Below are 44,954 nucleotides of genomic sequence, written 5' to 3' on the forward strand. Positions count from 1 at the left end.
GGCGGGTGTGCCGGTCCTGGCCGATACGCCGGTCGATCTGGAACTGGTGCTGGCCGTGGACGTGTCCGGCAGCGTGGATGCGGAGGAAGGCCGCCTCCAGCGCGAGGGCTACGTCGCCGCCCTCACCGACCCGAAGATACAAGCGGCAATCCGTGGCGGTCCCTTCGGACGCATCGCCGTCACCTACGTCGAATGGGCCGGAGACAGCTTCCAGCGCATCACCGTGCCCTGGACCTTGCTGAGCGACCACGGCAGCGTCGAGGCCTTCGCCTCCTCCATCGCCGAATCGCCCACGCTGAGTGCGCAGTGGACCTCGATCAGCGCGGCCATCGACTTCAGTGCCCGCCTGTTCAACGACAACGGATTCGAAGGGACACGGCGGGTCATCGACGTGTCGGGCGACGGGGTCAACAACCGCGGCCGTCCCGTGCAATGGGCGCGCGACGAGGCGGTCGCCGCCGGGATCACCATCAATGGCCTGCCGATCCTGAACGACCGGCCCAATCCCTGGGGTGGGGCGGCGCCGACGAACCTCGACAGCTATTACGAGGAGCATGTGATCGGCGGACCCGGCGCTTTCCTGGTGCCCGCGGTCAGCTTCGAAGCCTTCGCCGACGCCATCCTGAGCAAGCTGCTTCTGGAAATCTCCGGCCTCACTCCCGACCACGGCGCGGGCGGGCGCACCGGCCTCGCCAGCCGTTAGCTGGATCGTTGCCAGATTGGCTCAACAAACATTACCTATGGAGGGCCGGTCATCCGGTTCGAAACCTGCGAGCGAAACCATGCCGATCAAGACGATCCTGCTGCACATGTCGAACGACGACCGCCACACACAGCGGCTTGAGGTCGCGGTCGGACTCGCAAAGCGCTTCTCCGCCTTTGTCGAGGTGCTGTTCGTGGCCACGCCGGTGTCGATGCCGCCAGCGGTGACCGGACGCGCCGCCTCCTACGCCTACATCGCCGAGGCCACGGCCATCGCCCACGAGAAGGCCGGACAGATCGAACAGGAGGTCCGGTCGGCGCTGAAGGACTGCTCTTATTCCTGGACGGTCGACGAAGGGGAACATGTGGAGTTGCTGGCCGCCCGCGCCGCCTATGCCGACCTCGCCATCGTGAGCCAGAGCCACGGCGACGACCTCGGTGATCGGGTGATGCTCCAGGTGCCGGACCGCCTTCCGCTGACCAGCTCCTGCCCGACCCTGGTGCTCCCCTTCAACTTCCCGCCCCGGACGGAGATCGGCCGCCATGTGGTGGTGGCCTGGAAGAACACGCGGGAAGCCGGGCGCGCCGTGCGCAACGCCCTGCCCTTCCTCACGGCTGCGGAACGGGTCACGGTGGTTACCATCGACCCGCCGGGCCATGCGTTGGACAGCGGCCGCGACCTTATGATCTGGCTGGAGCGCCACGGTGTTCGCAGCCAGCACCAAGCCAGCATTTTCCAGGGCGGCGATGTCGGGGAGATCATTCTGGACAGTCATCGCAGCCTGGGCGGCGATCTGCTGGTGATGGGGGCCTACGGCCACTCCCGTCTGCGCGAGATGGTGCTGGGCGGAGCGACGCGCACGGTGCTGTCGAACCTAACCACCCCGGTCCTGATGTCCCATTGAGGGCGTACAAGGGCGGCAGGCGGCACTTCGCCGCCGCCCGCCGGCCTTTTGTGGGGGACCTAGACGAAGAACACCCAGGTCACCAGAACGAACAGCGGCACCAGGATGCCGAAGGACCACAGCATGTAGCCGAAGAAGCTCGGCATCGCCACGCCGCGCTCCTCCGCGATGGCCTTGACCATGAAGTTCGGCGCGTTGCCGATGTAGGTATTGGCGCCCATGAAGACGGCACCCGCCGAAATGGCCGCCAGGGTCACGGCTAGGTCGGTCATCAGCACCTGCGCGTCGCCGCCCGCGGTGTTGAAGAAGATCAGGTAGGTCGGTGCGTTGTCGAGGAAGCTCGACAGGATGCCCGCCGCCCAGAAGTAGGCCGCCGGCACCGGCTGGCCGTCCTGATTCACCGCCGCGATGATGGCGCCCAGCGCGCCATCGGTGCCGGCCCGCAGGATGGCGATGGCCGGGATGATGGTCAGGAAGATCGCCGCGAACAGCTTCGCCACCTCCAGGATCGGCCCCCAGGTGAAGGCGTTCAGGCGGCGGCTGCGCGCGCTGGTCAGCACCAGCGACACACCGGTGATGCCGAGAAGCAGCAGGTTGCTGACGATCGTCTCCAGCGGCACCTGGATGTGATAAATCTCCACCCCCACCCCCGGATGCCAGACGCCGCTCAGCAGCACAGCGCCGACAATGGCGACGAGCAGGAGCAGGTTGACCGCCCCCTCGATGCGCACCGGCTCCCGCTCATGCACGCCCTCGATCAGCGGATGCTTACCGGGGTCCTTGGTGTGCAGGTAGAGGTCGACCAGGAAGTAGATCGCCAGCAGGCAACCGGCTACCAGCATCATCGGCCAGAACAGGTGGACGGTCGGCCAGAAGAAGCCGACCCCCTTCAGGAAACCGAGGAACAGCGGGGGATCGCCCAGCGGCGTCAGGGAGCCGCCGACGTTCGACACCAGGAAGATGAAGAAGACGACGGTGTGCACCTTGTGCCGCCGGTGCTCGTTGGCGCGGATCAGCGGCCGGATCAGCAGCATCGAGGCGCCGGTCGTTCCCATGAGGCTCGCCAGCAGCGTGCCCAGCCCCAGCCCCAGCGTGTTCGCCAGCGGCGTTCCCACCAGCGTTCCGCAGATCCGCACGCCGCCCGCCACCGTGAACAAGGCGGTCAGCAGCACGATGAAGGGAATGTATTCGAGGAGCAGGGTGTGCAGCAGCTCGTAGGTAGCGAGGCTGGCCCCGAAGGTCAACGCGAAGGGCAGCAGGAAGGCGATGGCCCAACCGGCGGCGACCTTGCCGAAATGATGGTGCCAGAACGACGGCGCCAGCAGCGGCATCAGGGCGATGGACAGCAGAATCCCGACGAAGGGAATTACCCAGAAGACATTCAGGTCGCGCCCGTCGAGATGTGGTGTGCCCGTTGCCTCCGCCGCCAGGGCCAGCCCCGGCAGTCCGGCGGCGGCGAGGCCCGCCAGGGCGGCCAAAGGGACGGTCAGGGAACCGGTGGGGCGATGTCGGGTCGGTCGGGCGTCGGTCATAACACGCATTCATCTGTAATATCAGTTACTGAAGTATGCGTCTCCGAAAGGGCTAAGCCAAGCCGGAACGCCCCTTCGGAATTTCCTTATCGGCCGTGCGTGAATAACGTGTCTCTAGCCGCAGGGCTTGAGTTCGAGGGGACTCGGGACCGGCCCGCCGATCCAGCCGTGAAGCGGACGGCACGCTCCGCCCGCGCACAGTGTGTGGTCCGGTGTGAAGGAGGAAGCGGCCAGGACCACCCGTTCCAACGGCGGCACCGCCGGCACCCAGACCCACCAGCCAGCGGCCAAGCGGGCGCCCGCGGGCGGCTCCATCCCGGCGCCGCCCCCCTTCACACGGGCTTCGGTCAGGACGAGACGCCCGTCCGCGATGCGCCACTCCTCCCGCCATTCGGTCTTCTCCACCGAATGGGTCCAGGACAGGGTGAAGGCGGAACCCGGCAGGGCGGCCAGAACCGTCCCGCCGAGCGCCGACAGGCATAACGCTGCACTCATGCCGGGGCGCTGCTCCGTCCCACGCGGCGCAGGCGATGGCGCTGCCACAGCAGGAAGGCCGCCGTCATGACGAATCCGGTCTCGTCGGTCACCGGAAGCGCCACGACGAACAGGAAGGCCGCCGCCGCCGCGAACACCCGCTCCACCAGGTTGAGAGGCGTCCAGAAGAAGCCGATGGTCGCCGCTCCCCACAGCCCGATGGCGATCAGCGCCTTGATCAGGACGTAGGCGACGGCCAGCGGATCGGTGGTCTGGAGCATCAGCGCGGGGGAATAGACCGCCATGAAGGGCACGACATAGCCGGCCATGGCGATCCGCGTGGCGATCCAGCCGACCTGCATGTGTCCTGCCCGGCAGATCGACGAGGCCGCCAGCGCCGCAAGCGCCACCGGCGGCGTCAGGTCGGCCATGATGCCGAAGTAGAAGACGAACATGTGCGACACGATCAGCGGCACGCCCATCTGCAGCAGGGCCGGCGCCGCGATGGCCGCCGTGACGATGTAGTTGGCCGTCGTCGGCAGTCCGGTGCCCAGCAGGATACAGGCCAGCATGGTGAGGATCAGCGCGACCAGCAGGTTGCCGCCGGAAAGCTGAACAATCGTCCCGGCGAAGCTCGAGGCCAGACCGGTCAGCGTCAGCATCCCGATCAGCACACCCACCAGCGCGCAGGCCACCCCCACGCCAACGGCGTTCTTGGCGCCGTCCGCGAGGCTGTTCACCAGCATGGCCAGCGTCTCCCGCCCGCCCCTTACGATCAGGCAGGGGATGACCAGAAGCCCGACGATGGCGAAGGCCAGATGCTCCGTCCGCCAGCCCATTCTCCACAGCGCCGCCGCGACGAGACCCAGAACCACCCAGAAGGCGACGCGCAGCGCCATCGGCCCGATGGAGCCGACGATTGTCGTGCCGAGGATCAGCGCGATGGTCGACGCGATGCCGATCACCCCCGCGAACAGCGGCGTGAAGCCGGAGAACAGAAGATAGACCAGCGCCGCCAGCGGCAGGATCAGGTACCAGCCCTCGACCAGCGCGCGGGACACGCTGGGGCACTGGTCCTTCGGCAAACCGACGAGGTTGCGCTTGCCAGCCTCCAGATGGACCATCCAGAAGGCGCTGCCGAAATAGAGAATGGCCGGGATCGCCGCGGCGATGGCGATGTCGCTGAAGGGAACGCCGATGGTCTCGGCCATGATGAAGGCGGCCGCCCCCATGACCGGCGGCATGAGCTGCCCGCCCATGCTGGCCGTGGCCTCGACCGCCCCGGCGAAGGCCGGGCGGTAGCCGAAGCGCATCATCAGGGGGATGGTGAACTGGCCGGTGGTCAGCACGTTCGCCACGCCCGAGCCGTTGATCGTCCCCATGAAGCCGGAGGAGACGACCGCCACCTTCGCCGGCCCGCCCTTGGAGGAGCCGACGAGGCCCAGCGACACGTCGTTGAACAGTTTGATCATGCCGGCGCGCTCCAGGAAGGCGCCGAACAGGATGAACAGGAAGATGAAGGTCGCCGAGACGAAGGTCGGCGTGCCGTAGATGCCCTCGGTCGACAGGTACAGATTGTCGATGACCTGATCGATGTCGTAGCCGCGGTGGGCCAGCCCGAAGGGCAGATGCCGTCCGAACAGAGCGTAGGGGATGAAGACGCCGCAGATGATCGGCAGCGCCCATCCCATGATGCGCCGGGCGGCCTCGAACACCAGGGCGACGGTGACGGCCCCGACGACGAGATCCGTGATGCTCGGATCGCCCGCCCGCTGGATCAGGTCGACCTCGAACACGTAATGGTAGAGACCCAGCGCGAAGGCACCGATGCCGAGCAGCCAGTCGTACCAGGGCACGCTGCGCCGCTCCGCGTCCTGCCGGAAGCCGAACAGCGTGAAGGTCATCAGCAGCAGGAAGCCGACATGGACCGAGCGGACGACCATGCTGGACAGCGGGTTGAACGCCGCCGTCCAGATCTGGAACACCGAGAAGGCCACCGCGATGGCGAAGACGGCCTTGCCCGCCACGCCTTCGAAGGCCACCACCGTGGAGGGGTTCTCACGGTCGATGGCCTGGCGGATCTTGTTGTCCGCGTCTTGGGAGGATGCGCTCATCGCACGGGATTCCCGGGGCGACGGGGCGCGCTTACATCAGACCCTTTTCCTTGTAGAACTTCTCGGCGCCCGGATGCAGCGGCACCGGCGACTGGATGGTGGTCGCGTCCAACTTGATCTGCTTGGCGGCGGCGTGGGCCGCGGCCATCGCGTCGAGATTCTCAAACATCGCCTTGGTCATTGCATAGACCGCGTCGTCCGACACGCCGGCGTGGGTGACCAGCAGGTTGCGCACCGCCGCGGTCGGCACCGGCTCGCTCTGGCCGCTGTAGCTGTTGGCCGGGATGGTTTCAGCGATGTAGGCCGGGTCGCCAACCTTCTGGATCACGTCGGCCGGGATCGACACGATGGTGATGTCCTGTGAGGTCGCCAGATCCTTGATCGCCGCCACGCCGAGGCCCGCGGAGATCAACGTCGCGTCGAGCTGCCGGTTCTTGATCAGGTCCACCGATTCGGCGAAGGGCAGATACTCGGTCTTGGAGAAGTCCTTGTAGCCCAGCCCGGCGGCGGCGAAGATCGCGCGGGCGTTCAGCTCGGTGCCCGACTTCGGCGCGCCGACCGACACCCGCTTGCCCTTCAGGTCGGCCAGCGTCTTCACGCCGGAATCCTTGCTCGCCACGATCTGGATGTAGTTGGGATAGATGGCGGCGACGGTGCGCAGCTTGGTCAGCTTGGTCTTGAAACCGGCTTCCTCGTCACCCTTCCAGGCGCCGCTCAGCGAATCGCCGAGCGAGAAGGCGATCTCGCCGCGCTCCGATTGGAGGAGGTTCAGGTTTTCCACCGAGGCCTTGGTCGCCTGGACCGTGACCTTGGCCCCCGGGATGGCCTTGCCGTAGATGCCCGACAGCGCGACGCCCAGCGGGTAATAGACGCCACTGGTGCCGCCGGTCAGGACGGTGACGAACTGCTCGGCCTGGGCCGGCAGCGCGGTGAGCATGCAGACGCCGACCGCGGCCAGGAAACGCTTCATTCAACTTCCCTCCCAAAAAGGCTGTCCGTCTCGGATCGTTCGTAAGACGCTTTGGTTTGCGCCGGATTGTTGGGTATCCTAACTTGCGGGCGGTGGGTCCGCCAGTCCGTAGGATCCGAAAGAAACGCGGCGGTTCGGCACACGCACTCTCCCTTCGGAGGAGGCCGAACGGCGTCTTGACCGGATAGGACGACGCCCCCCTATCCTTGTTCCGGTTGGTCCTGCACCACACTTTATCCCGCAGATCTGGAAGAGCCGTCGAACGAAGCGTCGCGAAGGTCGGGGCAACAGAACGTCACCAACAATGGGAGGACAGCGGATGCCGTGTACCGTTTCCATGACCGTCAACGGAAAGGCGGTCTCGCGCGAGGTGGAGGAGCGGACCTTGCTGGTCACCTTCCTCCGTGACCAGCTCGGCCTGACCGGCACCCATGTCGGCTGCGACACCAGCCAGTGCGGCGCCTGCGTCGTCCACATCGACGGGCGGTCGGTGAAGTCCTGCACCATGCTGGCCGCCCAGGCCGACGGCGCCGCGGTCACCACCATCGAGGGTCTGGCGGCGGCCGACGGCACGCTGCACCCGATGCAGGCGGCTTTCCGCGAGCATCACGGCCTGCAATGCGGCTTCTGCACGCCGGGCATGGTGATGAGCGCCGTCGATCTGGTGACGGCCAACCCCTCCCCCAGCGAGCATGAGGTCCGCGAAGGGCTGGAGGGCAATATCTGTCGCTGCACCGGCTACCACAACATCGTCAAGGCGGTAATGGCGGGGGCGGAGGCGATGCAGGGCGGCACGATGAAGGCCGCCGCCGAATAAAGGTCGGAAAAAGGCTCTCATGGGAGGAACACGAAGATGGCGAACCCCAACGGCATCGGCGCTTCCGTGCGCCGGCGCGAGGACGCGCGCTTCCTGACCGGGCGCGGCACCTACACCGACGACATCCACCGACCCGGCCAGACCCACGCGGTCTTCGTCCGGTCCCCCTACGCCCACGCCCGCATCACCGGCATCGACGCGGCCGAGGCCTTGCAGGCCCCTGGGGTGATCGCCGTGCTGACCGGCGCCGACATGGAGGCCGACAAGGTCGGCAGCCTGCCCTGCGGCTGGCAGATCCATTCCAAGGACGGTTCCCCGATGAAGGAGCCGCCGCACTTCCCCATCGCCCGCGACCGTGCGCGCTACGTCGGCGACGCCGTCGCCGTGGTGATCGCCGAGACGCGCGAGCAGGCGAAAGACGCCGCCGAGCTGGTGATGGTCGATTACGAGGAGCTGCCGGCGGCCGTGACTTCGCGGAAGGCGCTGGAAGGCGGCGCGCCGTTGGTCCATGACGACGTCGGCGGCAACCTCTGCTTTGACTGGCATCTGGGCGACGCGGCGGCGGTGGACGCGGCCTTCGCGCAGGCGGCCCATGTCGCCAAGCTCGATCTGGTCAATCAGCGGCTCATCCCCAACGCCATGGAGCCGCGGGCGGCGCTCGGCGAGTATGACCGGGCGACCGGCGAGCACACGCTGACCACCACCAGCCAGAATCCGCACGTCATCCGCCTGCTGATGGGCGCCTTCGTGCTGGGCATTCCGGAGCACAAGCTGCGCGTCGTCGCCCCCGACGTCGGCGGTGGCTTCGGCTCCAAGATCTTCCATTACGGGGAGGAGGCCGTCGTCACCTGGGCGGCGAAGAAGGTCGGGCGCCCTGTCAAGTGGACCGCCGAGCGCTCCGAGAGCTTCCTGACCGACGCCCACGGCCGCGACCATGTCAGCCACGCCGAACTGGCGATGGACAAGGACGGCAATTTCCTGGCGCTGCGCGTCGCGACCATCGCCAACATGGGCGCCTACCTGTCCACCTTCGCACCGTCGATCCCGACCTACCTCTACGCCACGCTGCTGGCCGGCCAGTACAAGACCCCGGCGATCTACGCCGAGGTCAAGGCGGTCTTCACCAACACCGTGCCCGTGGACGCCTACCGCGGCGCCGGGCGGCCGGAGGCCTGCTACCTGATTGAACGGCTGGTCGAGGTCGCCGCCGCCGAGACGGGCATCGACAAGGCGGAGTTGCGCCGCCGCAACTTCGTGCCGGCCAGCGCCATGCCCTACCAGACCCCGGTGGCGCTCCAGTACGACACCGGCGACTTCGCCAAGAATCTGGACATCGCCCTGCCCTTGGTCGACTATGACGGCTTCCCGGCGCGCAAGGCCGAGTCCGCCCGGCGCGGCAAGCTGCGTGGCATCGGCTTCGCCACCTACATCGAGGCCTGCGGCATCGCCCCCAGCAACATCGCCGGCGCGCTCGGCGCGCGGGCCGGACTGTACGAATCGGCGGAGGTGCGCTTCCACCCGACCGGCTCGGTGACGGTCTTCACCGGCTCCCACAGCCATGGGCAGGGGCACGAGACGACCTTCGCGCAGCTCGTCTCCGAACGCTTCGGCGTGCCGATCGAGAACGTGGAGATCGTCCACGGTGACACCAGCAAGATCCCCTTCGGCATGGGCACCTACGGCTCCCGCTCGCTGGCGGTCGGCGGGTCGGCCATCGTCAAGGCGATGGACAAGGTGGAACGCAAGGCCAAGAAGATTGCCGCCCATATGCTGGAAGCCGCCGAGGCCGACATCGAGGTGAAGGACGGGCGCTTCGTCGTGGCAGGCACCGACAAGGCCCTGACCATCGGCGACATCGCCCTGCAGGCCTACGTCCCGCACAACTTCCCGCTCGACGAGCTGGAGCCCGGGCTGGACGAGCAGGCCTTCTACGACCCGAAGAACTTCACCTACCCCAACGGCTGCCACGTCTGCGAGGTGGAGATCGACCCCGACACCGGCGTGGTCCAGGTGGCGAGCTTCGCCGCCGTGGACGACTTCGGGCGGGTCATCAACCCGCTGATCGTCGAGGGGCAGGTCCATGGCGGGCTGGTCCAGGGCATCGGGCAGGCGCTCTACGAGAACTGCGTCTACGACGAGGAGTCGGGGCAGCTCATCACCGGGTCCTACATGGACTATTGCATGCCGCGGGCGGACGACGTGCCGTCCTTCACGGTGCGCTACCACGAGGACCAGCCCTGCACGCACAACCCGCTGGGCGTGAAGGGCTGCGGCGAGGCCGGGACCATCGGCGCGTCGGCCGCCGTGATGAACGCGGTGGTGCACGCCCTGTCCGAGTACGGCGTCACCCATCTCGACATGCCGGCGACCCCCGAGCGGGTCTGGCAGGCGATCCGGCGCCACACCCCCGCCCAGGCGGCCGAGTAAGAGGGAGGAGACATCATGTACGCCTTCACCTATCACCGCCCCAAGAGCGTCGCCGACGCCGTCGCCCTGCTCGGCCAGTTCGAGGACCCGAAACTGCTGGGCGGCGGGCAGACGCTCCTGCCGACGCTCAAGCAGCGTCTGGCCCGGCCGAGCGACCTGATCGACCTCGGCCAGATCCCGGAGCTTCAGGGCATCCGGGAGGAGGCCGGCGGCCTGACCGTCGGCGCCTTCACCCGCCACGCCCAGGTCGCCCATTCCGAGACGGTGCAGCGGGTTATCCCGGCTCTGGCCAGCCTCGCCGAGGGCATCGGCGACCGGCAGGTGCGCAATATGGGCACGCTCGGCGGTTCGATCTGCAACGCCGATCCCTCCGCCGACTACCCCGCCGCGGTCGGCGCGCTGAAGGCCACGGTGCGGACCGACCGGCGGGAAATCGCCGGCGACGACTTCTTCACCGGCATGTTCGAGACGGCGCTGGAACCCGGTGAGATCGTCACCGCCGTGCATTTCCAGAAGCCGGACAAGGCCGCCTACGCCAAGTTCCGCAACCCGGCCAGCCGCTACGCCATCGTCGGCGTGTTCGTGGCCGTGTTCGGGAACGAGGTGCGGGTGGCGGTGACCGGCGCCGGCCCGTCGGTCTTCCGGGCGGACGACATGGAGGCGGCGCTGGCCCAGGACTTCCGCGCCGACGCCCTGAACGGCGCGTCGGTGTCGGCGGACGGGCTGAACGCCGACATCCACGCCAGCGCCGACTACCGCGCCCATCTGGTGCGGGTGATGGCGAAGCGCGCGGTCGAGGCGTGCGGGTAAAAGTCCCATCACTTTGAAAGTCCCCTCTCCCCTCCGGGGAGAGGGTTAGGGTGAGGGGGGTGCGCTTTTGCCGGACGTACCGGAAAAGCACATCCCCCTCACCGGCCCTCCGGGCCACCCTCTCCCCGGAGGGGAGAGGGGTCACATCACCCAGCAAGGCATCCCGCCAACCATGCCCAACACCCTCCCCGCCTCCGTCGATGACACGCTGGACCTGCTGCGGCGGGGGAACTACGTCGCCGACCGCTCGCTGGCAACGGCGCTGTACCTCGCTCTGAAGCTACGGCGTCCGCTGTTCCTCGAAGGAGAGGCCGGGGTCGGCAAGACCGAGATCGCCAAGGTGCTGTCCGCCACGCTGGGGCGGCGCCTGCTGCGGCTGCAATGCTACGAGGGGCTGGACGTCGCCGCGGCGGTCTACGAGTGGAACTACGCCCGGCAGATGATGGAGATCCGGCTGGCCGAGGCATCGGGCGACCGCGACCGGGACACGCTCGGCGCCGATATCTTCTCCGAACGCTTCCTCATCAAGCGCCCGCTGCTCCAGGCGCTGGAACCCGACTTGGCCGGTCCTCCCGTCCTGCTGATCGACGAGCTGGACCGTACCGACGAGCCGTTCGAGGCCTATCTCCTCGAAATCCTCTCCGACTTCCAGGTCTCGATCCCGGAGTTCGGCACGGTCACGGCGCCGGAGCCGCCCATCGTCATCCTGACCTCCAACCGCACCCGCGAGATTCACGACGCGCTGAAGCGGCGCTGCTTCTACCACTGGGTCGATTACCCCAACGCCGAGCGCGAGCGCGCCATCCTGGCGGTGAAGGCACCAAACGCCGACGCCCGGCTGGCCGCCCAGGTCGTCGGTGTCGTGCAGAGCCTGCGCGGCATGGATCTCTACAAGGCGCCGGGCGTGGCCGAGACTCTGGACTGGGCGCAGGCGCTGGTGGAGTTGAACCAGCTGGAGTTGGAGCCCTCGGTCATCAACGACACGCTGGGCACGCTGCTGAAGTATCAGGATGACATCGCCCGCATCCAGGGCAGCGAAGCCGCGCGCATCCTGGCCCAGGTCAAGACCGAACTCGCCGCCAGCACGGCGCGGTGAGCGGCCATGCAGGGCGGCCTCGCCATCAACCTGATGCATTTCGCCCGGGCGCTGCGGGCGGCGGGGCTGCCGGTCGGGCCGGGCAAGCTGCTCCAGGCGGTCGAGGCGGTGGAGGCGGTGGGGATCGCCAACCGGGCAGATTTCTATTGGGCGCTGTACGCCGTCTTCGTGAACCGGCGCGACCAGCGGGAGGTCTTCGACCAAGCATTCCACGTCTTCTGGCGCAACCCGGACATCCTAAAGCGGATGATGGGGATGATGCTGCCGACCATCCGCACGGAGTCGCCGGACACTCAGGACCCGCTGTCCCGCCGCGTCGCCGACGCGCTGCGAGGCACCGTGCCGGAGGCCGAGGGGCCCGAGAAGTCGGAGATCGAGGTGGACGCCGCCTTCACCGTTTCGGCCCAGGAACGGTTGCAGGAGAAGGATTTCGAGAAAATGTCGGCGGCGGAGATGGCCGAGGCCAAGCGGATGCTCGCCCGCATCGCCCTGCCGGTGGCCGAGGTGACGACCCGTCGCCACCGCCCCGACCCGCGGGGGCCGCGCGTGGACCCGCGGGCGACGCTGCGGCGGATGCTGCGCTCCGGCGGGGACTTGGCCGATCTGGCGCGGCGCAGCCGCCGCACGCGCCCACCACCTCTGGTGGTGCTGTGCGACATCTCCGGCTCCATGACGCGCTATTCGCGGATGCTGCTGCATTTCATGCACGCGCTCAGCAACGACCGCGACCGCGTGCACAGCTTCGTCTTCGGCACCCGCCTGACCAACATCACCCGCCATCTGCGGCACAAGGACGTGGACGTGGCGCTGGACGCCGTGTCGGCGGCGGTGGCGGACTGGTCAGGCGGGACGCGCATCGGGACGGCGCTGCACGCCTTCAACCGGACCTGGGCGCGGCGGGTCCTCGGCCAGGGGGCGGTGGTTCTGCTCATCACCGATGGGCTGGACCGGGATGCCGGCGAGGGGCTTGCGGCGGAGGCGGAACGCCTGCACAAGAGCTGCCGCCGTCTGGTCTGGCTGAACCCGCTCTTGCGGTGGGAGGGGTTCGCACCAAAATCCAGCGGTATCCGGGCCCTGTTGCCGCATGTGGACGACTTCCGCCCGGTGCACAACCTGAACAGTCTGGCCGGGCTCGCCGACGCATTGAACCGCGACGGGCCGCGACGGGCCGAAAGCCTGCGCAAGTGGCTGAAGGAGGCCGCATGAAGGACGATATTCTGGAGCAGGCCGCAGGCTGGCGCGCGGAGGGTCGAAAAGTGGCCCTGGCGACGGTGGTCGCCACCTGGGGGTCCTCCCCCCGCCCGGTGGGCAGCCAAATGGCGGTGGACGACGCCGGTTCGATGATCGGCTCCGTCTCCGGCGGCTGCATCGAGGGGGCCGTGGTGCACGAGGCGCGCAAGACCATGGAGGATGGCGAGCCCCGGATGATCTCGTTCGGGGTCAGCAACGAAATGGCCTGGGAGGTCGGGCTGGCCTGCGGCGGCCGGGTGCAGGTCTATGTCGAGGCCGTGGAATGAAGCGCGACATCACCGAACGGCTGCTGGCCGCCCGCAAGGCCGGGCGTCCCGTGGCCCTGGTCACCGACCTCGGCACCGGTCTGCAGACTCTCGTCTACGAGGACGCCGTCCACGGCGGCTTCGGGCTGGAGGACGACCTTTTGGAGGAGGTGCGGGAGCGGCTGCGCCAGGATCGTTCCGGCCTCGTCAGCGATTTGGAGGAGGAGGAGGACGGCGTCCAACTGTTCGTCCAGACCCACAACCCGCCGCTGCGCCTGCTGGTGGTCGGCGCTGTGCACATCGCCCAGGCGCTGGCCCCCCTCGCCGCGCTGACCGGCTACGCCGTCACGGTGATCGACCCGCGCGGCTCCTTCGCCACGGAATCGCGCTTCCCCGGCGTTTCCCTGCACGACGCCTGGCCGGACGAGGCGCTGTCCGCTCTGGCGATCGACAACCGCACCGCCGTGGTGACCCTGACCCACGACTCAAAGCTGGACGACCCGGCGCTGCTGGTGGCGCTGCGCTCCCCGGCCTTCTACGTCGGGTCCCTCGGCAGCAAGCGCACCCACGCCAAGCGGCTGGAACGGCTGAAGGAACGGGGCATGACCGACGCGGAGCTGGCGCGCATCCATGCCCCGGTCGGGCTGGACATCGGCGCCGTGACCCCGGCGGAGATCGCCCTATCGGTCATGGCCCAGATCACCGCCGTACGGCGCAAGGCCGGCGCGGCCTGACAGGAGTTCATCACCATGTTTTTCGGCCCGCTGCCCTTGCGGGAACTGGAGGGCGCCATTCTGGCGCATTCGGTCCGCCGCGGCTCCGTCAGCTTCAAGAAGGGCCGCGTCCTCAGCGCCGAGGACGTGACGGCGCTGCGCGACGCCGGCCTTACCACGGTGACCGTCGCCAAGCCCGGTCCTGACGACGTGGGCGAGGACGCCGCCGCCGCCCGCATCGCCGCCGCCCTGAAGGGGCAGGAGATCACCGTCGGCGCCGCCTTCACCGGGCGCGTCAACCTGTTCGCCGAATCGCGCGGCCTGTTCGTTCCGGATGTCGAACGGATCAACGCGCTGAACCTCATCGACGAAAGCGTAACGGTCGCCACCTTGCCCGGCTTCGCGCCGGTCGAGCCCGGCCAGATGGTCGCCACGGTCAAGATCATCCCCTTCGCCGCCCCCCGCGGCGCGGTGGAGGGGGCGGAGGTCGAGGCGTCCGCCGGGACGCCGGCGCTGCGCGTCGCCCCCTTCCGTCCGCTGACCGCCGCGCTGATCCAGACCCGCCTGCCCGGCGTGAAGGACAGCGTCCTCGACAAGACCGTGGCCGTGACGCGGCAACGTCTGGAGGCGATGGGCGGGCGGCTGGTCCGCGATTCGCGCTGCTACCACGGCGAGGCGGCGCTCGCCGACGCCATCGCGGCGGCGGGGCGCGTCGATCTGCTGCTGATCGCCGGGGCCTCGGCCATCACCGACCGGCGCGACGTGCTGCCGGCGGGCATTGAGCGGGCGGGCGGCGTGATCGAGCATTTCGGCATGCCGGTCGACCCCGGCAATCTGCTGCTGGTCGCGCATATCGGGGAGACGCCGGTGCTCGGCCTGCCCGGCTGCGCCCGGTCGCCCAAGCTGAACGGCTTCGATTGGGTGCTCCAGCGCATCGCCGCCAACATTCCGGTGACGCGGGCCGACGTGATGCGGATGGGCGTCGGCGGCCTGCTGGCCGAGATTCCCAGCCGGCCCCTGCCCCGTTCCGGCGCCGTCGCGGTGGAGCCGCCGCGCGCGCCGCGCATCGCCGCGCTGGTTCTGGCCGCCGGGCGATCAAGCCGGATGGGCGGCAGCAACAAGCTGCTCGCCGACGTCGGCGGGGAGCCGCTGGTCGTCCGCACGGTCGAATCGGTGCTGGCCTCGCAGGCCAAGCCGGTGGTGGTGGTGACCGGCCACATGGCGGAGGCGGTGTCCGCCCCGCTCGCCGGGCGACCGCTGACCATCGTCCACAACCCGTCCTTCGCCGACGGGCTCAGCGCCTCGCTGCGCGCCGGGCTGGCCGCCCTGCCGGCGGATATCGACGGTGTGGTGGTGTGCCTCGGCGACATGCCGCGCGTCACGCCGCAGGCCATCGACCGGCTGATCGCCGCCTACAACCCGCTGGAGGGCCGGACCGTCTGCGTCCCGACCGTCCATGGCAAGCGCGGCAACCCGGTCCTGTGGGACCGCGGCTTCTTCGCGGAGATGGCGAAGCTCTCCGGCGACGCCGGGGCCAAGGCCCTGCTGGCCACCCACGCCGATCAGGTGGTCGAGGTGCCGGTGGAGGACGGCGGCATCCTCTACGACGTGGACACGCCGGAGCTGCTGGCGGAGCTTCGCGGGTAAGGTCAGGCCGCCCGTTCGATCACCAGATCCAGCCAGCGGCGGGAGATCGTCCGGGCGACCGTCTCGGCGGCGGGCAGGTGCCGCTCCAGCGCCGCGTCCAGCCCGTCGAGGACGGCCCGGTTGCGCTCCCGCGAGTCGACTCCGAACTTCTCCGCCCAGCCGCGGACGATGGCGGCGTCGGCCTCCGGGTGGAATTGGAAGGCGTAGAGGTTGCGACCGAGCCGGAAGGCCTGACGCATGCAGGCGTCGCTCCAGGCCAGCGGCACGGCGCCCTCGGGAAACTCGAAGGTGTCGTAGTGCCACTGCACCATGTGCAGTTCCGGCGCCAGCCCACCGAGCAGTGGATCGTCCGAAGCGGCGTTGAACAGCCGGACTGCGCCCACGCCGATCTCCGCCACCGAATGGCGGTAGACACGGGCGCCGAAGGCACGGGCGGCCAACTGCGCGCCCAGGCAGATGCCCATCACCGGGCGCTCCTCCGCCGCGAAGGCGCGGATCAACTCCATGACCTGCGGAAAGTGCGGCCCCTGCCCATCGTTCCAGGCGTCCTGCGGTCCGCCGAGAACCAGCAGCCCGTGATAGCCCTCCGGCGTGGCGGGGAGCGCTTCCCCTTCGTCCGCGGCGACGGTGACCAGCGTCGCGCCGAACTCGGTCAGCGCGTCCCCGACGAGTCCGGCGGGGGCGTTTCGGTTGTTCTGAACGACCAGGATGCGCATCGAGGGGCCACGTCGGTGAAAGCGGATGCCCCGTTCATGAGCGGCGGGGGCAGCGAAATCAAAGCGAAATCAAGCGGTGCAAGGCGGCTATGCGCCGCGTCGCGGGACAGCGTACAGTGCGAGGACGCGAAGGAAGCCTTTCAACTTCCCCAGGGAGACGAGATCGATGCTGACCCGGATTCGCACGCTGGCGGGGGCCGCCGCTCTTGCCGGCACCTTGCTTTTCCCGACACTCGCCGCCGCGCAGAACGGCACCGTGACCTTCCTGCACTTCAACGACATCTACGAGATTTCCCCGGTGAAGGGTCGCGGCGGCTTCGCCCCGCTGGCGACGGTGCTGAAGGCGGAGCGGGAGCGCAGCGCCGGAGCGCTGACCACGGTGGGCGGCGATTTCCTCTCTCCCTCCCTGCTCTCCGGAACAATGCAGGGGGCGCAGATGCCCGACCTGTTCAACGCCATGGGCGTGGACGTCGTCGGCTTCGGGAATCACGAGTTCGACTTCGGCACGGAGGTGCTGAAGGCCCGCATCGCCGAATCGAGGTTCCCCTGGATCGGCACCAACATCGCCGGTCCGGACGGCCAGCCGCTTCCTGGCTCGGTCGCCACCTGGACGAAGACGGTCGGCGACGTCAAGGTCGGCTTCCTGGGCATCCTGACCCCGGAAACCGCGCATCTGTCCAGTGGAGGGGCGGAGGCCACCTTCACCAACGTGCAGGCCGCCGCGGCCCTGGCGGTGAAGGCGCTGCGCGACGAGGGGGCGAACGTCGTCGTGGCGCTGACCCACCAGACCATCACGGAGGACCGTGATCTGGCCGTCAAGGTGAAGGGCATCGACCTGCTGCTGGGCGGCCACGACCACGACCCGATCAGCTTCTACGAAGGATCGACCCTGATCCTGAAGGCCGGGGCGGACGGCCATTATCTCGGCGTCATCGATCTGGCGGTCAGCACCAAAGCGACCGACAAGGGGCCGGCGACCACCGTCGCTCCCGCCGGCTGGCGCTTCGTCAGCACCGCCGGAGTGGCCCCGGACGCGGAGGTCGGAGCGCTGGTCAAACGCTACACCGACCAGCTCGACACCACGCTGGCCGGGGTGATCGGGCGGACGGAAACCGACCTGGACAGCCGCAAGGACGTCGTCCGTTCGCAGGAGACGACGATGGGCAACCTGATCGCCGACGCGCTGCGCGACGGGCTGAAGGCCGACGTCGCCATCACCAACGGCGGCGGCATCCGCGCCGACACGCTGCACCCGGCAGGCAGTTCGCTGACCCGCAAGGACATCTTCGCGGAGATGCCCTTCGGCAACGTCGCCGTGCTGACGCTGCTGTCCGGCGCCGATATTCTGGCCGCGCTGGAGCATGGCGTGTCGAAGGTGGAGGACAAGGCCGGGCGCTTCCCCCAGGTGTCGGGCCTGACCTTCACCTATGACCCGAAGCTGCCGTCGGGCACACGCGTGACCGGCGTGACGGTGAACGGCCAGCCGCTCGACCCCGCCCGGACCTACCGCGTGGCGACCAACGACTACATGCTGAAGGGCGGCGACGGCTACGCCGCGCTGACCCGCGGCCGGACGGTGGTGGATGCCTCCGGCGCCGTGCTGATGGCGACGATGGTCATGGATTACGTGGAGGCGAAGAAGACGGTCTCCCCGAAGGTCGAAGGCCGCATCGTCGCGAAGTGACCCGCGCGCGCACAAAAAAGAACGCCCCTGGACCGACTGGTCCGGGGGCGCAAGGCCAGGATGGATCGTTGGTGAAGCGTCAGGCGCTGCGGCGAACGTGGCGCGCGGCCCCTTCGGCCCGCGCGTTCAGCCGCCGCACCGCGTCGTTCGCGGTTTTTGCCGACAGCTCCGACACCTTGACGCTGCGGTTCAGCAGAAGTTCCATCTCGTCTTTGACCATGCTGCTCTGCGCGGCGTAGAGGTCCTGGACCGACCGGCTGCGCATCATCGCGTTGATGCCTTCCGCGTTGCGGGCCATGGCCTCCTGGGCGAAGCCCATCCATTCGCGCATGATGGACTGCATCCCGTCCATCAGCACGGACCCGCACTGCGTCATGACGTCCATATTCTCGCGGGCCTGCTGGGCGACCTCGCCCTGGGCTTGTGCGGACAGGCCCATCATGCGGTTGAGTTGATCGGAGGTCTGGCCGGCGACCTGGCCGGCCACCTGGGTCGCCTTTCCCATCATGTCGCTGGCCGTATCGGCGCCGCGCTGGGTCGTTTCCGCGGCGGTTTCCGCCATGCGGCGGGTGGTGTCCTCGGCAACATTCCGGCCTTTGGCGGCGGTGTCGCGCGCGATGGTCTGCGCGTCTTTCTCTGAAGCCATCTGCCTTGCTCCTGGTTTCGTTCCGTCCGAATCGGACGCTCCCCCCACTTTTCTTGAGTGCCGCGATTTTTGTGCAGTGCGACACAAACATCCATATACCATGGCGCCGAATAATAGTTCCACAACTCTAAAAACTAACCTTACCTACTTTTTTGCGGATACAGAGAAGTCTGTGCCAAGGTTTATTGAATAGAGTTTCATATAAAATTTCATGGAGTGTTTTAATTGATCCAAAGAAAATCACCAAGCAGCACGGCAAGTGAGATGCGGATGGCCGGAACACACCCCAAATTCTGAGGTAAGAAACCCTGAGCCGGCACGCTGCCCGTCCTGGTCCGGCACCGGCCCACCCGCGGAGGATGCCCATGCTCATCGGCGTGCCGACGGAAATCAAAAACCATGAATACCGCGTCGGATTGACCCCGGCTTCGGTCCGCGAACTGGTTCATCACGGTCACCGCGTGCTGATTCAGACAGGAGCCGGCGCCGCCATCGGGCTGGACGACGAGCACTATGAAGCCGCCGGGGCGGAGATCGTACCGGACGCCGCAACCGTCTTCGCCCGCGCGGACATGGTGGTGAAGGTGAAGGAACCCCAGCCGCAGGAATGCGCGATGCTGCGCCGGGGGCAGATCCTGTTCACCTATCTGCACCTCGCCCCCGATCCGAACCAGACCAAGCTGCTGCTGGACTCCGGAGCCGTCGCCATCGCCTACGAGACGGTGACGGATTCCCGCGGCGGCCTGCCGCTCCTGGCGCCGATGAGTGAGGTGGCGGGCCGCATGTCGGTGCAGGCCGGCGCCCATTGCCTGGAGAAGGCTCAGGGCGGGCGCGGCGTCCTGCTCGGCGGCGTGCCCGGCGTTCCGGCAGCCAAGGTGGTGGTGCTGGGTGGCGGCGTGGTCGGCACCAACGCCGCCCGCATGGCCATGGGGTTGGAGGCGAAGGTCATCGTCATCGACAAGTCGCTGCCCCGGCTGAAGGAGTTGGATCTGCAGTTCGGCGCGAAGCTTCAGACACTCTATTCGACCGTCGACACGATCGAGGAGCATGTGCTCGACGCCGACCTCGTCATCGGTGCGGTCCTCGTGCCGGGGGCCGAGGCGCCGAAGCTGGTGACCAAGGCCATGGTGGAGCGGATGCGGCGGGGCGCCGTGGTGGTGGACGTCGCCATCGACCAGGGCGGCTGCTTCGAGACCTCGCACCCCACCACCCACGCCGAGCCGACCTATCTGGTGGATGGGGTGGTCCATTACTGCGTTGCCAACATGCCGGGAGCGGTCGCGCGCACCTCGACCTTCGCGCTGAACAACGCCACCCTGCCCTTCACGCTGGCGCTCGCCAACCGGGGGTACCGCGCGGCGCTGGCGCGCGACCCGCACCTGCGCGCCGGGCTGAACATCCACACCGGGGCGATCACCTGCAAGGCGGTTGCCGACGCCCAGGGGCTGGGTTACCAGCCGGCGGAGGAGGCCCTGCGGCTTTAATTCCGTTCCCGGAGGGGGCGACCGTTATCGCCCCCTCCAAAAGCGGGCATTCAGGCCAATCGGAGCCGCGAGAATCGGAAATCGCAGTGGCTGGCGCCGCCGGCCAGGGTTTGCGTTCTTTCCAGATGGATGCCGCGCGTCGCGTAGGCGTCGAAATCGAGACCGCAGATGTTTGGCAGAAGGTCCTTGTCGCCATGGCGGGCCGCGAACTTGCAGAAACCGCAGGCTTTGTAGTTGATGCCGAACTCGAAACGGTCTCCTGGACCCGGCTCGACGAAGTCGTAGACGAAATCTTCGGGAAACTGCTCCTGACGGCTTTTCTCCGCCTGTTCACGGAGAAACGCCTGATTTTCTGGTGACATGAATTGACGCCCCGAGGCGAGGCGTTCCGCTTCGGGCACGGTAAGCAGTTGGGCCTTGTAGGTGTCCCGCTCGATGTCGCCGATCACGGACAGCGGCACGCCGTGCCGCCGGAGCACCCGGCTGATGGCCATGAAGCCCAGGAGACGCATGAAGAAGTCGCTCATGCGACTGTCCGTGCCCCCGACATAGGGCATTTGCGTGAGCACGATGGCGAACTCGTCCATCACCTCCCTCTTGATTCCATCAACGCTGGATGGATGAAGGTGCTCGCCCAACATCGCTTCGGCAAGATCGAGGCGATGGCGCATGGCGGCCTCCATCGCGCTGCGATGATTCTCGTAAAATGGATGGACGGCCTCAACCATTCGGTGCTCCCAAATAAAGAATTGCAATTTCCTTCTGGCTCACGGGCGTTTTCCGGCGAAGCGGGCAGCGATCTCCCCGACGATGCCGCGGCGGAACAGCAGCACGCAGGCGACGAAGATCACGCCGATCACCACCGGCACCGGCAGGTTGCTCGCCGCCAGATAATTCTCCAGCGTCACCACCAGCGCCGCCCCGACCACCGGGCCGAACAGCGTTCCGATGCCGCCCAGCAGGGTCATCAGCACCACCGCGCCGGACATCTGCCACTGCACGTCGGTCAGCGTGGCGAGTTGGAAGACAATCGCCTTGGTACCGCCGGCCAGACCGGCCAGCGCCGCGGACAGGACGAAGGCCATCAGCTTGTAATGATCAGTGCGATAGCCGAGCGAGATGGCGCGCGGCTCGTTCTCGCGAATCGCCTTCAGGACCTGCCCGAAGGGCGAATGGACGGTGCGCCAGATCACCACGAAGCCGAACAGGAAGACCGCCAACACCGTGTAGTACATCGACATCGATTGGCTGAGGTCGATCACCCCGAACAGATGCCCGCGCGGCACCGCCTGGATGCCGTCCTCGCCGCCCGTGAACTTGAACTGCAGCGCCATGAAGAAGACCATTTGCGACAGGGCCAGCGTGATCATGGCGAAGTAGATGCCCTGCCGCCGAATCGCCAGCGCGCCGAAGGCCAGCCCGAGCGTTGCGGAGAAGGCCGTTCCCAGCAGGATGCCGAGTTCCGGCGGAAGCCCCCAGACCTTCACCGTGTGGGCGGTGATGTAGGCCGCGCCGCCGAAGAAGGCGGCATGGCCGAAGCTCAGCAGACCGGCGAAGCCGATCAGCAGGTTGAAGGCGCAGGCGAACAGCGCGAAGCACAGCACCTTCATCACGAAGACGGGGTACAGCACGTAGGGCGCGGCAATCAGGACCAGCAGCAGCACGGCCAGGGCCAGCAGACCCGGCATGGCCGGTCGCCCGGTGGCGGAAGCCGCGGTGTCGCGGCGGACGGCGTGGATCTCGGTCGCCATGGGTCACCTCTCCCGCCCGAACAGGCCGGCGGGCTTGATCAGCAGCACCACGGCCATGATGACGAAGACGACGATGTTGGACGCCTCCGGATAGAACACCTTCGTCAGACCTTCCAACAGGCCCAGACCGTATCCGGTCAGCACCGCCCCCAGAATCGACCCCATGCCGCCGATCACCACCACGGCGAAGACGACGATGATGAGGTTGGAGCCCATCAGCGGCGACACCTGATAGATCGGGGCGGCCAGCACGCCGGCCAGCCCGGCCAGAGCGACGCCGAAGCCATAGGTGGCCGTGATCATCAGCGGCACATTGATGCCGAAGGCCTGGACCAGCACCGGATTCTCGGTTGCGGCGCGCAGGTAGGCGCCGAGCTTCGTCCGCTCGATGGCGTACCAGGTGGCGAGGCAAACGACCAGCGAGGCGACGACGACCCAGCCGCGGTAGTTGGGCAGGAACATGAATCCAAGATTCTGCCCGCCACGCAGCAGGTCGGGGATCGGGTAGGGCTGGCCCGACACGCCATAGAAATGGCGGAAAATCCCCTCCACGATCAGCGCGAGGCCGAAGGTCAGCAGCAGCCCGTAGAGATGGTCGAGTTTGTAGAGGCGGCTGAGCAGCGTCTTTTCCAAAAGCACGCCGAAGGCACCGACCACCAGTGGCGCCAGCAGCAACGCCCACCAATAGCCGATCCCCGCCGTGGTCAGCAGCAGCCACGCCACGAACGCTCCCAGCATGTAAAGGGCGCCGTGGGCGAAGTTGATGACGTTGAGCATGCCGAAGATGACCGCCAGCCCGAGGCTAAGCAGCGCGTAGAAGGACCCGTTGATCAGCCCCAGCAGAAGCTGCCCGAACAGCGCCTGGGGCGGGATGCCGAAGATGGTGGACATGTGTGGTTCGCCTCCGGCCGTTCCGCGCGGCGGGTGATCGCCCCGGCCCCCGTCCCCGCGCGATGGCGGGAAACCGGGCGCCAGGGCGGGCGGGGATCAGCCCGGCAGCTTGCAGCCGCTTTCCGCCAGGGTGGCGAAGGCCTCGTCGCCGGGGATGGTGCGGATGATCTCGTAGTAATCCCACGGCCCCTTGGACTCGCTGGGCTTCTTCACGCGGGCCAGATACATGTCGTGGACCATCCGCCCGTTCGGCAGGATCTTGCCGTTCTTGGCGAACATGTCGTTGACCGGCATCTCCTTCATCTTGGCGGCGACGGTCGGCCCGTCGTCGGTCCCCGCCGCCTCGATGGCCTTCAGGTAATGCTTCACCGAGGAGTAGCTGCCGGCCTGCACCATGGTCGGCATCTTGCCGGTCTTCGCCTTGTACTTCTCCGACCAGGCGCGCTTCTCGTCGTCCATGTCCCAGTAGAAGCCGGTGGTCAGGACGAGGTCCTGGGCGACCTGGAGGCCCAGCGCGTGCACGTCCGACAGGAAGATCAGCAGCCCGGCCAGCTTCTGCTGCCCGCTCTGCGTCAGCCCGAACTCCGACGCCTGCTTGATCGAGGTGATGGTGTCGCCACCGGCGTTGGCGAGGCCGATGACCTGCGCGCCCGACGACTGCGCCTGCAGCAGGAAGGAGGAGAAGTCCGCCGTGTTCAGCGGTGCGCGCACAGCGCCGACGACCGTACCGCCGGCCTTCTTCACCTGCGCCGCCGTGTCGGTTTCGAGCTGGTGGCCGAAGGCGTAGTCGGCGGTCAGGAAGAACCAGCTCTTGCCGCCCTCCTTCACAATGGCCTGACCGGTGCCGACGGCCAGCGCGCGAGTGTCGTAGGCCCAGTGGAAGCCGGTGGGCGAGCAGGCGTCGCCGGTCAGGCGCGAGGTCGCCGGCCCCTGCATCAGGAAGATCTTCTTCTTCTCGCGCGTCACCTCCTGCACCGCCAGGGCGACGCCGGAGTTCGGCACGTCGACGATGACGTCCACCCCGTCGCGGTCGATCCATTCGCGGGAGAGGTTGGAGCCGATGTCCGGCTTGTTCTGGTGGTCGGCCGAGACGACTTCGATGGGCTTGCCAAGAATCTTGCCGCCCACCTCCTCGACCGCCATGCGGACGGCGACCGCGGAGCCTTCGCCGCCGAGGTCGGCGTAGAGGCCGGAGCGGTCGTTGAGGACGCCGATCTTTACGACGTCGCCCGAAACCTTGCCCTGCTGGGCCTGCGCGGAACCGACGGCCAGCGCGGCAAGCGCCGCTCCGGCAAGCAGACGTGCAATCATTCCATTCCTCCCCGTTCGAATTCGAGCGTTTCTGCTTGTTGATTCAGACACCCAGATACGTGTGCAGCTTCTCCATGTTGGCGGCGAGCTGGTTGTTCGGGATCATGTCCACCACATGGCCTTCCTCCATCATGTAATGGCGATCGGCGATGGTGGCGGCGAAGCGGAAGTTCTGCTCCACCAGCAGGACGGTGAAGCCGCGCTGCTTCAGCTTGCGGACGGCCACCCCGATCTGCTCGATGATCACCGGGGCCAGCCCTTCCGTCGGCTCGTCGAGAAGGATCATGGTGGCGCCTGTGCGCAGGATGCGCGCGATGGCCAGCATCTGCTGCTCCCCACCCGACAGGCGGGTGCCCTGGGTCGTACCCCGGCCCTGCAGGTTGGGGAACAGCTCGTAGATCTGCTGGACCGTCATGCCGCCGTCCTTCACGACCGGCGGCAGCGTCAGGTTTTCCTCGACGTTCAGCGAGGCGAAGATCCCGCGCTCCTCCGGCACATAGCCGATGCCGAGGCGCGGAATCTTGTGCGGCGCCATGCCGATCAGTTCCTGCCCCTGGAAACGGATGGCGCCGGTGCGCCGGCCGACAATGCCCATGATGGAACGCATGGTGGTCGTCTTGCCGGCGCCGTTGCGGCCCAGCAGCGTCACCACCTCGCCCTGGCGGACCTCCAGGTTCACGCCGTGCAGGACGTGGCTTTCACCGTAGAAGGCGTGGAGATCGGAGACCTCCAACATCGCGGTCTTCACCGTTGCGCCGTCAGGCATGACCGCTCCCCATATAGGCTTCCCGAACCTTCGGGTGACGCGACACCTCGGCGTAGGGGCCTTCGGCCAGGATCTCGCCGCGGGCCAGGACGGTGATCCAGTCCGACAGGTTGGCGACCACCGACAGGTTGTGCTCGACCATCAGGATCGTGCGGTTGGCCGAGACCCGCTTGATCAGCGCGGCGATGCGGTCGATGTCCTCGTGCCCCATGCCGGCCATCGGCTCGTCGAGCAGCAGCATTTCTGGCTCCAGGGCGAGCGTCGTGGCGATCTCCAGCGCGCGCTTGCGGCCATAGGGAAGCTCTGCCGCCGGCCGGTGGGCGTAGCCGGTCAGCCCGACATCCTCCAGCAGTTCCATCGCCCGCCCGTTCAGACGGTCGAGCACCGATTCCGATTTCCAGAAGTGGAAGGAGTTGCCGAGCGGCCGTTGCAGCCCGACGCGCACATTCTCCAGAACCGACAGATGCGGGAACACCGCCGAAATCTGGAAGGAGCGGATGATGCCCAGGCGCGCCACGTCCGCCGGCTTCACCGCGGTGATGTCGCGCCCGTTGAATAGGATGTTCCCATTGCTGGGTTGAAGAAACTTGGTGAGCAGATTGAAAACGGTCGTTTTTCCGGCCCCGTTGGGACCGATCAGCGCATGGATGGACCCCCGGTTCACCCGCAGGCTGACGTCGCGGACGGCGACGAAGCCCCGGAATTCCTTGGTCAGTCCGCGCGTCTCCAGAATGACGTCACTTGCCATATCCTCCCCATTTCCTGTTTTCAGCAGCCTTCCGCGAGACCGTCTGTTGTTTGGTTCAGGTTTGCAGCAATCTGTCACACGTACAGCTTACGGAAAGAACTTAATCCCGTCCATCCGGAAGCATCAAAGGTGTGACAAAGCCTGGCCGGACGGCAGAACCGTCGGCAAAAGGGGGCCGTGGGAGGCCGAAACGGGGGCATGAAAAAAGCGGCCACGCAGGGCCGCACACCGACTCGCGGCACGCCCCCGGACTTGAAACCGGAAGCGTGCCTTTCTCTTTCGACGCAGGAGCCGGAAACCGCGGTACCGATACGACTCAGGCGGTCGTGGATCAGGCCGCCGAGGTCAGCGGAAAGCCGCTGTAGTCAAGCGACGCGGACCAGAAGCGTTCGAGCTTGCGCAGGGTCTCGTTCGCCTTGACCAGCTCCTCGTCGCTGAAGCCGGCCTTCTCCAGCGCCGTCAGGTGGCGCTCGAACATGCGGCTGATCTTCTCGCGGAGATCGAGGCCCTTCTCCGACAGGCGGACGCGCACCGACCGGCGGTCGTGCGGCGAACGCTCCTGCCCGAGATAGCCGTTCTCGACCATCTTCTTCACGTTGTAGGACACGTTGGAGCCGAGATAGTAGCCGCGCGCCGTCAGTTCGCCGACGGTCATCTCGTCTTCGCCGATGTTGTACAGGATCAGGCTCTGGACGTTGTTGATGTCCTGGATACCGAGCCGGTCAAGCTCGGTCTTCAGCACCTCGAGAAAGTGGCGGTGAAGCCGTTCGATCAAGAGGATGCTTTCATAATAGGGTTTGCGCACCGCGGTCTCCTTTGGCTCGTACCGGACATGGGCCGACCTGTGGCCTTTCCGGGGTCCTTAAGGGGAGATTAACCGATCATTGTCCGGCAATCACCTCAATAATGCCCCAAAAGCACAGCCCGGGTTGTAGAACAGCCTGGCCCTGCGGAATACCCCCGTCCTGCCGTGCCAAGCCCCGTCGCGTGCCAGGAGGTGCCTGGAATCCAGGCACCCCGGCGGCGTTCCCCCCGGCGAACCGGGCAGCAAGCCGACCCGTCCCATCCGACCCCCGACAACAACCGTCAGGCAACAACAACGGTCAGGTTTGAGACAAGTCCCGCAAGGATTTCCCCGATACTAACGCAGAAACGCGCGGAATGTGCCCGCATCCGTGCACGTTCAGAGTGCAATAAAGGGGAGCGGTCCTCTTCATTCGGTAAAGCGCAAATCCCCGCCAACGGGTTCGGCGAAGTAACCGGCCACCTCTTCAGCCGTCACTTCGCTCAGAGAAGCGGGCGACCAGCGCGGATTCCGGTCCTTGTCGACCAGCGCCGCGCGGATGCCTTCGTAGACATCGTGGCGGGCGAGGAAGGCGAGGCTGAGGCGAAGCTCCTGGATCATGCAGCCGTCGAAGTCCAGCTTGGCGCCGCGGCGCAGCGCCTCCAGCGTCACCTTCAGGCTGGTCGGCGATACGCGATTCAGCGTGGCGAGCTGGCCAGCCGCCCATTCCGTGCCTTCGGCCTCCAGAGCGGCGACGATGGCCTCCACGCCATCATGGGCGTAGCAGCGGTCGATGGCCGCGCGGTTGGCGGCGACCGGCGGTTCGCCGGCTTCCTCGCGATGGCGCGCAACCGCCTCGTCGGCCGGCACGCCGTCGGCCAGCTCGGCGATCAGGGACTCCAGCTTGGCGCTGGGCACGAAGGCGTCGGCGGCGCCGACCTCGATCATGTCGGCCGCCTTCAGGCGGTCGCCGGTCAGGCCCAGCCAGATGCCGACCTGTCCGGGCAGGCGCGGCAGGAAATAGGTGCCACCGACGTCCGGATAGAGGCCGATGCCCGTCTCCGGCATGGCGAACATCGTCCGCTCGGTCACGATCCGGTGGGAACCGTGAACCGACAGGCCGACGCCGCCGCCCATGCTGATGCCGTCGATCAGCGCGACATAGGGCTTCGGGCAGGTGTGGATCAGGCGATTGAGGACGTATTCCTCGCTGAAGAAGGCGCGAATGGACGCGCCGTCGTCCTGCCCCGCCTTGGCGGCCTTGCCCGTCTCGTACAGGTTCACCACGTCGCCGCCAGCGCAGAAGGCCTTCTCTCCCGCGCCCTGCACGACGATGGTCTTGACCTCGGGATCGGCGATCCAGGCGCGCAACTGCGGATCGAACAGGCGGATCATGCCCAGCGTCAGGGCGTTCAGCGCCTTCGGGCGGTTCAGCGTCACCAGCCCGATGGAGCCGCGGCGTTCGAAAAGGATCTCGGCGAACTGGATCTCGGCAGGGTCGCTCATGGTTCCGGTCGTTTCCATTTGTTCGTTTGTGGGGCGAATTGATCGGTTTCGGGCGATGATACGGGCGGCGGGCGGCGTGTCAAACCGCGGTTTCGCAGCGCAGCGTCGCGGAACACCGCCCCCGCCTCAGCCGTTGCCGCACCCACAGTCATGAGCGGGACAGTTCCATGATGGCAGCCTCAGCAGCGCAAGCGTCACGTCAGGAGGGAGCGGGCCGCAAGACGGCCATCATCCTCAACCGGTCCGCGGGAACGCTGGCCGGACAGCCGATCGACGATACGGTGGCGGCGATCCGCAGCGCCTTCGAGCGGCACGGGGCGGAGGTGTCGCTGACCGCGGTGGAGCCGGCCGACTGCGCATCGGAAATCCGCAAGGCGATCGACTCCGACGCGGAGCTGGTCATCGTGGGCGGCGGCGACGGGACCATCCACACCGCGGTCAACATGATCCTGCCCACCGGCAAGATCCTGGGCATCCTGCCGCTCGGCACCATGAACCTGCTGGCGCGCGATCTGAAAACCCCGCTGGACCTCGACGAGGCGTACGAGGCCCTGGCCGCCGGCGATGTGAGCAGCATCGACGTGGCGGAGGTGAACGGCGAGGTCTACCTGAACAGCTCCGTCCTCGGCTTCTATCCCCAGGTGGTGCAGGAGCGCGAGGAGAAGCGCAAGCGGCACCGACTTTTGAAATGGCCGGCGATGGCGCTCGCCATGGTCCGCACCTTCCGCCGCCTGCCCCTGCTCGACGTGCGGATCGATTGGGGCGAGGGGCCGCGCCGCGTGCGCACTCCGATTCTGGTGGTCTCCAACAACCCCTTCGACGGCGAGGCGGGCAGCATGCTCCTGCGCCGCGACCGTCTCGATTCCGGCAAGCTCGGCGTCTATGTGGCGCGGCAGCGCGACCCCTGGGGGCTGCTGCGGCTGATGGGCCGCACCATGCTCGGAACTTGGCAGCAGGATGAGGAGTTGGAAACGCTGACGGCCACGCAACTGACGGTGCACAGCCGGCGGCGGCGGCTGAAGATGGTCAACGACGGTGAAATCCTGCAGATGGAACCGCCGCTGAACTACCGCATCCGTCCCAAGGCGCTGAAGGTCCTGCTGCCCAAGGCGGCGCCCGAAGGCGACGGCACGGCGGACGGCGCGTGACGGGAATGACTGCCGGGGAGGTGTCGTGAAGAAGCTCGCCCACATCTCGGACCTGCATTTCGGGCGGATCGACCCGCTGGTGGTCGACGGCCTGCTGGCTGACCTGACGGTGGCGCAGCCCGACCTGATCGTCATCTCCGGCGATCTGGTCCAGCGCGCCAAGGCCCGCCATTTCCTGGAGGCGCGGGCCTTCCTGGAGAAGCTGCCCTTCCCCTATCTGGTCGTGCCGGGCAACCACGACATCCCGGTCTACAACGTGGTACGCCGATTCCTCGACCCGTTCGGCAACTACAAGCGCTACATCACCACCGACCTCAGCCCCTTCCACATCGATTCGGAAATCGCCGTGCTGGGGATCAACACGGCGCGCTCGGTCATCACCGACTTTTCCGAGGGGCGCATGAACAAGGCGCAGATCAAGCGCGTGCGCGAGGTGTTCTGCGAGGTGCCGGACACCGTCTTCAAGGTGCTGTTCACCCACCACCCCTTCCTGCCGCCGCCCGACGCGCCGAAGACGAAGCTGGTCGGGCGGCACAAGCTGGCCCTGCCGGCGCTGGAGAGCTGCGGGGTCGACCTGCTGCTGGCCGGGCACCTGCACCGCGCCTATTCCGGCGACATCATGACCCACCACACCCAGGTGGCGCGCTCCATCCTGGTCGCCCAGGCCTCCACCGCGACCTCCACACGCCTGCGCAACGAGGCCAACGCCTACAACCTCATCGCCATCGAACCGCCGCGCGTCACCTTCGAGGTGCGGTCCTGGGAGGGAGCGGCCTTCACCGGCGGCCTCGTCTCGCAATGGCGCAAGGACGGGCACCGCTGGGTCATGGAGATGCAGGACTCGGGATTCAGACCTGTGAGCGGTGCGGCTTGAGTCGCGGCGGCCATGCGGCGTAGGATCGCGCCGCAAGTTTTAAGAGCACATCAGGTCCCCCGCATGTCCGCTTCGCATTTCCGGTCCCCGGCGTCCTTCCCGCGCACCCGGCTTCGCCGCAATCGCGCCGACGCCTGGACCCGCCGCCTCGTCGCCGAAAACCGCCTGACCGTGGACGACCTGATCTGGCCGGTCTTCGTCATCGAGGGGCAGAATCAGCGGGTGCCCGTGGCCTCCATGCCCGGCGTGGAGCGGCTGACCATCGACCTGCTGACCGAAGCGGTGGCCGCGGCCGGCGATCTCGGCATCCCCTGCGTCGCCCTGTTCCCGGTCGTCGGCGCCGAAGGCAAGTCGGAGGACGCGGCGGAGGCCTACCGCCCCGACAACCTGATGAACCGCGCCATCCGCGCGCTGAAGGCCGCGGTGCCGCATGTCGGCATCCTGGGCGACGTGGCGCTCGACCCCTACACCACCCACGGCCACGACGGGCTGATGCGCGACGGCTACATCCAGAACGACGAGACGGTCGAGGTGCTGGCCCGGCAGGCGCTGTCTCAGGCCGACGCCGGCGTGGACATCGTCGCCCCGTCGGACATGATGGACGGCCGCATCGGCCTGATCCGCGACCGGCTGGACAGCCATGGGCATGAGTTGGTGCGGCTGTGCTCCTACGCCGCCAAATACGCCTCGGCCTTCTACGGCCCGTTCCGCGACGCGGTGAATTCCGGCGGCTTCCTGAAGGGTGACAAGAAGACCTACCAGATGAACCCCGCCAACACCGACGAGGCCCTGCACGAGGTCGCCCTCGACCTGCAGGAAGGGGCGGACATGGTGATGGTGAAGCCGGGCCTGCCCTATCTGGACGTCATCCGTCGGGTGAAGGACACCTTTGCGGTTCCGACCTTCGCCTATCACGTCTCCGGCGAATACGCGATGCTGCGCGCCGCCGCGCAGAACGGCTGGCTGGATTACGACAAGGCGCTGCTGGAGACCCTGACCGGCTTCAAGCGCGCCGGCTGCGACGCCATCCTGACCTACGGCGCCGTGGACGCGGCGCGGCGGTTGAGGGAAGGCTGAGCCGTTCGGGCTCGTCTTTGAGCTGTTCGGGCGCACGGGTGTGCGGACGCTTTTATAGCATGTGGCCATCGCCGACCGATGGAGTTTCCCCATGCACAATCGTTCCGCTCTCCTGCTCGCCGCCATCCTTGCCATGGGCGCCGCCCCGGCCACCGCTTTCGAGCTGACCAGCCCCGACATCAAGGACGAGGCACCTCTGGGCGAGCGGCATGTCTTCGCCGGCTTCGGCTGCACAGGGGAAAATCTCTCGCCAGCGTTGGCCTGGAAGGGCGCACCGGCCGGCACGCGCAGCTTCGCTGTCACCGCCTACGACCCCGACGCGCCGACAGGCAGCGGCTGGTGGCATTGGATCGTCTTTAACCTTCCCGCCACCACCCTGCGGCTTTCGGCCGGGGCCGGAAATCCGGACACGGGATTGCTTCCGGCCGGAGCGTTGCAAAGCCGCACCGACTTCGGCACGCCGGGCTACGGCGGTGCCTGTCCGCCGGTCGGCGACACACCACACCGCTACGTCTTCACCGTCCACGCATTGAAGACGGACAGCCTTCCGCTCGACGCGAACTCGTCGGGCGCCATGGTCGGCTTTCTACTAAACGCGAACCGCCTGGAAAAGGCCACGCTGACCGCGCGCTACGGTCGATGAGCGTGCGGAAGGAGCGCAGCGGACCTTGCCCGCGCGTCCCGGCGCCTCCTAGACTGGACGCCGCCATGACACCGGACCTCCTTCCTGCATTGTCCCGCTACGCCGCCCGCGACATCCGACCGGGCTCCGGCGATCGCCCGCACCGCCCCGAACTGTGGGCGTTCGTGGCCCGCAACCGCGAACGCATCACGGACGTCCGCATAGAACGCACGGCCTTGATCGTGGTGATCGACGGTGCCAAGGAGGTCACCGACACCCGCGGCACCCACCATTTTCCGAAGGGTTCGGCGATGCTGCTGCCGCCCGGCTGGATCGGCACGGTGGTGAACGCCCCGAGCGAGGCGACCGGGCATTACCGCGCCCTGATCCTGGAGTTCCCGGGGGACATGGTCCGGCGGCTTCTCGACGCCCATCCCACCGCACGGGCCGGCACCCGGCAGCATCCGCGCGACTTCCGCGTGGCCCTGACGCCCGCTCTGGTCAGCGCGGTGGAGCACGCCGCCGCCGGCTTGGCCGCGGGCGCCGCGCTCAGCCCACGCCTCGTCGAGCACCGCTGCATGGAAGTCCTGCTGGCCCTTCTGGACGACTGTGTTTGGTGGCTCGGACACGGAATGCCCGGTGGCACGGCCGACGCGGTCCGCCAATTGGTCCGCGCCTATCCCGACCAGCCTTGGACAGCCAGGAGCGTCGCTGTCGAGATGGGTCTCAGCACGGGGACCTTGCGCCGACGCCTTGCCGATGAAGACGCCTCCGTACGGCGCATCCTGACGGAGGAGCGTGTCGCTCACGCCCTTCGGTTGCTGGAAAGCGACGAGCTGTCCGTGCAGGAAGCGGCGGAAGCCGTTGGCTACACCTCCCGCTCCCACTTCGCCCGACGGGTTCGGGCCGTTACGGGCGCGAACCCGTCGGACCTGCGTGGCGATGGTCGCTGATTACTTCGGCGTGCCCTTCCACACCTGGAACTGCGGTGTTTCCAGCAGCAGATCGGCGTGGCCGAAGGCCGTCTTGAACAGCTTGCCGACACCCGCCGTCCGTTGGGTCACCGCGACCAGCGAGCCGCGCAGCTTCAGATACTGCTTGGTGCCGGCGACCAGCGCCTCCAGCATTCCGAAATCCTCGTCCTTGCCGCGGTGGAGCGGCGGGTTCGACACTATCAGCCCGAAGCGTTCCCGCGCGCCGAGCCCGGTCAGCCCGTCGCTCAACACGCATTCCGCGTCCGGCACGTTCTGGCGGGCGGCGTGCAGAGCCACCGCGTCGATGTCCAGCAGGGTCAGCCGGGCGTCTAGCGTGCGCTCCCGCACCGCCCGCGCGATCACCCCGGCGCCGCAGCCGAAATCCAGGACGGCGGTGCCCACCGCGATCTCCGGCAGGACCTGGAGGAGGCATTCCGTGCCGCTGTCGAGACGGCCATGGGCGAACAGGCCGGGATAGGACACGAGATCCAACGCCTCGTCGCGCCCCGGCAGCGGCAGGGTGACGGTCTCCCGCCAATCCTCCAGATTGCCCTTGGCCGAATCGCTGGTCCGGCGGGTTTCCAGCAGGCGGGTGCGGCGCTTGATGGTCAGTGTCTCCACGCCTTCGGCCAGCCCGTCGAAGCGCTTCGGCGCGGAGGTGATGCCCTCGTCGTTGCTGCCGGCGATCCACAGCGGCGCCCCTGCCGGCAAGCGGGCTGCCAGGGCGTGCAACGCCATCTCGAAGGCGGCCCAGCCGCGCGGCAGGCGCAGGACCCCGCCATCGAAGGCACCGTCTGCCGGCCAGGGCGTGGCCAACTTGCCGTCCAGCGCCAAGCGGTGCCAGGAGACGACCTCCGCCCCGCCGTCGGCCAAGGCCGCTTCCATGGCGCCGTCGGTGTCGCCGGCCACCAGGATGCGGCCCTGCGGGCGGCGCTCGGCCAGGGCCTCCGCGGCAACGCCGGCCACGGTGGAATCGCGGTCGGTCGCGCGGTTGGACAATCGGCTCACAAGCTTTTTCCCTTTATCCCCTGGTCCTTCAACCCTTGTCGCGCATCAGGCGCGCCTTGTCGCGCTGCCACGACCGCTCCTTCTCGGACTCGCGCTTGTCATGCTTCTTCTTGCCAGTGGCGAGGCCAACCTCGACCTTGGCAATGCCGCGATCGTTGAAATAGACGGTCATCGGGATCAGCGTGATCCCCTTCTGCTTAATGGCGCCCATGAGCTTGCTCAGCTCGCGGCGGTGCACCAGCATCTTGCGCGGGCGCTTGGTCTCGTGCTGAAGCCAGCGGCCCGCCTGCCCGTATTCCGGAATGTAGGCGTTGAACAGGTACAGTTCACCGTTCTTGAGGCCGGCGTACGCCTCGTTGATGCTGGCACGGCCGCCGCGCAACGACTTCACCTCGGTGCCGGTCAGGATCAGACCGGCCTCCAGGGTGTCTTCGATGAAATAGTCGAAGCGTGCGCGGCGGTTCTGTGCCGCCATGCGCCTTGGTTCGGGCTCGCGGGCGGCCACGGATCCTCCTTCCCTAGGGCGGGGTGCTGCCGTCCCTTAGGACAGCAGCCCGGCCTTCTTCATCGCGTCGCGGACGGTGGTCCGCGTGCTTTCCGACGCGGCAACCATCGGCAAGCGAACCTCGTCCGAGGACTTGCCGAGCAGGCTGGCGGCGTACTTCACCGGGGCCGGACTCGTCTCCACGAACATGGAATCGTGCAGCGGGGTCAGCAGGTCGCGGTACTTGTAGGCGGTGGCGAGATCGCCCTTCCGCCATGCGTCCTGCATCGCGGCGCACTGGGCCGGCGCGATGTTGGCCGTCACCGAGATGCAGCCGACGCCGCCCTGCGCGTTGAAGGCCAGTGCCGTCGCGTCCTCGCCCGAGAGCTGGATGAAGTCGGGACCGACCTCCTGCAGCAGGCGGACCGGGCGGGCCAGATCCGCCGTGGCGTCCTTCACGCCGATGATGTTCGGCAGCTTGGCGAGGCGGGCCATGGTTGCCACCGACATATCCACGACACTGCGGCCGGGAATGTTGTAGATAACGATCGGCAAATCCGCCGCGTCATGGATCGCTTTGAAATGCTGGTACAGACCTTCTTGCGTCGGCTTGTTGTAATAGGGCGTGACCACCAGCGCCGCGGTGGCGCCGGCCTTCTTCGCATGCTGGGTCAGCGAGATCGCCTCCTCGGTGGAGTTCGACCCGGTGCCGGCGACGACCGGAACCTTCCCGCCCGCGGCCTCGATGCACAGCTCGACGACCCGGTTGTGCTCCTCGTGGGAGAGGGTGGGCGACTCGCCCGTGGTGCCGCACGGCACGAGACCGTGGGTGCCCTGCGCAACCTGCCACTCGACGAAGGACTGGAAGGCGGCCTCGTCCACTTTCCCGTTTTTAAACGGGGTCAAAAGAGCGACGATGGAACCGTACAACATGCCTGCCACCTCCGACGGACTTCAAGAAAAGTGTCGCGCACCTTAGCCGCACCCGTTCCCCCGAGCAAGAGCGCCCGGATGATCATCCGACATGCCACCCGTTCCGCCATTGCCGCCGCCCTGCTGGGGCTGATCGTGCTGGCCCAGCCCGCCGGGGCGGCCAGCCTGACGGCGCAGGACCTCGCCGTCTACCGGCAGGCCTTCAAGGCGGCCGACAACGACCGCCACGACGAGGCGCTGCGCATCGCCGCCCAAGCCTCCAACAAGTTGCCGGCCAAAGTGATCCGCTGGATGGCCCTGGCGACTCCCGGCGGCGGCAGCTTCGACGAGATCGCCGCCTTCATCCGCGAGAACGGCGACTGGCCCAACCAGGCGCAGCTTCGCCGTCAGGCGGAAAAGGCGATGCCCATCGACCTGGACGAGGACCGGGTGCTGGCTTGGTTCAAGCAGTACCCGCCCCTGTCCAACGAAGGCTTCATGCGCCACGCCGACACGCTGCTGGCGACCGGCAACGCCGAGCGGGCGGTGCGGATGGTGCGCGACCGCTGGGTGGAGGCGAACTTCACGTCCGCGGACGAGGAGCAGTTCCTGGCCCGCTACCGCTCTCATCTGCGTCCGCAGGAGCACAAGGCGCGCATCGACCGGCTGCTGTGGGAGCGCCAGGAAGCCGCGGTGCGCCGCATGCTGCCCTTCTTCGACGAAGCCTACGACCTGCTGATCGAGGCGCGGATCGCGCTGGACGGCGACGCCAAGAACGCCGACGCGGCGCTGGCCCGCGTGCCCGCCTCGCTGCGCAATGACCCCGGCTTGCTGTTCGACCGTGCCCGCTACCGCCGCCGCAAGGGCGACGACGCCGGGGCGCTGGAGATCATCGTCCAGGCGCCCAAGGACATGGGCCGTCCGCAGGCGTGGTGGACGGAGCGCCACATCCTGGCCCGCCGCGCCATGGTGAACGGCGACCACAACCTCGCCTACCGTCTGGTGACGGCTCATGGACAGACCGAGGGCAGCGGCGCGGCGGAGGCGGAATTCCTCGCCGGCTTCCTGGCGCTGCGCTTCCTCGACGATCCGTCGAGCGCCTTCAACCACTTCCACAAGCTCTACCGCTCGGTCGGCGCGCCAATCAGCAAGGCGCGCGGTGCCTACTGGTGCGGGCGTGCGGCGGAAGCGCTGGGCCAGACGGCGCAGGCCAAGGACTGGTACTCGAAGGCCGCCCAGTACGGGACGACCTTCTACGGGCAGCTCGCCGCCCGCCACGCCGGGAACGGGCGCATCGCCTTGCCCGCCGAACCGCGCGTGTCCAACGCCGACGCCACCGCCTTCGAACGGCGGGAGGTGGTGCGCGTGACCAAGCTGCTGGCCGAGATCGAGGGCAACACCGACGAGCGGGTGACCGCCTTCCTGCGCCGCATCAGCCTCGACGCCAAGGAGCCGGCGGATTATGTGCTGGCCGCCAAGCTGGCCCGCGAGGTCGGGCGCCGCGACCTGGCCGTCGCCGCCGCGAAGGACGCCGCGCAGAACGACGTGTTTCTGGTGGAAGCCGGCTACCCGATGATCGAGAGCCGCCCGTCAGCTCCGGAAATCGCCCTGGTGCACGCCATCATCCGGCAGGAGAGCACCTTCAATACCCGCGTGGTGTCGTCGGCCGGGGCGCGCGGCCTGATGCAGCTCATGCCCGGAACGGCTCAGCTGGTCGCCAGCAAGCTCGGCGTCAAGCACGACAACGCCAAGCTGATCAGCGACCCGGACTACAATGTGCGGCTCGGCTCGACCTATCTGGCGGACATGATCGATCGCTTCAACGGCTCCTACATCATGGCCATCGCCGCCTACAACGCCGGCCCGACCCGCGTGCGCCAATGGATTGACACCTACGGAGACCCGCGCGGCGAAGCCATCGACGCCGTGGACTGGCTGGAATTGATCCCGATCTACGAAACCCGCAACTACGTCCAGCGGGTCATGGAGGCCATGCTGGTCTACCGGGCGCGCATCCAGGGCGCCAAGGCCGAGCTGAACCTGGACAAGGAAATCCGCCGCTGATCTCCCGGCTGTCTCTCGCCCACGCCGGACGAGAGACAGCCACATTGATCAAAGCCGAATATTCGAAAGTCACAAAAGTCGGCTTATCTCTGCCACATACCAAAATCGAAATCGTCCAAATTTCGTCATTTTCGTCTGAAGTGGTAACTCTTCTTCCTATCCGGAAGATGAATTGCATTTAATGCTCTATTAACCACAACCCGACAGAATTCCCACGCACGGACGGACCGTGTTTCTCTTTATTCCGTGATTGGGAGCCTACCATGCCAGCACCGATGGTCGCCGATGAAGTCCGCCAGGCGTGCCGCATCCACGCGCGCCTTTTAGACGCCTTCATCACCTTGACGGAACAGGAACTGGCGCAGCTCGCCCCTGGTTTCGCCGAGGAAAGCCTCATGGAATCGCTGGAGAAGATGCGCGCCGCCCGCAAGAGCTACGGCGCCCTGGGCGGTGTCGTCGCCCTTGAAGTGGTGGCGTCGAACGCCGCCTGATCAAGGGTGTTGCGTTCGGGTCGGCCTCCCGTTCGGGAACAGGGGACCGCTAATCCTGCGGCGTGTCCCCGTTGCCCGCACCGCCCGACTGCCGGCGCTGCACCTCGCGCCATTTGGCGACGTTGCGATTGTGATCCGGCAAAGTCTTCGCAAAAACATGCCCGCCGGTGCCATCGGCGACGAAATACAGGAAGTCGTGTTTTTCCGGGTGCAAAGCCGCCTGGATGGAGGCCCGCCCCGGGTTGGCGATCGGCCCTGGCGGGAGCCCTGCCGCGACGTAGGTGTTGTAGGGCGACTCGAATTTCCAGTCATTACGGGTCAAGGCCCGCCCCAACTCCCCGCTGCCATCGGTCAGCGCGTAGATCACCGTCGGATCCGACTGGAGCTTCATGCCGGTCTCCAAGCGGTTGACGAAGACTCCTGCGACCTTAGCGCGTTCAGCCGCGACACCGGTTTCCTTCTCCACGATGGACGCCATGGTCAGCGCCTGCTGCGGAGTCTCGTAAGGCAGGTCCGGACCACGGTTCTTCCAGGCGTCGTTCAAGGCCTGGGTCATCGCGTGCTGCATCCGCTCGACCAGGGCCGAACGCGAATCGCCGTAGGAATAGTGATAGGTTTCAGGCAGTACGGTCCCGTTCTTCGGAACCGTCTTCAACTCGCCGGTCAGCGTCGGCTCGGCATCGAGCAGAGCCACCACCTGGGCGGAGGTCAGCCCTTCCGGCACCGTAAAGCGGCGGACCACGGTCTTGCCCTGGCGCAGCATCTCCAGCACGCCATCGATGCTGATGCCCGCCGGGAACGCGTACTCGCCGGCCTTCAGCGGCCCCTGGAGCTTGGCAGCGAACAGAAAGAGAATTGGAGACTCGACGACCCCCGCGTCTTCGAGGGTCAGCGCAATGGCTTCCAGCCCGCTCCCACGCGGAATGACGACCGTCTCGGCGTGCTCAAGGGGTCCGGGGGCCATCACACGGAGGGCACCCCAGAACACCAACCCACTGCCCGCGGTGAGGACGGTCAACGCCCCCGCCGCGATTCGGAGGCCCCAACCCATCGGCGGTCTCCGCGATGCTTCGCCGCTCAGGCGAATTCCTTGAAGACCAGGGAGGCGTTGGTGCCGCCGAAGCCGAAGGAGTTCGACAGCGCGGCCCGCACGCGGCGCTCCTGCGCAACCTTCGGAACGAGGTTGACGCCGAGGCAGCTCTCCGAGGGGTTCTCAAGGTTCAGCGTCGGCGGAACCAAGCTGTGGTTGATCGCCTTGATCGAGTAGATCGCCTCGACCGCGCCGGCGGCCCCCAGCAGGTGGCCGATGGCCGACTTGGTGGAGGACATGGCGACGTTGTCCATCGCAGCGCCGAACAGACGCTTCACCGCGCCCAGCTCGATCTCGTCGCCCAGTGGCGTCGAGGTGCCGTGCGCGTTCACGTAATCGATTTCCGACGGCTCCATCCCGGCCCGCTTCAGCGCGTTGCGCATGGCGCGGAAACCGCCGTTGCCGTCCTCCGCCGGGGCGGAGATGTGGTAGGCGTCGCCGGACATGCCATAGCCGACCACTTCGGCGTAGATGTGAGCGCCGCGCTTCTTGGCGTGCTCCAACTCCTCGAGGACAACCACACCGGCGCCCTCGCCAATCACGAAGCCGTCACGGTCCTTGTCGTAAGGACGCGACGCCTTTTCCGGCGTGTCGTTGAAATTCGTGGACAGGGCGCGCATGGCGGCAAAACCGCCGACGCCCAGGCGGCTGACCGCTGCTTCCGTGCCGCCGGCGACCATCACGTCCGCATCACCCAGCATGATCAGGCGCGAAGCGTCGCCGATGGCGTGCGCGCCGGTCGAGCAGGCCGTGACCACCGCGTGGTTCGGACCCTTGAAGCCGTGTTGGATGGAGATGTGACCGGACGCCAGATTGATGAGGCAGGCCGGAATGAAGAAGGGGGAGATGCGGCGCGGGCCCTTCTCGGCCAGGGTGACGGCACCCTCGGCAATGCCCGGCAGACCACCGATGCCCGAGCCCACCATGACGCCGGTGAGTTCGCGCTCTTCCTCGGTCTGGGGAACCCAGCCGGAATCCTTGATCGCTTCGTGGGCGGCGGCGATGGCGAAGATGATGAAATCGTCCATCTTCCGCTGGTCCTTCGGCGGAACGAAGGCATCGGGGTTGAACAACCCCTCACCATCCCCGCGCGGGACCTCCCCGGCAACTTTCGAGGCCAGATCAGAGGCGTCGAAACCCGTGATGGCGCGGATGCCCGATTGGCTGGCGGTCAAACGCTCCCAGTTGAGCTTGTGGCCGACACCGAGCGGCGTGACCAGACCAAGGCCGGTAACGACGACACGTCTCATGGGGTATTCCTTGACCTTTCCTCGGAAAACTCAGCGACGGCCAGGCCACTTTGAAAAGCTGCCTGGCCCTCTCGCGCCAGCGCCTGATCAGGCGGCGGCGTTCGCCTTGATGAAGTCGATGGCGTCCTTCACCGTCAGAATCTTCTCGGCGGCGTCGTCCGGAATCTCGCAGCCGAACTCCTCCTCGAAAGCCATAACCAGCTCGACCGTGTCGAGGCTGTCGGCGCCGAGATCGTCGATGAAGGAGGCGTTCTCCGTCACCTTCGACTCCTCGACCCCGAGGTGGTCCACAACGATCTTCTTAACGCGCTCGGCGACATCGCTCATTTTTTTAGACCTTCCAATCCTTGAGACCGCTCGGGCGAATTCGGCCGGCTCAACACGCGGCTGCGTGCCTTCCTGCCACAAAAAGCCCCGTCCGATAACACATTTTTACAGCCTTGACCAGCGCCCGCGGGCACCGGTCCGAACCTGTGGTTCAGGCAGCGAATCCGCCTCAGATCATGGCCATGCCGCCGTTGATGTGCAGCGTCTGGCCGGTGACATAGGCGGCCTCATCGCTCGCCAGGTACACGACTCCGGCGGCGATTTCCCCCGGCTCGCCCATGCGGCCGGAAGGAATGGCGGTGAGCAGCTTGTCCTTCTGCTCGGAATTCAGGGCGTCGGTCATCGCCGTGGTGATGAAACCCGGCGCGACGCAGTTCACGGTGATGCCGCGCGACGCGACCTCCGCGGCCAGCGACTTCGACATGCCGATCATGCCGGCCTTGGAGGCGGCATAATTGGCTTGGCCGGGGTTGCCGGTGACGCCGACGATCGAGGTGATGCCGATGATGCGGCCCCAGCGGCGCTTCATCATGCCGCGCAGCACGGCACGCGACAGGCGGAAGGCGGCGGTCAGGTTGACGTCCAGTACCGACTGCCAGTCGTCGTCCTTCATGCGCATGGCCAGCTGGTCGCGCGTCAGGCCGGCGTTGTTCACCAGGATGTCGATTTGGCCGAGGGCGGCCTCCGCGTCCTTGGCGAGCTGCTCGGTCCCGGCGGCGTCGGCGAGGTTGCCGGGCACCACCAGGGCGCGCTCGCCCAACTCGGAGGCGAGCGCCTCCAGCGGGGCGACGCGGGTGCCGGACAGGGCGACGGTGGCGCCCTGCGCGTGCAGCGCGCGGGCGATCTGCGCCCCGATGCCACCCGAGGCGCCGGTGACCAGGGCCTTCTTTCCGGTCAGGTCGAACATGGAATGCCTCACAGGGTCTTCAGGAACGATTCGACGTCGACCGGGCCCTGAACGGAGGTTCCGGCCAATTCCTTGTCGATGCGCTTGGCGAGACCCGACAGCACCTTGCCGGAGCCGAGTTCAACCAGCGTGTCGACGCCCTGCTCCTTCATATAGAGCACGCTCTCGCGCCAGCGAACCATGCCGGTCACCTGCTCGACCAGAAGGCGGCGGATCTCGTTGGGGTCCGACACGGCCGACGCGGTCACGTTGGCGACCACCGGAACCGCCGGCGCGGCGATCGTCACGTTGGCCAGGGCCTCGGCCATGGCGTCGGCGGCGGGCTGCATCAGCGGGCAATGGAAGGGCGCGCTGACCGGCAGGCGCACGGTGCGCTTCAGTCCGCGCTCCGCCGCGATCACGATGGCGCGCTCAATGGCCTCGGCATGACCGGAGATCACCACCTGACCCGACGAGTTGTCGTTGGCGACGGTGCAGACTTCGTTCTGCCCCGTGGGGGTCTTGGCGGCGTCAGCGGCGATGGCCTGGGCCTGCTCCAGCTCGGCGCCCAGCAGGGCGGCCATGGCGCCCTGCCCGACCGGCACGGCCTTCTGCATGGCCTGGCCGCGCAGCTTCAGCAGGCGCGCGGTGTCGGCCAGCGTGAAGGCGCCGGCGGCGCACAGGGCCGAATACTCGCCGAGCGAATGGCCGGCAACGAAGGCCGCGTGCCTGGTCAGGTCGAGCCCGCCTTGGTCCTTCAGCACCCGCAGAACGGCGACGCTGACGGCCATCAGGGCCGGCTGGGCGTTCTCGGTGAGCGTCAGGTCGGCCTCGGGGCCTTCGAACATCAGGCGGGACAGGCGCTGGTTCAGCGCGTCGTCCACCTCTTCAAAGGTGAGCCGCGCGACCTCGAACGCCTCGGCCAGCTCACGGCCCATGCCGACGGCTTGGCTGCCCTGGCCCGGAAAGACGAACGCCCTGGTCATGCTGTCTGGGAACCCTAGTAAAAAGGCGCGCCACCCGCGGCGCTGCCGTTGAATTCGGCGACAGTCATACCCGGCCTTTCGGGCAAGTCAAGCGATGCTCAACGTTGGCGAGGTCGAATTGGCACCTTTCTGTTGCTTTTTCGGCGTTTTTTCATTGCTGCGATGCAAAGGCGAACGGAGAAAAGGGTCATTCCAAGGCACATCAAAGGCAGGAGCGCCGGAATCGTCGGCTGGCTCGTGTTTCCGCTTGTCGGGATAGTGCTTTTATGCATACTGCGCCGCTTCATAACTCCTTGCCGGTGGCCCGCGTGCCGTCGGCTAGGCCCGGGCGGCTGATCCTGTCCATAGGGGATGGGGTGCAGCGCCGGACCATGAACAGCCATGGGGAGTATAATGGCTCTTTACGAGTGCGTGCTGATCGCGCGCCAGGACATCTCGGCCGCCCAGGCCGAGCAGCTCGGCGAGCAGTTCGCCCAGATCATTCGCGACAATGGCGGCCAGGTCGCCAAGACCGAATACTGGGGTCTGAAGACGCTCACCTACAAGATCAAGAAGAACCGCAAGGGTCACTACACCCTGTTCAACCTTGATGCCCCCGCCGCCGCCGTCCTCGAGATGGAGCGCAACATGGGCATCAACGAGGACGTGCTGCGCTTCATGACCGTCCGCGTCGATGCGCTGGACGCCAACCCGTCGGTGATGATGCAGAGCCGCGGCGAGCGTGGTGACCGCGGCGATCGCGGCGACCGCGGCCCGCGCCGCTTCGAGGATCGTGGCCCGCGCCCGCCGCGTCGCCAGGAGCCCACCGTTGCCGAAGGGGAGAACGCCTAAATGTCCGACAAGCAGACCTCGGGCGCTCCGGCCCGCACCGGTGGCGGTCCCCGCCGTCCGTTCTTCCGCCGCCGCAAGACCTGCCCGTTCTCGGGCGCGAACGCCCCGGCGATCGACTACAAGGACGTCAAGCTCCTGTCCCGCTTCATCTCCGAGCGTGGCAAGATCGTGCCGAGCCGCATCACCGCGGTTTCCGCGAAGAAGCAGCGCGAACTCGCCCGCGCCATCAAGCGCGCCCGTTTCCTGGCCCTGCTTCCCTACGTGGTGAAGTAAGGACCGGAGCGGACAACAGGCAAAGGCAATCCCATGGCCTCGCCCCTGGCCGCCCCTCTGGCGGCTGCCATCGGTGTCGGCGTGGTCAGCGCTTTCTTCTATCTCGCCGTCTTGTTCGGCGGATTCGGGGCGCTGATCCTGGGCTATCTGGCGCCGCTGCCGCTGTTCCTCGCGGGACTGTGGCTCGGCTCCACCGCCTCCCTTCTCGCTGGTGCGGTGGGAACGGTGGCGGTCCTGGCGGTGTCGTCCAGCGTCCTGGTGTCTCTCGCCTATCTGGTGACCGCGGCTGTCCCGGTCATCTTGGTGGTGCGGCAGGCGCTGCTGGCGCGGGCGGCTCCCGACGGGAGTCTTGAATGGTATCCTCCGGGCCGGCTCCTGATGGCGCTGACCGGGATGGGACTGGCGGGCCTTCTGGGCGCTGCGGTTCTGACGCTCGATCAGCCCGGCGGGCTGGAGGGCGCGGTGCGGGAAACGCTGAGCCGCATGGCGGACCAGATGTTCTCCGCGCAGGGCCAGCAGGCCCCGGACCCGCAGGACATCTGGATGGCCGAGGTGTTGCCGGGCTTCGCGGTGATCTCATGGCTCGTCATGACGATCGTCAACGGAGCCCTGGCGCAGGGCGTCCTGATGCGGTTCGGCCGCAACCGGCGCCCCGCCATGCGGCTGGACGACCTGGAACTGCCACGGTGGCTCGCCACCGCGTTCCTGCTGGCCATGGTGGCGGCCTCGCTGGCGTCGGACCCGGTCGGGTTCCTCGCGGTCAACGCCGCGCTGATCCTGGCCTTGCCATTCGCCTTTGCCGGGCTTTCGGTGGTGCATGTGTTCGCCCGAAGCCGATCGGCCAAGCTGCCGATCCTCGTCGGGTTCTACATGTTCCTGTTTCTTTTCGGTTGGCCGATCGTGCTGATGGTCGGTCTTGGCATGATCGAGCAATGGATTGGGCTGCGTCGCCGTCTCCGGCCCGCCGGCCCCGATCAGGAGGACGAGTGATGGAAGTTATTCTGCTGGAGCGGGTCGAGAAGCTCGGCCAGATGGGCCAGGTCGTGAAGGTGCGTCCCGGCTTCGCCCGCAACTATCTGCTGCCGCAGAAGAAGGCCATGCGCGCCACCAAGGCGAACATGGCGTTCTTCGAGAAGCAGAAGGCCCACCTGGAGGCCGTCAACCTGGAGCGCCGCAAGGACGCCGAGCAGGTGGCCACCAAGATGAACGACGTGTCGGTCGTCGTGATCCGTCAGGCCGGCGAAACCGGCGTGCTGTACGGTTCGGTGACGCCGCGCGACGTTGCGGACGCCCTTGACGCCGCCGGCTACAAGGTCGACCGCAAGCAGGTGTCGATCGAGACCCCGATCAAGACTCTGGGCCTGTTCAAGCTGCGCGTCGTCCTGCACCCCGAGGTGAGCATCTCCGTCACGGTGAACGTCGCCCGCTCGCAGGAAGAGGCTGAACTGCAGCGCTCCCGCGGCGGCATGGTCACCGCGGCCGACCTGCGCGACGACGAGGACGAGATCGAGGAGGCCCCCGAGGCCGCCGAGACCGAGGTTTCCGAGGAGGGCTGACCGCCCGCTCAACGAGACCGTTCCGCTCGTCCGGAAGCCGCCCGTCCCGAAAGGGGCGAGGCGGCTTTTCCGCTTTTGGCGCCCCGGATTATCCGGCCCCCTCCATCCGGA

At 67.3% G+C, this 44,954-nt stretch carries 45 protein-coding genes; 23 read left to right on the forward strand and 22 right to left on the reverse strand.

The genetic code is table 11. The features are described 5' to 3' along the window. Both Q4I23_RS04200 and Q4I23_RS04205 read left to right on the forward strand, forming a co-directional pair. Nucleotides 1-703: DUF1194 domain-containing protein (locus Q4I23_RS04200; RefSeq protein ID WP_498525400.1), on the forward strand; the 703-nt coding region annotated here is incomplete at its 5' end. A 79-nt stretch (nt 704-782) separates the two neighbouring features. Next, entirely contained in the window at nt 783-1,607 is an 825-nt protein-coding gene (locus Q4I23_RS04205; RefSeq protein ID WP_454018363.1) for a universal stress protein, read from the forward strand. Between the two features lie 59 nt (nt 1,608-1,666). Here Q4I23_RS04205 and Q4I23_RS04210 read toward each other — a convergent pair whose 3' ends face one another. From Q4I23_RS04210 to Q4I23_RS04225, 4 genes are all read right to left on the reverse strand, one after another. Continuing rightward, on the reverse strand, nt 1,667-3,139 hold the full coding sequence (locus tag Q4I23_RS04210; RefSeq protein WP_498525401.1) for a sodium:proton antiporter: 1,473 nt from the start codon (nt 3,137-3,139) through the stop codon (nt 1,667-1,669). Between the two features lie 114 nt (nt 3,140-3,253). After that, nucleotides 3,254-3,634 (reverse strand): DUF1850 domain-containing protein, encoded by a 381-nt coding sequence (locus Q4I23_RS04215; RefSeq protein ID WP_498525402.1) that lies wholly within the window; start codon nt 3,632-3,634, stop codon nt 3,254-3,256. Then, nucleotides 3,631-5,727, reverse strand: coding sequence for a TRAP transporter permease (locus tag Q4I23_RS04220; protein WP_454018360.1), 2,097 nt, complete (start codon nt 5,725-5,727; stop codon nt 3,631-3,633). Before Q4I23_RS04220 ends, Q4I23_RS04215 begins: the two co-directional genes overlap by 4 nt. Nucleotides 5,728-5,758: 31 nt before the next feature. Beyond that, on the reverse strand, nt 5,759-6,697 hold the full coding sequence (locus Q4I23_RS04225; RefSeq protein ID WP_498525403.1) for a TAXI family TRAP transporter solute-binding subunit: 939 nt from the start codon (nt 6,695-6,697) through the stop codon (nt 5,759-5,761). Nucleotides 6,698-7,016: 319 nt separating this feature from the next. On the opposite strand from Q4I23_RS04225, the gene Q4I23_RS04230 reads away from it, so the two are divergent. The 8 genes from Q4I23_RS04230 to Q4I23_RS04265 all read left to right on the forward strand — a co-directional run bounded on the left by Q4I23_RS04230 (nt 7,017) and on the right by Q4I23_RS04265 (nt 15,703). After that, the gene (locus tag Q4I23_RS04230) at nt 7,017-7,514 is read left to right on the forward strand and encodes a (2Fe-2S)-binding protein (RefSeq protein ID WP_035673773.1); all 498 of its coding nucleotides are present in this window, start codon (nt 7,017-7,019) and stop codon (nt 7,512-7,514) included. Nucleotides 7,515-7,550: 36 nt separating this feature from the next. Beyond that, nucleotides 7,551-9,941, forward strand: a complete 2,391-nt coding sequence (locus tag Q4I23_RS04235; RefSeq protein ID WP_498525404.1) for a xanthine dehydrogenase family protein molybdopterin-binding subunit — start codon at nt 7,551-7,553, stop codon at nt 9,939-9,941. 15 nt (nt 9,942-9,956) lie between these two features. Continuing rightward, a complete protein-coding gene (locus Q4I23_RS04240; RefSeq protein WP_498525405.1) occupies nt 9,957-10,751 on the forward strand; it encodes an FAD binding domain-containing protein in 795 nt (264 codons plus the stop codon). A gap of 172 nt (nt 10,752-10,923) precedes the next feature. Beyond that, a complete protein-coding gene (locus Q4I23_RS04245; protein WP_498525406.1) occupies nt 10,924-11,847 on the forward strand; it encodes an AAA family ATPase in 924 nt (307 codons plus the stop codon). A gap of 6 nt (nt 11,848-11,853) precedes the next feature. Next, the gene (locus Q4I23_RS04250) at nt 11,854-13,053 is read left to right on the forward strand and encodes a vWA domain-containing protein (protein WP_498525407.1); all 1,200 of its coding nucleotides are present in this window, start codon (nt 11,854-11,856) and stop codon (nt 13,051-13,053) included. Then, nucleotides 13,050-13,364 (forward strand): XdhC family protein, encoded by a 315-nt coding sequence (locus Q4I23_RS04255; RefSeq protein WP_035673760.1) that lies wholly within the window; start codon nt 13,050-13,052, stop codon nt 13,362-13,364. The genes Q4I23_RS04250 and Q4I23_RS04255 overlap by 4 nt, the downstream gene beginning before the upstream one ends. Continuing rightward, nucleotides 13,361-14,077 (forward strand): XdhC family protein, encoded by a 717-nt coding sequence (locus tag Q4I23_RS04260; RefSeq protein WP_498525408.1) that lies wholly within the window; start codon nt 13,361-13,363, stop codon nt 14,075-14,077. Before Q4I23_RS04255 ends, Q4I23_RS04260 begins: the two co-directional genes overlap by 4 nt. A gap of 15 nt (nt 14,078-14,092) precedes the next feature. Next, nucleotides 14,093-15,703: an NTP transferase domain-containing protein gene (locus Q4I23_RS04265; RefSeq protein ID WP_498525409.1), complete on the forward strand. Its 1,611-nt coding sequence runs from the start codon at nt 14,093-14,095 to the stop codon at nt 15,701-15,703. Nucleotides 15,704-15,705: 2 nt separating this feature from the next. On the opposite strand, the gene Q4I23_RS04270 is transcribed toward Q4I23_RS04265, so the two are convergent. Further along, nucleotides 15,706-16,419: a type 1 glutamine amidotransferase gene (locus Q4I23_RS04270; protein WP_498525410.1), complete on the reverse strand. Its 714-nt coding sequence runs from the start codon at nt 16,417-16,419 to the stop codon at nt 15,706-15,708. Nucleotides 16,420-16,585: 166 nt separating this feature from the next. Between Q4I23_RS04270 and Q4I23_RS04275 the strand changes: the two genes are divergently transcribed. Then, on the forward strand, nt 16,586-18,103 hold the full coding sequence (locus Q4I23_RS04275) for a bifunctional metallophosphatase/5'-nucleotidase (RefSeq protein WP_498525411.1): 1,518 nt from the start codon (nt 16,586-16,588) through the stop codon (nt 18,101-18,103). 79 nt (nt 18,104-18,182) lie between these two features. On the opposite strand, the gene Q4I23_RS04280 is transcribed toward Q4I23_RS04275, so the two are convergent. Beyond that, a complete protein-coding gene (locus tag Q4I23_RS04280; RefSeq protein ID WP_237903608.1) occupies nt 18,183-18,749 on the reverse strand; it encodes a phasin family protein in 567 nt (188 codons plus the stop codon). Nucleotides 18,750-19,114: 365 nt separating this feature from the next. Here Q4I23_RS04280 and ald point away from each other — a divergent pair, with 365 nt between their 5' ends. Beyond that, nucleotides 19,115-20,233 carry an alanine dehydrogenase gene (gene ald / locus Q4I23_RS04285; RefSeq protein WP_498525412.1) on the forward strand — a complete coding sequence of 373 codons (1,119 nt, stop codon included), beginning with the start codon at nt 19,115-19,117 and terminating at the stop codon, nt 20,231-20,233. Nucleotides 20,234-20,283: 50 nt separating this feature from the next. Here the strand turns inward: ald and Q4I23_RS04290 are convergent, their stop codons facing one another. The 8 genes from Q4I23_RS04290 to Q4I23_RS04325 all read right to left on the reverse strand — a co-directional run bounded on the left by Q4I23_RS04290 (nt 20,284) and on the right by Q4I23_RS04325 (nt 27,990). Further along, complete coding sequence (locus Q4I23_RS04290) at nt 20,284-20,961, reverse strand: L-2-amino-thiazoline-4-carboxylic acid hydrolase (protein ID WP_454018349.1); 678 nt, start codon at nt 20,959-20,961, stop codon at nt 20,284-20,286. A 39-nt stretch (nt 20,962-21,000) separates the two neighbouring features. After that, nucleotides 21,001-21,984: a branched-chain amino acid ABC transporter permease gene (locus Q4I23_RS04295; RefSeq protein WP_498525413.1), complete on the reverse strand. Its 984-nt coding sequence runs from the start codon at nt 21,982-21,984 to the stop codon at nt 21,001-21,003. 3 nt (nt 21,985-21,987) lie between these two features. Then, complete coding sequence (locus Q4I23_RS04300; RefSeq protein ID WP_149165824.1) at nt 21,988-22,875, reverse strand: branched-chain amino acid ABC transporter permease; 888 nt, start codon at nt 22,873-22,875, stop codon at nt 21,988-21,990. 96 nt (nt 22,876-22,971) lie between these two features. After that, nucleotides 22,972-24,186: an ABC transporter substrate-binding protein gene (locus Q4I23_RS04305; protein ID WP_498525414.1), complete on the reverse strand. Its 1,215-nt coding sequence runs from the start codon at nt 24,184-24,186 to the stop codon at nt 22,972-22,974. A gap of 43 nt (nt 24,187-24,229) precedes the next feature. Then, entirely contained in the window at nt 24,230-24,952 is a 723-nt protein-coding gene (locus Q4I23_RS04310) for an ABC transporter ATP-binding protein (protein WP_498525415.1), read from the reverse strand. Beyond that, nucleotides 24,945-25,700, reverse strand: a complete 756-nt coding sequence (locus Q4I23_RS04315) for an ABC transporter ATP-binding protein (protein WP_498525416.1) — start codon at nt 25,698-25,700, stop codon at nt 24,945-24,947. The genes Q4I23_RS04310 and Q4I23_RS04315 overlap by 8 nt, the downstream gene beginning before the upstream one ends. Before the next feature lie 331 nt (nt 25,701-26,031). Beyond that, the gene (locus tag Q4I23_RS04320; RefSeq protein ID WP_014240398.1) at nt 26,032-26,505 is read right to left on the reverse strand and encodes a MarR family winged helix-turn-helix transcriptional regulator; all 474 of its coding nucleotides are present in this window, start codon (nt 26,503-26,505) and stop codon (nt 26,032-26,034) included. A gap of 408 nt (nt 26,506-26,913) precedes the next feature. Continuing rightward, entirely contained in the window at nt 26,914-27,990 is a 1,077-nt protein-coding gene (locus Q4I23_RS04325; protein WP_498525417.1) for an enoyl-CoA hydratase/isomerase family protein, read from the reverse strand. Nucleotides 27,991-28,157: 167 nt separating this feature from the next. On the opposite strand from Q4I23_RS04325, the gene Q4I23_RS04330 reads away from it, so the two are divergent. The 5 genes from Q4I23_RS04330 (at nt 28,158) to Q4I23_RS04350 (ending at nt 32,664) form a co-directional block, all read left to right on the forward strand. Further along, complete coding sequence (locus Q4I23_RS04330) at nt 28,158-29,138, forward strand: diacylglycerol/lipid kinase family protein (protein ID WP_498525418.1); 981 nt, start codon at nt 28,158-28,160, stop codon at nt 29,136-29,138. Between the two features lie 25 nt (nt 29,139-29,163). Beyond that, the gene (locus tag Q4I23_RS04335) at nt 29,164-30,012 is read left to right on the forward strand and encodes a metallophosphoesterase family protein (RefSeq protein ID WP_237903618.1); all 849 of its coding nucleotides are present in this window, start codon (nt 29,164-29,166) and stop codon (nt 30,010-30,012) included. A 63-nt stretch (nt 30,013-30,075) separates the two neighbouring features. Continuing rightward, nucleotides 30,076-31,089: a porphobilinogen synthase gene (gene hemB / locus Q4I23_RS04340; RefSeq protein ID WP_035673731.1), complete on the forward strand. Its 1,014-nt coding sequence runs from the start codon at nt 30,076-30,078 to the stop codon at nt 31,087-31,089. Nucleotides 31,090-31,180: 91 nt separating this feature from the next. After that, the gene (locus Q4I23_RS04345) at nt 31,181-31,732 is read left to right on the forward strand and encodes a YbhB/YbcL family Raf kinase inhibitor-like protein (protein ID WP_498525419.1); all 552 of its coding nucleotides are present in this window, start codon (nt 31,181-31,183) and stop codon (nt 31,730-31,732) included. Between the two features lie 65 nt (nt 31,733-31,797). Then, on the forward strand, nt 31,798-32,664 hold the full coding sequence (locus tag Q4I23_RS04350) for a helix-turn-helix transcriptional regulator (protein WP_498525420.1): 867 nt from the start codon (nt 31,798-31,800) through the stop codon (nt 32,662-32,664). Here Q4I23_RS04350 and Q4I23_RS04355 read toward each other — a convergent pair whose 3' ends face one another. From Q4I23_RS04355 to dapA, 3 genes are all read right to left on the reverse strand, one after another. Next, on the reverse strand, nt 32,665-33,693 hold the full coding sequence (locus tag Q4I23_RS04355) for a class I SAM-dependent methyltransferase (protein WP_498525421.1): 1,029 nt from the start codon (nt 33,691-33,693) through the stop codon (nt 32,665-32,667). Nucleotides 33,694-33,721: 28 nt separating this feature from the next. Beyond that, the gene (gene smpB / locus Q4I23_RS04360; RefSeq protein WP_035673712.1) at nt 33,722-34,168 is read right to left on the reverse strand and encodes an SsrA-binding protein SmpB; all 447 of its coding nucleotides are present in this window, start codon (nt 34,166-34,168) and stop codon (nt 33,722-33,724) included. Nucleotides 34,169-34,234: 66 nt separating this feature from the next. Beyond that, nucleotides 34,235-35,110, reverse strand: coding sequence for a 4-hydroxy-tetrahydrodipicolinate synthase (dapA, locus tag Q4I23_RS04365; RefSeq protein ID WP_454018339.1), 876 nt, complete (start codon nt 35,108-35,110; stop codon nt 34,235-34,237). A gap of 78 nt (nt 35,111-35,188) precedes the next feature. Between dapA and Q4I23_RS04370 the strand changes: the two genes are divergently transcribed. Further along, entirely contained in the window at nt 35,189-37,153 is a 1,965-nt protein-coding gene (locus Q4I23_RS04370; RefSeq protein WP_498525422.1) for a lytic transglycosylase domain-containing protein, read from the forward strand. Nucleotides 37,154-37,416: 263 nt separating this feature from the next. Beyond that, nucleotides 37,417-37,644: a hypothetical protein gene (locus Q4I23_RS04375; protein WP_149165813.1), complete on the forward strand. Its 228-nt coding sequence runs from the start codon at nt 37,417-37,419 to the stop codon at nt 37,642-37,644. A gap of 49 nt (nt 37,645-37,693) precedes the next feature. Here the strand turns inward: Q4I23_RS04375 and mltG are convergent, their stop codons facing one another. From mltG to fabD, 5 genes are all read right to left on the reverse strand, one after another. Further along, nucleotides 37,694-38,695: an endolytic transglycosylase MltG gene (mltG, locus tag Q4I23_RS04380; RefSeq protein ID WP_498525423.1), complete on the reverse strand. Its 1,002-nt coding sequence runs from the start codon at nt 38,693-38,695 to the stop codon at nt 37,694-37,696. Nucleotides 38,696-38,721: 26 nt separating this feature from the next. Beyond that, on the reverse strand, nt 38,722-39,984 hold the full coding sequence (gene fabF / locus Q4I23_RS04385) for a beta-ketoacyl-ACP synthase II (RefSeq protein WP_454018336.1): 1,263 nt from the start codon (nt 39,982-39,984) through the stop codon (nt 38,722-38,724). A gap of 87 nt (nt 39,985-40,071) precedes the next feature. Next, the gene (locus Q4I23_RS04390; protein WP_014240383.1) at nt 40,072-40,311 is read right to left on the reverse strand and encodes an acyl carrier protein; all 240 of its coding nucleotides are present in this window, start codon (nt 40,309-40,311) and stop codon (nt 40,072-40,074) included. 169 nt (nt 40,312-40,480) lie between these two features. After that, nucleotides 40,481-41,218 carry a 3-oxoacyl-[acyl-carrier-protein] reductase gene (gene fabG, locus Q4I23_RS04395; RefSeq protein WP_454018335.1) on the reverse strand — a complete coding sequence of 246 codons (738 nt, stop codon included), beginning with the start codon at nt 41,216-41,218 and terminating at the stop codon, nt 40,481-40,483. A gap of 8 nt (nt 41,219-41,226) precedes the next feature. Further along, nucleotides 41,227-42,183, reverse strand: a complete 957-nt coding sequence (fabD, locus tag Q4I23_RS04400; protein WP_498525424.1) for an ACP S-malonyltransferase — start codon at nt 42,181-42,183, stop codon at nt 41,227-41,229. A 393-nt stretch (nt 42,184-42,576) separates the two neighbouring features. Here fabD and rpsF point away from each other — a divergent pair, with 393 nt between their 5' ends. From rpsF to rplI, 4 genes are read left to right on the forward strand one after another with little or no spacing between them, the layout of a single operon-like run. Beyond that, nucleotides 42,577-43,014, forward strand: coding sequence for a 30S ribosomal protein S6 (gene rpsF / locus Q4I23_RS04405; RefSeq protein WP_014240380.1), 438 nt, complete (start codon nt 42,577-42,579; stop codon nt 43,012-43,014). Then, nucleotides 43,015-43,287: a 30S ribosomal protein S18 gene (rpsR, locus tag Q4I23_RS04410; protein WP_014240379.1), complete on the forward strand. Its 273-nt coding sequence runs from the start codon at nt 43,015-43,017 to the stop codon at nt 43,285-43,287. It abuts the gene before it with no gap. Nucleotides 43,288-43,320: 33 nt separating this feature from the next. Then, nucleotides 43,321-44,277, forward strand: a complete 957-nt coding sequence (locus Q4I23_RS04415) for a DUF2232 domain-containing protein (protein ID WP_454018333.1) — start codon at nt 43,321-43,323, stop codon at nt 44,275-44,277. Next, nucleotides 44,277-44,843 (forward strand): 50S ribosomal protein L9, encoded by a 567-nt coding sequence (rplI, locus tag Q4I23_RS04420; RefSeq protein WP_454018332.1) that lies wholly within the window; start codon nt 44,277-44,279, stop codon nt 44,841-44,843. The genes Q4I23_RS04415 and rplI overlap by 1 nt, the downstream gene beginning before the upstream one ends. Nucleotides 44,844-44,954 lie beyond the last annotated feature (111 nt).

This window comes from Azospirillum sp. UFLA03-27 (genome assembly GCF_059803775.1).

Excerpts from the sequence above, each read along its gene's own strand:
- Q4I23_RS04205 (WP_454018363.1), top strand. The coding sequence starts at position 783 with ATGCCGATCAAGACGATCCTGCTGCACATGTCGAACGACGACCGCCAC.
- Q4I23_RS04210 (WP_498525401.1), bottom strand. The coding sequence starts at position 3,139 with ATGACCGACGCCCGACCGACCCGACATCGCCCCACCGGTTCCCTGACC.
- Q4I23_RS04215 (WP_498525402.1), bottom strand. The coding sequence starts at position 3,634 with ATGAGTGCAGCGTTATGCCTGTCGGCGCTCGGCGGGACGGTTCTGGCC.
- Q4I23_RS04220 (WP_454018360.1), bottom strand. The coding sequence starts at position 5,727 with ATGAGCGCATCCTCCCAAGACGCGGACAACAAGATCCGCCAGGCCATC.
- Q4I23_RS04225 (WP_498525403.1), bottom strand. The coding sequence starts at position 6,697 with ATGAAGCGTTTCCTGGCCGCGGTCGGCGTCTGCATGCTCACCGCGCTG.
- Q4I23_RS04230 (WP_035673773.1), top strand. The coding sequence starts at position 7,017 with ATGCCGTGTACCGTTTCCATGACCGTCAACGGAAAGGCGGTCTCGCGC.
- Q4I23_RS04235 (WP_498525404.1), top strand. The coding sequence starts at position 7,551 with ATGGCGAACCCCAACGGCATCGGCGCTTCCGTGCGCCGGCGCGAGGAC.
- Q4I23_RS04240 (WP_498525405.1), top strand. The coding sequence starts at position 9,957 with ATGTACGCCTTCACCTATCACCGCCCCAAGAGCGTCGCCGACGCCGTC.
- Q4I23_RS04245 (WP_498525406.1), top strand. The coding sequence starts at position 10,924 with ATGCCCAACACCCTCCCCGCCTCCGTCGATGACACGCTGGACCTGCTG.
- Q4I23_RS04250 (WP_498525407.1), top strand. The coding sequence starts at position 11,854 with ATGCAGGGCGGCCTCGCCATCAACCTGATGCATTTCGCCCGGGCGCTG.
- Q4I23_RS04255 (WP_035673760.1), top strand. The coding sequence starts at position 13,050 with ATGAAGGACGATATTCTGGAGCAGGCCGCAGGCTGGCGCGCGGAGGGT.
- Q4I23_RS04260 (WP_498525408.1), top strand. The coding sequence starts at position 13,361 with ATGAAGCGCGACATCACCGAACGGCTGCTGGCCGCCCGCAAGGCCGGG.
- Q4I23_RS04265 (WP_498525409.1), top strand. The coding sequence starts at position 14,093 with ATGTTTTTCGGCCCGCTGCCCTTGCGGGAACTGGAGGGCGCCATTCTG.
- Q4I23_RS04270 (WP_498525410.1), bottom strand. The coding sequence starts at position 16,419 with ATGCGCATCCTGGTCGTTCAGAACAACCGAAACGCCCCCGCCGGACTC.
- Q4I23_RS04275 (WP_498525411.1), top strand. The coding sequence starts at position 16,586 with ATGCTGACCCGGATTCGCACGCTGGCGGGGGCCGCCGCTCTTGCCGGC.
- Q4I23_RS04280 (WP_237903608.1), bottom strand. The coding sequence starts at position 18,749 with ATGGCTTCAGAGAAAGACGCGCAGACCATCGCGCGCGACACCGCCGCC.
- ald (WP_498525412.1), top strand. The coding sequence starts at position 19,115 with ATGCTCATCGGCGTGCCGACGGAAATCAAAAACCATGAATACCGCGTC.
- Q4I23_RS04290 (WP_454018349.1), bottom strand. The coding sequence starts at position 20,961 with ATGGTTGAGGCCGTCCATCCATTTTACGAGAATCATCGCAGCGCGATG.
- Q4I23_RS04295 (WP_498525413.1), bottom strand. The coding sequence starts at position 21,984 with ATGGCGACCGAGATCCACGCCGTCCGCCGCGACACCGCGGCTTCCGCC.
- Q4I23_RS04300 (WP_149165824.1), bottom strand. The coding sequence starts at position 22,875 with ATGTCCACCATCTTCGGCATCCCGCCCCAGGCGCTGTTCGGGCAGCTT.
- Q4I23_RS04305 (WP_498525414.1), bottom strand. The coding sequence starts at position 24,186 with ATGATTGCACGTCTGCTTGCCGGAGCGGCGCTTGCCGCGCTGGCCGTC.
- Q4I23_RS04310 (WP_498525415.1), bottom strand. The coding sequence starts at position 24,952 with ATGCCTGACGGCGCAACGGTGAAGACCGCGATGTTGGAGGTCTCCGAT.
- Q4I23_RS04315 (WP_498525416.1), bottom strand. The coding sequence starts at position 25,700 with ATGGCAAGTGACGTCATTCTGGAGACGCGCGGACTGACCAAGGAATTC.
- Q4I23_RS04325 (WP_498525417.1), bottom strand. The coding sequence starts at position 27,990 with ATGAGCGACCCTGCCGAGATCCAGTTCGCCGAGATCCTTTTCGAACGC.
- Q4I23_RS04330 (WP_498525418.1), top strand. The coding sequence starts at position 28,158 with ATGATGGCAGCCTCAGCAGCGCAAGCGTCACGTCAGGAGGGAGCGGGC.
- hemB (WP_035673731.1), top strand. The coding sequence starts at position 30,076 with ATGTCCGCTTCGCATTTCCGGTCCCCGGCGTCCTTCCCGCGCACCCGG.
- Q4I23_RS04345 (WP_498525419.1), top strand. The coding sequence starts at position 31,181 with ATGCACAATCGTTCCGCTCTCCTGCTCGCCGCCATCCTTGCCATGGGC.
- Q4I23_RS04350 (WP_498525420.1), top strand. The coding sequence starts at position 31,798 with ATGACACCGGACCTCCTTCCTGCATTGTCCCGCTACGCCGCCCGCGAC.
- smpB (WP_035673712.1), bottom strand. The coding sequence starts at position 34,168 with ATGGCGGCACAGAACCGCCGCGCACGCTTCGACTATTTCATCGAAGAC.
- dapA (WP_454018339.1), bottom strand. The coding sequence starts at position 35,110 with ATGTTGTACGGTTCCATCGTCGCTCTTTTGACCCCGTTTAAAAACGGG.
- Q4I23_RS04370 (WP_498525422.1), top strand. The coding sequence starts at position 35,189 with ATGATCATCCGACATGCCACCCGTTCCGCCATTGCCGCCGCCCTGCTG.
- Q4I23_RS04375 (WP_149165813.1), top strand. The coding sequence starts at position 37,417 with ATGCCAGCACCGATGGTCGCCGATGAAGTCCGCCAGGCGTGCCGCATC.
- mltG (WP_498525423.1), bottom strand. The coding sequence starts at position 38,695 with ATGGGTTGGGGCCTCCGAATCGCGGCGGGGGCGTTGACCGTCCTCACC.
- fabF (WP_454018336.1), bottom strand. The coding sequence starts at position 39,984 with ATGAGACGTGTCGTCGTTACCGGCCTTGGTCTGGTCACGCCGCTCGGT.
- Q4I23_RS04390 (WP_014240383.1), bottom strand. The coding sequence starts at position 40,311 with ATGAGCGATGTCGCCGAGCGCGTTAAGAAGATCGTTGTGGACCACCTC.
- fabG (WP_454018335.1), bottom strand. The coding sequence starts at position 41,218 with ATGTTCGACCTGACCGGAAAGAAGGCCCTGGTCACCGGCGCCTCGGGT.
- fabD (WP_498525424.1), bottom strand. The coding sequence starts at position 42,183 with ATGACCAGGGCGTTCGTCTTTCCGGGCCAGGGCAGCCAAGCCGTCGGC.
- rpsF (WP_014240380.1), top strand. The coding sequence starts at position 42,577 with ATGGCTCTTTACGAGTGCGTGCTGATCGCGCGCCAGGACATCTCGGCC.
- rpsR (WP_014240379.1), top strand. The coding sequence starts at position 43,015 with ATGTCCGACAAGCAGACCTCGGGCGCTCCGGCCCGCACCGGTGGCGGT.
- Q4I23_RS04415 (WP_454018333.1), top strand. The coding sequence starts at position 43,321 with ATGGCCTCGCCCCTGGCCGCCCCTCTGGCGGCTGCCATCGGTGTCGGC.
- rplI (WP_454018332.1), top strand. The coding sequence starts at position 44,277 with ATGGAAGTTATTCTGCTGGAGCGGGTCGAGAAGCTCGGCCAGATGGGC.